Below are 57671 nucleotides of genomic sequence, written 5' to 3' on the forward strand. Positions count from 1 at the left end.
CGGGGCACCCGCCATTTTTCCAGCAGAACAATCAGCGGATTGAGCACAAAGGCCAGAAACAGCGCAAGAATAAAGGGCACGATGATGTCAGCTGCCGATTTGATGCCCGCGAAAATCACCACCAGCATGGCCATCATGACCACCATTTTCAGGCCCTGAGTCGTTACGATCGTTTTGCGCAAACCTTTCTCCTGATGTTGCGGATCCTCAGCGGGATTTCACCCATTCACGTAAACGCTGGATATGCACATACAGCGCCGGGATAAACAGGATCCCTGCTGTCGTGGACAGCAACATGCCGCTGAATACAGTGACACCAATAATATGACGGCTCATCGCCCCCGCGCCTGTCGCCATCACCAGCGGTAACACCCCGAGAATGAAGGAGATCGCGGTCATCATTACCGCGCGGAAACGCTGTTTTGCGCCATCCTGTGCCGCTTCGCTAACCGACGCCCCTTCTTCCCTTCTCGCTTTTGAGAACTCGACGATCAGAATGGCATTTTTCGCTGCCAGCCCGATAAGGAGCACCATACCAATCTGAGCATATACGTCGTTGCTCAGCCCTGCCATGTGCAGACCGCCGATTGCGCCAAACACCGCAAAAATCACTGAAATCATGACCACCAGAGGGATACTCCAGCTTTCGTATTGCGCCACCAGGAACAGATAGGCAAACAGCAAGGCGGCGGCATAAATCAGGATCGCCTGACCGCCTGCCTGAATTTCCTGCAACGACATGCCGGTCCACTCGTAGCCGTAGCCCGCCGGAAGTTTCTCGCTGAGAATGGCCTCCATCTGCGCCATGGCTTCACCGGAACTCACGCCAGGCGCCGCTGAACCGCTGATCGCCAGTGACGGGAACTGGTTGTATTGGGTAATAAATGGCGCGCCAAGAGATGGCGTCAGTTCGACCATTTTCCCCATACTGACCAGCGAGCCGTTATCACTGCGTACCGTCAGCGTGGCAATCTGGTCGGCGCGCTGACGATCTTCCATTTCATTTTGCATCTGCACATTGAACAGACGGTTATTGATAATGAAATCGCTGACGTTGACGCCGCCAAGTGATGTCTGCAATGTGCCGAAAATCCGGCTGACCGGCACCTGCAACAACGCGGCGCGGTCGCGATCCACGCTTAATGCAATTTCAGGCACGGACGCACTGAAGGTGGTAAACACACGGCTCAGTTGCGGATCCTGATTAGCGGCCTGAATCAGCGCCTGTCCGGTTGCGGCCAGTTCCTGCGGCGATTGTCCCTGCAATGCCTGCAGGCGTAAATCCAGTCCGGAGGCAGTCCCCAGCCCGGAAATAGCGGGCGGATTGATCGCCATGATCATCGCCGACGGAATGCCCGCCATTGCCGGTTGCAGGCGTCCGATCACCTGATCCACGCTGCTGCGCTCGCCCCAGGGTTTCAGCAACACGATGCCAAAAGCGGCATTTGGCGAACTGCCGCCGCTCAGCAGGCTGAAGCCGCTGATGGCAATCACATCCTCCACCGCCGGATCTTTTTGCAGAATTTGCTGCATGTCGCCAAGCACGGCGTCGGTGCGGTTCAGCGACGCACCATCAGGCAACTGCACATTCACAAAGAAGTAGCCCTGATCTTCATCGGGCAGGAAAGATTTTGGCAGGCTGCTGTAACCCCATACGCAAGCGCCGGCAATCACCAGCACCGCAACCACGCTGGTCAGCACATGCTTGCTGATATGTCGCGTGGCCTGCACATAGACATTACGCGCCCTGTCCAGTCCCTGATTGAAAAGACGGAACACCCGAGCCGGTTTTTCAGGACGCGGCTGGAGAAGAGTTGCACATAACGCAGGCGTCAGCGTCAGCGCGTTGATACTTGAGAGGACAACAGCCGCCGACAGCGTGACCGCAAACTGACGATACAGCGCGCCGGTAATGCCCGGCAGCACCGCGATGGGCACAAACACCGCCAGCAACACGACCGTCGTCGCGATAACCGGCCCGGCAATCTGTTTCAGCGCCTTACGGGTGGCCGCCACGCGCCCGAGCGACGGATCTTCCATCATCAGGCGCTCGACGTTTTCGACCACCACGATGGCATCATCGACCACCACCGTCAGCGCCAGAATAATGGCGAACAAACTCAGTGTGTTGGCGGAATAGCCAAAGGCGTAGAGCACGGCAAAGGTGCCCAGTAAAGAGACCGGAATAGTCAGGGCGACAATAAAGGTTGCCCGCGCGCTTTGCAGGAACAGATAAACAATCGACAGCACGACGATAAAAGTGAGCACCAGCGACACCGCAATCTCATCCAGTGTGGCGCTGACGAACTGCGTCGAGTCGAATTTGATTTCATAGGTCAGATCGTCCGGGAAATTACGCGCCTGACGCGACATCTCTTCGCGTACGGCCTCAGCTACATTCAGCGCATTGGCGCCCGGCGCGGGATAGACCGACAGGAAAGCCGACGGCGTCTGATTCAGCGTTGCATTGACCTGATAATCCTGCGCGCCCAGTTCAATGCGGGCGACATCGCGTAAGCGAACTGACCCGCCGTGGGCATTTTTCCGCACAATAATATTGCCAAACTCTTCCGGCGAACTCAGACGCCCTGCGCCGCTGATGGTCAGGGTTTGCTGCTGCATCAAAGGACTAGGCGACGCGCCAATCTGCCCGGCGGCGGCCTGTACGTTCTGGTCCCGGATGGCTGCGCTGATTTCCATGCTGCTGACATCCAGCGCTTCCATTTTGCGCGGATCCAGCCAGATGCGCATGCTGTAGTCACGCGAGCCAAATACCCGCACATCGCCGACACCGTCCACACGCGCCAGCGCATCACGCAGCTGAATACTGGCAAAGTTGCTGATAAACAGCATGTCATGTGTATTTTCAGGAGAAAGCAGGCTGATCCCCATCAGGATATTCGATGCCTGTTTACGCACCGAGACGCCGGTGCTCAGCACTTCCGGCGGAAGCCGCGAGCTGACCTGCGAAATACGGTTCTGCACTTCAACGGCGGCAGTGTCCGGATCGGTGCCGCTGGCAAACGTAATGGTCAGCGAGTAACTGCCGTTATTGCCGCTGTTGGACGACATATACAGCATGTTGCTGACGCCGTTGACCTGCGCTTCAATGGGCGCGGCGACAGATTCCGCAACGTCTCGCGCACTCGCGCCGGGATAAACCGCACTGACAGACACCACCGGTGGTGTGATATCAGGGTATTGCTCCACCGGAATAACCTTGAGCGCAACCGCCCCGATCAGCGCGGTCACCACCGCAATCACCACCGCAAAGCGGGGCCTTTTGATAAATTGCTGAAGCATTGTTATTCCTTAACGTTTCTGCGCCGTGGCGTTTGAGGCGTCTGTTTCGCCCCGTACATTGACCTTCATGCCGGGCTGGATCCATTGCAGGCCGTCGGTCACCACCCTTTCACCCCCCTGCAAACCGTCCGTCACGAAATACCCCTGACCGGTCTGCGCACCGAGGCGCACCGGTCTTGCCTCCACGCGCTGTTCAGCATCCACCAGCAGGACAAAATGCCCCTGCGCGTTTTGCTGCAGCGCCTGCGCCGGTAGCACCGGCAGCTTATGCGCGGAATTGGGTTCTGCCGCCACATTCACCGTGCCTCCCGGCAACAGGCGGTGGTCAGGATTCGCCACCGACAGCCTGACCGGCAATGTGCCCGTCTGGGCATCGATACGGTTGCCTAAAGATTCCAGTACCGGCGCATTCATGTACGGCGAACCGTCGGATAAGCGCAAAGAGAGCGTCATATTGCTGGCAGAAAAAGCGTCTTCCAGCGTGCCGCTGCTGTGGCTGGCACTCAGCACATCGCGCTCATTCACCGAAATCACCACGCGCACCGGATCAAGCTGGACGATTTCCGTGAGTGCGCCGCTGGCCGGATTCACCAGACTGCCGGTGTGAAAATGGCTCACGCCGATACGGCCGGAAATCGGGGCGGTAATGCGGGTATAGCTCAGCTGTAATTCCTGGGTTTTCAGCGCGGCCTGCGCCTGTGCCACGGCGGCGCGGGCGGTATCACGGGCGGCCAGCGCGGTATCGACGTCAGACTGGCTGACGGTACGCGCATCGCCCAGACGCTGTATGCGGTTCAGATGGGTCTGCGCGTGCCGCGCGGTAGCATTGGCGCTGTCCAGTTGTGCTTTGGCCTGTGCGACGGCAGCCTGATGCAGCGCGGGTTCGATTTCATACAGCACATCCCCGGCATTCACAAACTGCCCTTCTTCAAAGGCACGGCGGGCGATAAAGCCTTCGGTACGACTGGTGATATTCACCGCCTGAACGGCCTCGAGGCGGCCGAGATATGTCCGGCTGACGCCGTCCGGTTGGGTCTGAATGGTCGTGGTCGCAACCGTGGGCAAAGGCTGTGCAGCCACCACGGCCAGAGGGGAAAGAAATAATGCCATCAGTGCTGGTATAGCGATAAAGCGATGAATTGCAGGAAACATAATGTCACTCTCCATGTGATGTCGGATGCCGCGCTTCTGATTTCATTAAAAACGCATGCACCGGCAAACATCAAATATTAATCTATAAAGAAAATCCTAATACGATTTTAAAAGGATTATAAATAGCACTGGCCGTCATAAACTGATCTCGATCAGATGAATGACTAACCTGTCATTTCTTTACGCTTTATTTAATAAATATTGATATTCAACGCGTAATATTTTCAGCACATCCCAAAACACCCAATATTATTAATCACGCCTGTGATTGTTATTTTTACTCAAATTTTTAGTTCTAAGAATAACTTTACCGACAGTGACAAAACCTTACAAACCCGCATTCTGCCTGAGCATCAGATAATTCCCTGCCTTATCCTTAAACAAAAACGAAACCATTGAATAAAACAACGCAATTAGCATCAAAAATAATGAAAGAGTTAACTTAATTGCTCAAATTGAAAATAAATGTTTGCAAGGATGTTTCCAAATGTTTACTTTCCAGAAATATTAATTCTGAAGAGAATGTCACCCTATGCTGTGGAAAAATACCCCGGCCCGGTTTGGTTCTATTTCCATCATCATCCACTGGATGGTGGCGTTGGCCGTGTATGGCTTATTTGCGCTGGGTTTATGGATGGTCGGACTGGGTTATTACGATACCTGGTACCACCGGGCGCCGGAATTACATAAAAGTATCGGCATCCTGATTTTTGCGGCGATGGTATTTCGTCTTGCCTGGCGGTTTATTTCCCCGCCACCGAAATCACTGGACAGTTACAGCGCGAAAACCCGCATCGGCGCCTGGCTGGCGCATGTGCTGTTGTTTGTTGGCCTGTTTGGCATCCTGATCAGCGGCTATCTGATCTCCACTGCGGAAGGCCAGGCGGTCAGTGTTTTCGGCTGGTTTGAAATCCCCGCCACCCTGTCCGGCCTCGACCAACAGGCTGATATCGCCGGCACGCTGCATTTATGGATGGCGTGGGGCATTGTGATTGTTTCAGGTTTCCATGCCCTTGCCGCCCTTAAACACCATTTCATCGATCGCGACAGCACCCTGACGCGCATGCTGGGGCGCTGAACCGGCTCTTTACTTTTGCAGTTCACATTATGGATAAACGGAGAATAACCATGTTGAAAAAGACCACTCTGGGTTTAACACTGGCGTCGCTGTTACTGGCCGCCGGTACTGCGTCAGCAGCGAACTACAAGATTGACAAAGAAGGTCAGCACGCCTTTATTGAATTTCGTATCAAACACTTAGGCTACAGCTGGCTTTACGGCAGCTTTAACGATTTCGATGGCGGATTCACCTTTGATGAGAAAGATCCCACGGCGGATAAAGTGAATGTGACCATCAACACCACCAGCGTCTTTACCAACCATGCCGAGCGTGACAAGCATCTGCGCAGCGCGGATTTCCTGAATGTTGGCAAACATCCGCAAGCCACGTTCAAATCAACATCGGTGACAAAGGAAGGTGAAAATCTGGCCGTGACCGGCGACTTTACGCTGAACGGTGTGACTAAGCCGCTGACACTTCAGGCGAAATTGCTCGGTCAGGGCAAGGATCCGTGGGGCGGATACCGTGCAGGTTTTGAAGCGTCAGGCACCCTCGCACTGAAGGATTACGGCATCACGACCGATCTCGGTCCGGCATCGCAGAATGTTGAGCTGATCATTTCTGTCGAAGGCGTACAGGAGAAGTAATTCACTGCGCCCACAAAAAAGCCCTGAACGGCCATTGCTGTTCAGGGCTTTTTGTTATGCCGGTGCTGGTCAGTCGTTTTCCGGTGCCGGAATATGCATGGTGGTTTGCAGCAGGCCTTTGGATTTATTGAAAATCTTAATCCCGTTTTCACGACCGGCGCGCAAGGCACGTTGCTCTTCAACCGGCAGCTTCAGCTCGGTCATACAGATTTCGCTGCAACAACCGTCAAATTTTGCTGCACAGGTCGGGCACTGAATAAACAGCAGATGACAACCGTCGTTTTTGCAGTTGGTGTGGCTATCACAGGCCGCGCCGCATTGGTGGCAATGTGAGATCACATCATCCGAGATACGCTCGCCCATACGTTCATCAAAGACAAAATTTTTCCCTTTGAATTTGACCGGTAACCCCTGCTCTTTGGCACGGCGCGCATATTCGATAATGCCGCCTTCCACGTGATACACGTTTTTAAAACCGTTATGCAGCATGTAGGCGCTGGCTTTTTCACAGCGGATCCCGCCGGTGCAGTACATCACGATTTTCTTGTCTTTGTCTTCTTTGAGCATATCAACGGCCATCGGCAGCTGATCGCGGAAGGTGTCAGACGGCACTTCTATCGCGTTGTCAAAGTGGCCCACTTCGTATTCATAGTGGTTACGCATATCAACAAACAACGTGTCAGGGTCGTCGATCATGGCGTTAACCTGCTCGGCTTTGAGGTATTCACCGATGTTCGACGGATCAAATGACGCATCCTCAATGCCGTCCGCCACAATGCGGTCACGCACTTTAAGACGCAGCACCCAGAAGGATTTGCCGTCATCTTCCAGCGCGACGTTCAGACGGATATTGTCCAGCGCCGGATGGCTGGAAAACAGCTCAGCTTTAAACGCCTCAAACTGACTTTGCGGTACGCTGATTTGCGCGTTAATGCCTTCTTTGGCCACATAAATACGACCAAACACGTTAAGGCGTGTCAGGCTGATGTACAGGGCATCACGAAAGGCTTTCGGATCTTCGATCTGGAAATACTTATAAAAAGAAACCGTGGTGCGCGGCTCAGTTTCAGCCAACATGCGCGCACGGAGTTCCTCATTAGAAATACGGTTATGTAACACTGGCATGGTGTACGTTCCTGTCTTTCAGGGGAATTTAACTATTGGGTACCGAATAGCTACTTTTGAAGCGGCAAGATTATACATTAAAGCAACAATGAGGACATCTCCCGTTGCAAATTCGTCTGAAGAAAAACACCTGCTGATCATTGTCCTTTTTTGAAATGCGATAACCTATTCTTAGGTGTTATCCATTTTTGCAATCCATTCACCACGCTGAATTTTAAGGGGCATGAAACATGAGTAAGCTTTTTGAACCTATTACGTTAGGGGAACTGACGCTCGCTAACCGCATTGTGATTGCGCCAATGTGCCAGTATTCCTCCGACGAAGGGAAAGCCACGTCCTGGCATCACGCACACCTCGGGCAACTCTCCTTTTCCGGTGCCGGTTTACTGATCCTCGAAGCGACCGCGGTAGAAGCCGTCGGGCGTATTTCTGCTGAGGATTTAGGCTTATGGGATGATGTCACCGAAGCCGCGATGAACGAGTTAGTGACCGGCCTGCGCGAAAACAGCGATATGCCCCTCGGCCTGCAACTCGGACATGCCGGGCGTAAAGCCTCCTGCGCGGCACCGTGGAACGGCGGCGCGCAAATCCCGTCATCCGCTGGCGGCTGGCAGGCGGTTGCACCCTCAGCACTGGCCTTCGCGGAAGGCACTGAAGCCCCGCAGGCGATGTCAGCGGAGCGTATCGCTGAACTGAAAAAAGCCTATGTGGACACCGCACGTCGCGCCGACCGTCTGGGCTTTGATCTGCTGGAGTTGCATGGTGCGCATGGTTATCTGCTGCATCAGTTCCTGTCACCGCTTTCAAATCAGCGTACCGACCAGTACGGCGGGTCGCTGGAAAATCGCATGCGCCTGCTGCTGGAAATTTTCCAGGAAATCCGCGCGGTATTTCCGGCAGAAAAACCCATCGGTGTGCGTATTTCCGCCACCGACTGGGTCGACGGTGGCTGGGATCTGGAACAATCCATTGAACTCGCCAAAGCCCTGGATGAGCTGGGTTGCAGCTATATTCACGTGTCCAGCGGTGGCCTTAGCCCGCATCAGAAAATTACCGTCGGCCCGAATTATCAGGTGCCGTTTGCGGACGGCATTAAACGCTATGTCAGGATGCCGGTGATTGCCGTCGGTCTGATCACTGAACCGGAGCAGGCGGAAGCGATTATCGGTACCGGGCAGGCGGACATGATCGCATTGGCTCGCGGCATTTTGTATAACCCGCGCTGGCCGTGGCACGCGGCGGCGAAACTGGGCGCGAAAGTCGCGGCACCGAAACAATACTGGCGCAGCGAACCGCACAGTGTGAAAGGCCTGTTCCTGCCGAAATAATCCCCGCATCACAAGGGCAGCGTTCAGGGCTGCCCTTTCATTGACAAACAGGGCTTCTCTGCTGATATTTGAGCGGTGAGCCGTTGAAAAATGAATGCCTGCTCATAAAGAAACCACATTGTTTTCCATTCAGACAATCCATAAGTAAAATGAGGTATTAGTGCCGTGAATTTTCACCTCATTCAAAAAAAGTGCCACAATGTGTCACTTTGCTGCAAAAGATATCGGACAATGCGCATTTCGTATTGAAATGTGGCCGTATTTCTGTGGCAGGCTGCTGCACTAGACAGAGCTTATAAACTTTCTACTTCGATACATTGACGCAGAGAATCTATGACTCAGGTACCTACCTTTAACCGTTCGTTACTGCACCCACGCTACTGGCTCACCTGGATGGGTCTGGGGCTGCTGTACGCAATGGTATTACTGCCTTATCCGGTGATTTATCGCATCGGTACCGGACTGGGTCGCTTCTCCATGCGCTTCCTGAAACGCCGTTACAAAATCGCTCAACGCAATATCGAATTGTGTTTCCCCGACATGCACCCGGAACAGCGGGAAGACATGGTGGTGAAAAACTTCGAGTCCGTGGGGATGGGATTATTTGAGACCGGCATGGCGTGGTTCTGGCCTGACTGGCGCATCGAGCGTTGGTTTAAAGTCAGCGGTCTGGAGCATATTCAGCGCGCACGCGACAACAAACAGGGCGTGCTGCTGATTGGTGTCCACTTCCTGACACTGGAACTGGGCGCACGCATTTTCGGCATCCACAATCCAGGCGTCGGGGTGTATCGTCCGCACGATAATAAGCTGATGGACTGGATCCAGACCAAAGGCCGCATGCGTTCGAATAAAGGCATGCTGGATCGTAAAGATCTCAAAGGGATGATCCGCAGCCTCAAACAAGGCGACATTATCTGGTATGCGCCGGATCATGACTACGGTCCGCGCGCCAGCGTCTTCGTGCCGTTCTTTGCCGTCGACAAAGCGGCAACCACCACCGGGACTTATCTGCTGGCGCGGATGGGCAAACCCGCCATCATCCCTTTCACTCCGCGTCGCCTCGCCAATGGCAAAGGCTACGAGATGATCATTCACCCTCAGGTGGCTGACTTCCCGCTGGATGATGAAGTGGTCGCTGCCGCCTACATGAACAAAGTGGTTGAGGATGAAATTCGTCAGGCACCGGAACAGTACATGTGGCTGCACCGCCGGTTCAAAACGCGTCCGCAGGGTGAACCTTCACTCTATAAAGCCCTCAGCGATTAATCCCCGAAAACCGGTCCTTTCCCGACGGGTCCGGTTTTTTGATTTGCTTCATCAATTTTTTTCACAGACTTCTTCAAACTTATCAGATTTTATCCCGCCCCGTTTAGGCCAATACTCTCTGCATAATTTCTCCACGTGATTACTCCGCTGAATTTGGAGCCGCGTGACCCCTCGCCTCTGCGAAGGCATGTTACCTTTAAAAGGAACGTATTATGTTGGCTAAACTGAATTCCGCTTTTACCCGTGCAGTTGATCATCAGAACTTCGGTAAGCTTCTGTTACGCCTGACTTTCGGTATTCTGGTGTTATTTCATGGCGTGGCAAAAATGGAAAATGGCGTGGGCTGGATAGCCCAAATGTTACAGGCGGACGGCTTGCCGGGCTTTATTGCCTACGGTGCGTACATCGGTGAAGTTATTGCGCCGGTACTGATTATTCTGGGCATCTTTACCCGCCCTGCGGCGCTGGTTCTGGCATTCAACATTTTAGTGGCAGTTTTCCTGGTGGTCGGCGGTAAATTCTTCACCGTCACCGAAGTCGGTGCATGGGGACTGGAAGGCGAAGCCCTGTACTTCTTCGGCGGTCTGGTGATCATGTTCCTGGGCAGCGGCCGTTACTCTGTAATGAAAAATGAAGCCCTGCGCTGATACCCGTTTTATCTGTTGAGTCTGACTCTTTGGTTGTTTTTTAATTCTGTGTCTGTCGCGGCCAGCCTTATCGCTGGCCGTTTTTTTTTGCGTTTTCGCCCGCTCTGTTGATCTTCTTCATCCCGCCCGCACGCGTTAACCTGTATCTTATTTAACCTGTTACACTTCGTTAACATCATTGAAGTGAATGATAATTAGGCGCATAATTATCATGCCAATTGATTGTTACTTGTGCTCTGCCTTGTTTCTGTCTGTCATTCCAGAGCGAATCTGACCTCTTTTTTCGGTATTTTATGACTTCGGCCTCTGAACCTGAAACTGCTCCAGAACCCATAAACTGGAAACGTAATCTGTATGTCGCCTGGATTGGCTGCTTCCTGACCGGTGCCGCATTCAGTTTGATCATGCCTTTCCTGCCCCTTTATGTAGAAACCCTCGGCGTCACCGGCCATGAATCCCTGAATATGTGGTCGGGACTAGTGTTCAGTATCACCTTCCTGTTTTCAGCCATCGCATCACCTTTCTGGGGCGGACTCGCCGACCGTAAAGGCCGTAAAATCATGCTGCTGCGTTCCGCACTCGGCATGGCCATCGTCATGGCGCTGATGGGCGTGGCACAAAACATCTGGCAGTTTCTGATCCTGCGCGCATTGCTCGGTTTACTCGGCGGATTTGTGCCCAATGCCAATGCCCTGATCGCCACCCAGATCCCGCGAAACAAAAGCGGCTGGGCGCTGGGCACGCTGTCAACCGGTGCGGTGAGCGGCGCACTGATCGGCCCGCTGGTCGGCGGTCTGCTGGCCGACAGCTACGGTTTACGCCCGGTATTCTTCATCACGGCGCTGGTGCTTTTCCTGTGTTTCCTGATGACGCTGTATTTCATCCGCGAGCAGTTTGTGCCGGTGAACAAAAAAGACATGCTGAACCGCAGGCAAGTGTTTGCCTCATTGAAAAATCCCAAGCTGGTGCTGTGTCTGTTCGTGACCACGCTGATTATTCAGGTGGCGACGGGGTCGATCGCCCCGATCTTGACGTTATACGTCCGGGAACTGGCGGGTGATACCCAGAATCTGGCATTTATCAGCGGGATGATTGCGTCCGTGCCCGGCGTCGCCGCCCTGATGAGTGCGCCCCGTTTGGGCAAACTCGGCGACCGGATCGGGCCGGAACGCATTCTGGTGGCCATGCTGGCGATATCGGTGCTGCTGCTGATCCCGATGGCCTTTGTGCAAACGCCGCTGCAACTGGGAATTTTGCGATTTATGCTGGGTGCCTGCGATGGCGCACTGCTCCCCGCCGTACAGACCCTGCTGATTTATAACTGCACCAATCAGGTGGCCGGGCGCGTATTCAGTTATAACCAGTCGTTTCGTGATGTGGGCAACGTCACCGGCCCGCTGTTGGGTGCGGCGGTTTCGGCCAGTTACGGATTCCGTACCGTGTTTTGCGTGACGGCGCTGGTGGTGTTGTTCAATGCGGTGTATTCGTACTGGTGTCTGCAACGCCGGCCGCGTCAGGCGATGGTCGATTAAATCCCGACCGGCGTCACAGGGAGAGGTTTACTTCGTTTTTTCAGGCTGCGGTGGCATTGGCATATGATCAGGCACTTCGACCACGGCCAGGCGCACTTCGTAATGTTTGCCTGCGGTGGTCGCAGGCAACACTGATGTCAGTTTCTGAATGGTTTCCGTCGGGTTTTCGCTGGCAACACTGGCACAGAATAACTGCCCAGGATGGCAAAAGCCCATCATCATCGGTGGCGGAGGAAGCATCCCCTCGTCATGGAAAGGCGGCATACCGTGCGGCTGTTCCACCGGCGGCTGAGGATGCATATTTTCAGCGGCAGTGCTTGCTACGCTGAATAACACGCCAAGGCCGCACAGCGGCATGAGTAAAGCGCGGGAAAGTGTTGTCATAGCATTAACCTTATCTTGAGAATTCAGAGTCACTTTATGCCTCAAACTCTTCCCGTGTAGCCGGTTTGCTAAACTTTTACCCTCTCCTCCCACAGCCTTTGCAAAGCTGAAATTCTGCTGACATTTGTGGTTATGCCGCCCAGTCTCTTAACGCAAGCACCACGCGATAGCCGTCAATATCCTCAAAGGTTTTCCCGCACTGATCCCAGTAGGGATTAAACGAAGGCACCATGATAAAACCCGCCTGCAGCATCTGTTCACAGTGCGTCTGCCACGCCTGATTATCCGGGATGTAGAACACCAGAAGGTTGTCTTCGGTGGGCGCACGCCCCACCTGGGAACCGTGATGATGGGTAAACTCAAGGTGATAATGATGTTGCGGATGCCCGACCAGCACGCCATCAAACCCCTGATGATCGTTAAAACTACCTATTATTTCAAAACCCAACCCCTGCGAATACATGCGGGCTATCTGTTCAAGATTATCCGTCGGGCGCGCGACCCGTAACACTGCTTGTCGTGAAACCATCTCCACTTCCCTTTTTTAAAACCGCCGCAACATCGCAAGCAAGAAACTGAGGATAGCAGAAAAAAATGGTCTGTTTTTCATCTGAAAACTTGCATCCTGCCAGTTATCGACAACACTCATTTAATCAGGTTTTTCACTGTCAGATGGCCGTTACTTGTTCATTAATAACGCTATTTGCTGCACACCTATTCCTTTCAACTCAGGAGACAACAATGAGCATGTACGCAACGCTTGAAGAAGCTATTGATGCCGCCCGCGAAGAATTTCTCGAAGCCGCACAGGACAGAATTCACGGCGATGAAGAGCCGGTGCCGGATCAGTTCAATCTGCAAAAATACATCATGCAGGATGGCGATGTGATGTGGCAGGCGGAATTCCTCAGTGGTGAAGGGGATTCCATCGAGGCGCTGACCTTCCGCAGCGGTGCCGCGGCGCAGGCGATCTTTGACGAAGATTATGACCAGATAGAACTGGAAGAGGAATGGCAGGAAGAAGCCACGCTGTTTGAATGGGATGAAGGTGAGTTTCAGCATGAGCCGCCGCTGGATACCGAGGAAGGCGAAGCGGCCGCAGAAGAATGGGACGACGAAGACGATTATCCGGGACGTGATATCGACTAAACCGGTTTATTCGTAAGGCCCGTGGCGGGCGTCAACCGGCAGCATGAAGGTGTCGACAATCATCGACAGCGGGACATCGATGACAGTGACGTAACGCCACGGGCTGTCCCGTAAATCCCACTGTACGCCGGGATAATACTGGTTGCCATGTCCCTGCCCCGGCACAGTACGGCTGATAATACTGCCGCATCCGGTCAGCGTTGCCACAGCAAATGCCACTATACATCCCCGAAAAATAACCCGTTTAATCACTCATCCAACCTGTCGATTCAATTCAAAAGAAATGCTTTATGGAGCGCTGAATAGCGCGGCCAGCTTAGCACGCATACCGTCCCGCTTTTGTTAAGAGGAGGTAAATATTCTTGCGCCACCCGCTAAAGAGTAACCTGTCTTTCACCACAAAGAAAACGGGCAGCATGTTTGCACATGCTGCCCGTTTTTATTCACTCAATGTCATTCAGGCCGGTTTCACTTCCAGCGTCTGAGTGACAGGGAATGCCTGCACATTGCGCGGCAGTTGCGCGTAGTGAGCACTCCACGCCTGCTGATCAGGTTGCGTCCACACCGCCGAGTGTAAACGCGCCATCAGCACCGGATCGCTCAGCAGGATCAGACGATCTGCTTTGCCCAGATCCTTAGGACCGGTTTTCAGCGCATGCTCCAGATGAGCACGACGGCCGTTTTCTACCGTTTCACGCAACAGGTGACGGGAGGTTGCCATCGCCGTCGCCAGTGCGTTGAAGCCCGGATCAAAGACCGCGTGCATAAAGCCATTTTGCAGCTTACGCGAACGGTTCAGCGTCAGGTATTCTTCGGTAGCCACCAGTTCACGCGGCGGATCGTACTCTTCCGGGATCAGGAACAGTTTGGCTTTCTTACTCTTGATCCCCAGTGTCGCACGGCTCGACAGAACAGAGACGATAGGTGACAGGATCAGAGAGAAGACGATGGGTGCCAGCCACCACAGGAAACGCAAGTCCAGCCACGCCATACCGGCAGCCCAGACCGCACCCAGCAACAGCTGAGATCCGTGACGCTTAAAGGCTTCGCCCCACGGGGTGTCGTCATCGTCACGCTGCGGTGAATTCCAGACCACTTCCCAGCCCAGGAACGCGCTGACCACGAACACGGTGTGGAACAACATACGCACCGGTGCCAGCAATACCGAGAACAGCATTTCCAGGAACATCGAAACCAGCAGGCGGAATGCGCCACCGAATTGTTTCGCGCCCTTCGCCCAGATCAGCACGATACTCAGCAGTTTTGGCAGGAACAGCAACACCATGGTGGTCGAGAACAAGGCGATTGCCAGCTCAGGACGCCATTGCGGCCACACCGGGAACAACTGACGCGGTTGCAGGAAGTACTGCGGTTCCATCAGCGTATGCACCACCTGCAAGGCGGTAGACAGCGCCAGGAAGGTAAACCACAACGGTGCCGACAGATAAGACATGACACCGGTCAGGAACACAGCACGGTGAACCGGGTGCATCCCTTTTACCAGGAACAGACGGAAGTTCATCAGGTTACCGTGACACCAGCGACGGTCGCGTTTCAGCTCGTCAAGCAGGTTCGGTGGCAACTCTTCGTAACTGCCAGGCAGATCATAAGCAATCCACACGCCCCAGCCTGCACGGCGCATCAGCGCAGCTTCCACAAAGTCATGAGACATGATGGAACCGGCGAAGGAGCCTTCACCCGGCAATGGCGCCAGCGCACAGTGCTCGATGAACGGCTTCACGCGGATAATCGCGTTGTGGCCCCAGTAGTGGGATTCACCCAATTGCCAGAAATGCAGACCGGCGGTAAACAGCGGGCCGTACACACGGGTCGCAAACTGCTGGCAACGCGCATACAGCGTATCCATGCCTGACGCTTTTGGCGCAGACTGGATAATACCGGCGTTCGGGTTGGCATCCATCAGGCGCGCAAGACCGGTCAGACATTCACCGCTCATGACGCTGTCGGCATCGAGGATCACCATATAGGCATATTCCCCGCCCCAGCGACGGCACCAGTCATCAATGTTGCCACTTTTACGTTTCACACGGCGACGGCGACGGCGATAGAAAATGCGACCATGACCTTCGACGTCACGACACACTTCCATCCAGGCTTTTTGTTCCGCGACGCAGATATCGGGATCGTAACTGTCACTCAGTACGTAGATATCAAACTGATCCAGATCGCCCGTGGCTTTCACTGATTCATACGTTGCACGAAGACCCGCGAAAACGCGCTCCACGTCTTCGTTACAAATCGGCATGATCAGCGCAGTACGGTTGTTCGGATTGAGCGGTTCATTGCCTTTGGTCGACGCGGTAATGCTGTATTTGTCGCGGCCGATAAGCAATTGCAAAAAGCCCATCAGTGCGGTCCAGAAACCGGCCGATACCCAGCAGAACAGAATGGCGAACAGCACCAGGATCCCAGTCTGCAACACGTAAGGCAGCAGTTGCAGAACCGACTGTTGCCAGTCCTGATTCAGCATATCGCTCGGGTCGATCAGCGCCCAGCCCTGATAAGGCAGAATGGTTTTCATGTACCAGGTGGCGATGGCCGTCTGAACCAGCATCAGCACCAGCAGGATGTAACGGCGCACGGAACCGGCATGACGCCAGCGTTTTTCCGACTCTGGCATATGTGAAGTGGTGTGGCGGGAAGCCGCACTGCGCCCCATCAGGTTATCCCAGAAACGGCCCACCGGGTTGGTGCGCCAGACATCAGGGAACATGCTGGAACGTTTCACCGGCGGCATCGCACTGGCGATGGTACGCCCTTCATTATCGACTTCATCCAGCGTGCCCTTTTCCAGGGCATCCGGCCAGCTTGCGCCAACACGGGCTTTCACTGACACCAGAGGGGCATCAGGGTCGGCCGCGTTAACAGAGGCAGTCACATCACCGCCTAAGCGGTGATGTACGGTAGCAAAAGCCTGCTCTTCCGCAGCGGGAAGCTGCTGAGTGAGCGCCGCTTTCTGTTCATCAGTAAGCGGCAAAGCTTCTACATAATCATGAGTAGAGTGCGTTGACTTATTCATTTGCAGGCAGCTGATAGCTCCAGGTTTCACTCAGAGTTTTGTCGCCATTGGCCAGAGAAGCGCGCATTTCAATCGCTTTCTTCGGATCTTTCACTTTCAGGCGCAGCGTCAGACGCCAGCCCTTGGTTACCGGATTATAGCGGACGGAGTTTTCAACCAGATCGCCGTTGTCACCTACGCTGACCTGAGACGCCACCGGAGTGTCGCTCTTCAGGGCTTTTAGATTTGGACCGACAAAATCGACCAGGAAAGCCACGCTGCCGTCAGGCTCACGGATCAGGTTCGACTGTTTCACATCGCCGGTAGAACGCATGGTACGTTCAACCCACGCCAGATCCGGAGAGTGCAATTTCTCTTCTTCACGGGTGAAGTGTAAACGATAGTTCAGACTCAGCGGTTTGCCTGCATCAGGCAGTTGATCCGGTGTCCAGAAGGCCACGATGTTATCGTTGGTTTCGTCGGCAGTAGGAATTTCCACCAGCTCGACTTTACCTTTGCCCCAGTCGCCCTGCGTCTCAACCCAGCCGCTTGGGCGCAGGTCGTAACGGTCATCCAGATCTTCAAAGTTAGAGAAGCTACGGCCACGTTGCAGCAGACCGAAGCCTTTCGGGTTCTCCATGGAGAACTGGCTGACAGCAAGGTGTTTTGGATTATTCAGCGGACGCCAGATCCATTCACCGTTACCGGCGTGGATAGACAGACCGTTGGAATCATGCAGCGCCGGGCGGTAGTTCAGCACAGGCGAAGGCTGGTTTGCGCCAAACAGGAACATACTGGTCAACGGTGCCACACCCAGTTTGCCCACTTTGTCACGCAGATAAACCTGAGACTGCACGTCAACCGTGGCTTCTTTACCCGGATACACATCCAGACGGTAAGCGCCGGTCGCACGCGGTGAGTCCAGCAATGCATAAATGACTAAATGTTTTTCATCCGGGTTTGGACGTTCGATCCAGAATTCACGAAAACGCGGGAACTCTTCGCCGGAAGCCAGCGCGGTGTCGATCGCCAGACCACGGGCAGACAAGCCATAAACCTGGCCTTTACCGATGACGCGGAAGTAGCTGGCACCCAGCACACTCATAATTTCGTCATCTTTGTCGGCTTTATTAATCGGATAAAGCACTTTGAAACCGGCAAAGCCAAGGTTTTTCACTGAGTCAGCGTCATGCTTAACGTTGCCAAAGTTGAAATAATCCGGGCTGTATTTGATTTCTTTGACAGAGTTAGCCGTCACTTCGTTGATTTTCACCGGCGTGTCGAAGTACATGCCCTGATGGTAGAACTCAAGCTTGAAAGGCGTATTCAGGTTTTTCCAGTACGCTTTGTCATGATTGAATTGAATCTGTTGGTAGTCTGCGAATTTGAGATCGCGGAACTGAGACGGAAGATTGCTTTTCGGCGCTTCGTAACCTTTATCGGCTAATGCCTTCGCTTGTTTGGCAACATCATCTATAGAAAAAGCCCAGGCAGATGAGGTGAACATGGTCATCAACACTGCGGCACTTAGCAAACGGACTTTGATCATACGTGACCCTATGGAAAAATTTTTATCCGACACCTTGTCTCCTTTACGTGCGCTTAACTCATTCACTGTAACTATTTTAAGGGAAGTGTCAGGTTTCCGACAACTTGAGCAGTCGATGGTTCAGCCATTGATGAACCGTTTAAGCGCAACAGGGTACAAGGATATCAATTCGTTGAAACTCCGGCTATGGAAACTTGTCCTATAACAAGGCATGTTTTAAGGTTAGAAACTAAACTAATGTCAACGATGGTCATTTTTGCTTACGTCGCAAATTACCCCTAAAGACAAATTACGCTCTAAAATTAGGATGAGCTACATACAACGGATACGTAATGAAACCACAGAAACCACAACGTGAGTTTTTCTTAGACTCCATCCGCGCATATTTGATGCTGCTGGGTATTCCTTTCCATATATCATTGATTTACTCCAGCCATATCTGGGCAGTAAACAGTGCAATACCTTCGCACGGCCTGACGATATTCAATGACGTGATCCACGCCTTCCGGATGCAGGTGTTTTTTGTTATTTCCGGTTACTTCTCTTATATGCTGTATGAGCGCTACAACCCGCAGCAGTGGCTGAAGGTGCGTCTGGAGCGGGTCGCCATCCCGCTGGCGGCGGCCTTCCCGCTCATCACGCTTCCGCAACTCTATTTCCTGATGAAGTACACCAGCAAATTCTCAGACTGGGATGCGATGGATTTCTATCAGAAAATTAATGTCACCGTCTGGGAACTGGTCTCCCATTTATGGTTCCTTTTAACATTAGTTATTCTGACCAGTATTTGTTTTTACCTGTTCAAATTTATTAAAGAAATTAAGAGCAGTCGCATTGAATTAATAAAACGACATACCAACAGTTTAGGAAAACTCTCAATTCTGTTTTTATTTATCGGTTTAATTTACGCGACGTTCAACCGGGGCTTGTATCTTTTTGCGCCAGGTTTGCTTTCGAACGGTGCGTTTAATTTCATCGTGATGCAGACATTGTTTTATCTGCCATTTTTCGTCATCGGCGCGTTTGCTTATAAATTCTCCTGGTTGAAAGAACTGTTTCTGAAACCGTCGGCGACAGCGGGCGTGGCGAGCATCTTCCTGTTCGCGGCTTACATGTTCAATCAACATGTGAATACCCCGCAACTGTATTCGATGGAAATCGACGCCATCATCACCACCCTGCTGGGGATCCTGATGGTGAATGTCGTGTTCTCCTTCAGCCATTACCTGCTGAATTTCCAGGCGCCGTGGATCACCTATCTGGTGAATTCGTCGCTGTTTATCTATCTGATCCACCACCCTTTAACGCTGATTTATGGCGCGTTCATTACGCCAAAAATTCACAGCGACTGGCTGGGATTCTGGCTGGGGCTGGTGTTTGTCTTCGGGATTGCCTTCCTGCTTTACGAAGTCCACAAGCGCATCCCGATCCTGCGCTTCCTGTTCTCAGGCAAGCCACAGCATCCGGCGAAAAAATCGCCTTCAGATGCCAATCCGCCACAAAATCAGACATCCTGAACCTGATTAAGCACGCATAAAAAAGGCGACCCGGCATCAACAGGGTCGCCTTTTTGTTGCAAAATGCGTCGGTCAGCGTGTCGTTGTGTGGATCGTGGGGATCACTGACATGCCTACTTTCAGACGTTTCGCCTCAGGCTGTTCGCCGTCGAGCACGATTTTAACCGCCAGACGCTGCACCACTTTGGTGTAATTCCCGGTGGCATTGTCAGGAGAGATCGGCGAAAACGTCACGCCGGTCGCCGGAGAAATGCTGTCCACCTTGCCTTTCAGTACCACTCCCGGCAAGGCATCGACTTTGATATCCACCGGCTGCTGCGGCTGCACATCGCCCAGCTGGGTTTCCAGATAATTCGCCAGGATGTAAGCACTTTTCAACGGCACCACTGCCAGAACGCGCGTGCCGGCGGCCACATATCCGCCAATACGCAGCGAACGCTGGCCGACGACGCCATCCACCGGCGCCGTGATTTCAGTGTAGGAAAGATTCAGTCTGGCCTGTGCCAGCGCCGTTGTGGCGGAATCGATAGCCGCTTTCGCTTGCGCCTGTTCAGCCTTCAGCACGTCCACCTGTTTTTCTGCTCCCAGCGCCGCAGCGATGTCGCTTTGCTGTGATGCCAGCTTCGAACGCAAATTGGCATCAGACTCATCACGCGCATCTGCCGTGCCCGAGCCGTTTTGCAGCAGACGTTTGTAACGGTCGGCGCTCTGACGCGCGTAAGCAATGCTGGCCGCATCCGCGCTGACCAAAGCCTGCGCCTGCAAAATCGTTTGCTGTTGTTTCGCCAGCTGCGCGGTCAGGCTGAGCATCTGCGCATTCGCCGTTTCAAGACTGGCTTGCGCCGTCAGCACCGCATTGCGGTAATCACGGTCGTCAATGCGTGCCAGCACCTCCCCCGCTTTTACCGTCTGGTTATCCTGCACATAAACATCGGCAAGGGTGCCGGAAATGCGTGGCGCGACAAGCGTGGAATCCGCCGAAACAAAGGCATCGTCGGTCACCGGTCTGCTATCCCCGCTGAGTATCCAAAAGGCCATCACAACCAGAAAAATCACCACCACGATGGCGAACAGCCAGCTCAGGCGGACAGGTGAGGTTTTTATCATGATTCTTTTCTCTCGTGCTTTTTTATTAGTGGAATACATTTTTCAGGCGATGCGTCACTCACGGGCGTTGCACCAGAGACTGAGGCGGATAGGTGCGTTTGGGCAAAACAGCGGCCAGCAGGATCAGGAACAACGCCAGCCCGATGATGACCCTGTAGGTATCCGCCAGCCCCAGCACCAGCGCCTGCTGTTTCACGCCCTGAGAAAACCGGGACAGGATTTCGGTCGAAATGGCCGCGCCGCTGCCGTTGAGAGGCGCGAGGAAACTGCTGTCGCCGGCATAAGGCTGGGAGAGCAGATAGCTCACGCTGCCCGCATGATTGAGCAAAATATTGGAATGGAACTGCTCCCGATGGCTGACAAACACCGCCAGCAACGACGCGCCCATCACGCTGCCCAGCCCGCGGGTGGTATTGAACATTGCTGAAGCAAAAGGTCCTTCCTGCGGCTGCACCACGCTGGTCGCACTCATCAGGATGGGGAGCACCGCCATCGGCTGGCCGAAAGCCTGCATTATCTGGATCACATAGAAGTTATCGCGCGCCCAGACGCCGGTCAGATGCGTCCCCCAGTAGCAGGAAAGCCCCACCAGACCCAGCCCGCAGGCCAGCACCCAACGGCTGTCAACCCGGCGCAGGGTCAGTACAAAAGCAACTAACGGCGCCAGCAATAATTGCGGTAAGCCAATGGTCAGCGCCAGCGGCCCGACCTGCACGGCGCGGAATCCGCCCACCTGCTCCATATAGCTTGAAGGTAACGCTGAGCCGGATAAAAACAGGAACATCAGCGCAAACAGCGTAATTAAGCCATGCGCCAGATTATGACGACTGAGCATTTGCAGTTTGAAAAGAGGCAACGGGTGATGCCATTCATTAACCAGAAAAATTGTCAGTAACCCGAGGGCGGCAAAAAACATCATCGTGATCAGGGGCGAATGAAACCAGTCCAGACGTTCACCCTGTTGCAGGGCCAGCACCAGCAGGGAAATGCCGCCCGGCCCGGCGACCATACCCACCACATCCATCTGTTTAAAACGTTCAAAACGCAACGGGTCCTGCGGCAGACCATATGTGATCATGGCAGTTGCCAGCAGGCACGGCGGGATCACCTGCCAGAACACCCACTCCCAGCCGACGTAATCGGTCCACATCGCCGCCAGCGAGGTCGCCATATTAGGCCCGAACGTGGCGGTCAGGGCATACGCACTCAGTCCGTATAATTTGTATTGCGGCGGCATAAAACGCAGGGCAGCGGTCATCAGCAAAGGCGGCAGTGCACCGCCGAAAATACCCTGTACCGCGCGCAGGGCGATGAACAGCGGCAGATTCGGGGCATAGGGCAACACCGCCGCCAGCAGGACAAATCCCAGCGTGATAAAAATGGTGAAACGGCGCAGTGAAAATGTCATGGCGAACCAGGGTGCCAGCATCATTGCCGACACTTCTGCTGCCTGATACACACCAATCAGCCAGGATCCCTGATCGGTACTGATACTCAGCGCGCCACGCACATCCGCCAGAGCGATGTCGGTGACGCGGTCATTTAGGCCTGAACACAACGAGGCGAACAACACGCCCAACAGCCCGATCACCAGCCTGAGGTTAAAAGGCGGTGGCACAGGCATCGCAGCGGCAGGCGCCGTCGTGATTGACTGATTCATAGTTAACTCCACCGCTTATGGATGCGGCGATAGTGAGAAGGCAGGTTTGGTGTCATGGGATAGCAAAGACGATCGACATCACGTAAATTTCGATGCACTGCACCACATTGCGATACATGGCAAAATACTATAATACGGTGCACTGTATTGCAATGTGATTAAAAATTGTTTTTCCCCGGTTGAGCCATTACATTGACCCTTCAGGGTCTTGGTATGGATCACGCGACGCGAATAAAGGAGAAATGATGGCTCAGGACATTCCGGCAGACGAAGAACGCAGCGGTGGGATCCAGGTGATCTCGCGGGCAGCGACCATTCTCAATGCACTTGGGAAACACCCGCAAGGCATGAGCCTCGGGGCGATTGCCAATGACGTGGATTTGCCGCGGTCAACCGTGCAGCGGATCGTGGCGGCGCTGGCTGAAGAAGGTCTGGTGCGCTCCGAAGGCAGCGGCGGTGTACGACTTGGCCCGACGCTGCTGAAACTGGTGTCTACCGTGCATACCGATGTGATCGCCATCGCCTCGCCTTTCCTGCGTCAACTTTGCGATATCACCTGCGAAACGGTGTCCCTCGGGCGCGCGAGCGGACGGCAGATTGCCAATATCCACAGCATTGTGGCAGAAAGAGAACTGCGCGTGGTGCCCCGCGTCGGCCTGAATCTGCCGATTTACAGTACATCCGGCGGCCGCGCATTGCTGTCACTGAAAACAGATGAAGAGATCCGCATTATTGTCGGTGATGTGCTGGAACCCGCCACGGAGAATACCGTCCGCACCCTTGATTCCCTGCTGGAAAAAGTGGCGATGGTGCGGGCAAGCGGTATCGCGCTGGAAGAAGGCGAAACCGTCAGTGGCGTCACCACGCTGGCGGTGGCGATAGATACCATTCTGGGACGTTATTCTGTGTCGGTGCTGTTCCCTACCGCCCGCCGCGCCGCGCAGGAAGCGCAAATCCGCGAAGCGTTACTGGAATGCAAAACTGCCCTGATTGGCGAAATCGGCAAGTTGGGTGAAAACAAATAATGGGCCGTAAATAAAGGAGTTGCCGTGTTTGATGTCATTTTGCTCGCCGTAGACGGTTCGAAGCAGTCCCCTTTTGTGGTTGATCTCGCCTGCCAGCTGGCAAAAGATCGCGCATCGACCGTGTTTGTCACCTGCTGTATTGATGAATCTTATGCGCTGGAAAACAACGGCGATATCCCCGGCGAAATCGTCGATTATCCCCCGGCGGAACAGGAACAACATACTGCGCGCGCGGTGGTGGGCCGTGCGCTGGACACGCTGGCTCAGGCCGGTATCAGCGCCAGAGGGAATCTGATTGTCGGTGCGGCGGGAGAGGCCCTGGTGGCCGAGGCGGCGAAAAGAAAGGCTTCCGTCATTGTCATCGGTCACCGTCAGCTTTCAGCCTTTGGCCGTATGATGAAAGGATCGGTGAGTGCGGAAGTGATCGCCGGTTCGCCTTGCCCGGTATTGGTTGAAGTTCGCGGAAATTAATCACGTTGATTTTCATGTAAAAAAGCGCCCTGAGGCGCTTTTTTTAATTGAGGCAATAACGGTTATTTAGTATTTATCAGGCCCATCGACGCGGCCCATTCGCTAATATGATTTCGGTAAAAGAAAGTAATATCTAATTCGAGCGAGCATTCTTTCGATGGCGTCACATTACCTAAACACGGGTATTCACGTGGCCGGAACTCAAAAAGGAAATCGTCCATTTCCTCATCAGTCAGCAACTTATCGCCTTCAATTTTATCCTGATAGAAATAAGTATCCAGCATCCAGGTGCGGTATTCAAAATCGTTTTTAATCAATTGCATAGGGATATTCTCGGTAAATGACAGGGTGCATACCTGACTGACACTATCCCTGAATGACTGCCTGTCTCAGCAAGTACGCATCGCGTTCGAGCCATCCGTTGCCGTTCCGATAACAAGAAATTAACATACTAAGGCATATAAGCAAGCAGCAATTTGTCTTAAAAAGCCCTGCTTCGCATTTTCCCTTTTATTAATTAAAAAATAGGACATTAAATATATTTAAGGTGAATGGATTAATTATTTAATATTCAGGTGGTGATTATTAAAAGAGAAGGATTATCAATAACGGGGGGTGAACGTAAAAGGAACAGAACTGACATTGGGGATGCTTTTGCATCGCCACTGCCAACCCTGTTCCCAAAATCTGTTTTTATGCCTGTACTGCAATAATTCAGGTTCTGCTACCAGCGACCCGGCGGCGGACCTTCACGCCAGTGTCCCGGAGGGCCGTCATGCCAGTAACCCGGCGGCGGGCCTTCGTGCCAGTGCTCATGATGCCAGTGCGGCGGTGGTGGCGGAGCCGGTTCGTAATACACCCAGTGACCCCGTCCTTCATCACGATAATGATGATCCCACCAGCCTGGCGGACGCCAGTCACCACCATCCCAGTAATACCCGCGGTCATCACGGTCACCGATATGCAGTGACAGCCCCGGCATATTAACGCCAAGCTCGACGTCTGCCTGTGCGATAGCTGGCAAAGTTAGCAAAACGGCGAGAACAAGAATCAGTTTTTTCATTGTGAACCTCACGACCTGCTTATCAGGTGGTGACAAAGTACCGCCAGCTATCTTCCTGTTCTATAGGAATTTATCCCAAAAAAAATACCCTGACGGTATCCTTACATTTGCGACAGAACGGCGTTCTGCACAGGCCATTGCAACGCTATGGCGGCAAAGGAAATTCAGTGAAAAACCGGTTCTGAAGAATAAATGACAGATACAAAAAAACCGCCGGAGCGGTTTTCTGTTTGCTGCTTTGTTGTGCAAAATCAGATTTTGCAGCCTTCGCAGTCACTTTCATCCTGAACGGCTTCAGGCACTTCTGCTGCTTTTTCCGCCGCTTTGACTTCAGCGGTTTCCAGTGCAGCATCAATGTCAAAATCAAAAATATCGTCGCTCATTCTCATCACCTTAATTGTTCAAAATCGCGTTCAGTATAAACGACAGGCCGTGTCCGGTGCCGGTTTTTTTGTGCCCTGCCACCGCCGGATTTGCATAAATGCCGTCGGGAAACCATAGTTATAGTGAATACGTTGGTGTCACGGAGACACCTTCCGAACACAATACGAGGAGAACCGGATGACGACGTCAAACATCAAAGCCTGGGCCAATACCCGTGAAACCTCTCACGAAATCGCAGAAGCTATTTTCGAGCTGGCGAAGAACGACGAGAAACTGGCACAGAAAATCTGGGAAGAAGGCAACGATGAAGTCCTGCCTATCGCTTTCGCAAAAACTAAAGACGATTATTTATTCTGGGGCGAAGAGAAAATCGATCGTAAGAACGTCTGACGACGGGATGTGAGCATGCGGGGCCGAACCCTGAGTCACGCTCAGGGTTCCTGCATGACGGTTAGCTGTCGAAGCCAAACCCCATTTTATGTGCCCACTCAAAGATCTGCTCTTTGTAGAAGAAACGTGGCTCGCACACCCCCGGCTCGCCCGGTGTCTGGATCATCACGGCCACACAAGGATAGGCAACCGGGCGGGCATCAAAGATAAAATCATCCACTTCCTGATCGGCAAACTCAGAGGTTTCGCCTACCGCGCTCGCCTGGAATATTTCATCCATTATCCACTGACGGTATTCAAATTCGTTATTGATAAATTTCATCATTCACCTCTGTTCGGCTTTTACTCTACATGCGGTCCGGACCGGATTAATTCAACCGTGTAAGGCATCACCGCCGCAGCAAGGGCACACTTCAGCGCGTGACACGGACATTTCCGCGCAGCCATCGCTGTCCCATTCCACTCTCAATGGTTGGCCATTGTCATTTTCAGCGCGAATGAACCGATCAAAATGCACGGCCTGTCCGGTCATGGTTTCAGTAAGCAGCAGCGTATCGCCAGCATAAATGCGTGCGGTGGCCTGCGCATCTTGTTTTTCACCGGAAGTGATTTTGTGCAGATGATGAATAGTCAGTTTGATTCGTTCCACTGTCGCTCCTGTAACGGCATCACACCCTTTTCGTGTTGGGGATCCATTCACAAAAATGATGTTCAACCGTTATTTTATCAGAGCACGCAGGGTAACGTCATGGCCTGTTGCCATGTTTACGGGCGGTATGAGTGAGCTAACTGTGCGGTTCCTGCATTATCCGGCTGCTGACGTTCCAGACGCGCCAGATCATACACATCATAGAAGTCGACAAAACCTTTATGTCGGACAATCGATTCAATGCGATTTTTCACCTGCGCACTGACACCGGGGGCAGCAAGGATGGTCTGTACGGCATCAGCGGGCAGTTCACGGCTGAAATACCATTCCCCGTTGTAACACACCCGCAAATCCAGTACGCCGATATCTTCATAGCGATAAACCGGTTTGATTTCCAGCAACAACATGGCGGACATAAAGATCAGGAAAGCGGTAAAGCCGATAAACCAGCCGATGCCCATATAAGGAGAAACGTACATCACGATACCCACTGCGATGTACCCGACCAGCATCGCCAGACACAGCCACGGGTGGTTAACGAAGAACTCAGCGTTGATCCGCGCCTTACCATCGCGCCCTTCCTGACGGTTGATGCGATCAATTTCACTGTTTAATACGTTTTTGATTACGTCCATCTCATAACCTCATTGCGTCGCGACTATAATGCAATCTGATTACATAATTTTATCATGACAACTGTTATAGCGCGTAGAGCAGTTACCGTGAGTAAAGCGGCTAACTGTTATAGTTTGGCATTTGCTTAACGCTCAACAGGGAACCCACTCAATGCATGTCAGATAAAAGGAGATCATCGTGGCATTATTAATCGTAGAAAGACCAGCGAAAAAAGTGGTGAGTTATCGGGTGACCGGCCCTTATCAGGAGTCCATCCACAGCGGCTTTCAGCAATTGATGAAATGGGCTGCCCGACATCATCAGCCACAAAATGAATGGCTGACGTGGTTTCATGACAATCCTGATACCACGCCCGCAGAGGAGTTGCGCGCCGATCCGTCGGTGTGTGTGGCGGACAACTTTATTCTTGATGATGCGGAGGGGCTGACGTTGCAAACATTGCCGGGAGGCACCTATGCGGCGTATCACACCACCATTACTGATGGTAATTTTGAGAAAGCCTGGCGTGAATTTTACGCCCAGTTGCTGGCCAGCAGCAGCTATCGCCCTGACGGGAAAACCTGCTTTGAGCATTATCTCAGTGATGGCTCAAAAAATGGCATTTGGGAAGTGGTCTTTTATCAGTCAGTCGAAAAGATCCCAGCCATTCGCTGAGGGCCTTAAACCCGCAGCGTGATGTCATACTGACCGCAAAAATCCCGATATTCCTGTGGTGGTTCAGCGTCGCTGACCACCACATTAAAACGCGCCAGCGGAGCAATCGCCGCCGGACGAACCTGATCAAACTTACTGCTGTCCACCACCAGAATACTTTGCGCAGAGCGCGCCATCGCCTGGTGTTTCATAAGCAGCTCATCAAAGTTAAAACAGGTCACTCCGTGTTTCAGACTGACGCCCGCCGCTGAAATAAAAGCTTTCGCCGGACGGATAAAGTCCAGTTCGCTGCTGCGTCCGATGGGGGTAAAAATGCTGTTGCTGGCTTTAAAGGCACCGCCGCATAAGATGACATCGCAGTGCGGTTTTTCCTGCAGCGCCAGAAAGGTATTCAACGAATAACAGATGGCGGTAAACACCCGGTCTTCCGGGATTTTTTCAATCACATACGGCATGGTGGTGCCGCAATCAAAAAATACCGTATCGTTATTCTGAATCAGGCTGGCAGCATGGGAAGCAAGGCGTTTTTTCTCGGCAACCTGACGGGTTTTCTGTTCACTGACAAAATAATGCGTTGCCGGGGTATTGCCGGGATCCATCACAATATAACCGCCCAGCAGGATCACCGGCGCGGGTGCAGAACTGAGGTCACGGCGGATCGTCATTTCAGAAACATTAAGCAGCAAAGACGCTTCTTTCAGGTGAATTTTATCTGTCTTTTTTAAGGCCAGCAGCAGACGCTGGATCCTGTCTTCACGCTTATTTTCCATGATGTTATCTCATGCCTTCCCGGTTCGCAGCCGCTCACTATACCGTTGCCCGACAGTCACCGCAAACACGCAAAAGACCGGAGGTCATTGCAGCTGTTTCAGCGTCAGATATCCCCCGAAGACAGCACCGGTATCAATGTAAAACTGATTGGCAAATTGCATCGCGTGTTCCACCGGGGTGTGGCCGAAATAAAAGGCATCCGCACCGGTTATCGGCAGATAACGTCCCTCGAGAGCCGCATTCACCCGATCGCGATTCCAGATCACCTCATACCCTTCCATTGGTTTATCGAAAATATATTCATCTGAAAGATAATCGGCATGGGCCACCACGATACGCTCTCCTTTACGCGTGGTCAGCTCAAGGATATGCGGCAAGGCGTCGGCCTGTAAAATCAACGCTTTTGCCTGCTCCTGCCCCTCTTCGTCCAGCGCGTAGAACCAGTCGCCGCCATTGCGCAGCCAGCGGGGAATATTTTCTTCATTCACCGCATCAATGGCCATCTGCTCGTGATTCCCTCTGACGCAGACAAACCACGGCTCATTCAGCAGTTGCAGACACCCGACGCTGTCCGGGCCGCGATCGGCGAGATCCCCCACCGAAAGCAATAAATCGCGGCTGGGGTCGAAAGCAATTTTCGCCAGTTGCTCTTCAAGCAGGCTCAGGCAACCGTGCAGATCGCCAACGATGTAAATCTGTCGGTAAACGGAGCCATCAATACGCTGGTACAAAGCAGAAGACATACAGAATCAGAATCCATGACAAGAATGAATTCTTTAAGTGTAACGCAAGAATGTGCGGAGGAAAGTCCGGGGAAAACAGCAGAAGACTTTGTGCGGCGCATCAGCGGTTTGTACGCCCTCTACACTGAGTTGACGCTGAAATCCACTGATAATTAAATTACCGTTAAGCAACTGACGCCTTTTTGTGCTAGACTACTGCCCGCTCTAAGTAAAACCGGAGGTTTTATGAGTTCCACAGTATTAAGCGCTCAAGATGAGTGTCCGTTATGTCAAAGCACGAATAAGACGTCGGTCAATATGTCGGCGAAAATTGTTACTGTGACCTGCACTTCTTGTGGCCGTTACAGTATCTTCCGCAAAACCATGGAAGAGATCTCAATCGACAGGAAGAAACGTGTTGCTCTGCAGGCGTTCTTCACCAGCCAGCCAAACTACCACCTGCCTTTATCCATCAGGGCGCTGAGCAATACAGATTCATCGGGTGAATTCTGACCCTAAAAACGCCCCTCGGGGCTGTTTTAATTCCTCTTTCGCAATCCTTCTCCCCGCAGAGATGTTTCTTCTGACGGATGCTATTGCTGCAAAAGAATGAAGGCCACTCGTGAGTGGCCTTTTTTATCAACTGAACATTCATATTGCCATTCAGAGCGTCACGCGTTCCCGACGTTTCACAGACAGATGATGCAGTAATGCCATGGCAATCGCGCCCATCAACCCAAGGACCGTGAAAATCACCAGGATGATCATTCTCTTCGGTTCATCTTTTTTCGAAGGCACTTCTGGTTTCTGCAGATACTTGAACGGCTTGAACTCAACATTATCAATCTTCACATTCTTCAGAAGGTCGATTCTCATTTTGCTGTTACGCAGATCAACGCTCATGGTAAGTGGGTCGGTAATAGACTCTTCCACTTTCAATTTTTGACTCAGGGCATCTGCGCCCAGCGAGATAGCATAATCCGGATCGTCAACGATAACCGCACCGTTGGAATATACCGGTTTCTTCAGTCCGGCAGCATCTGCAATAGAGAGTGCATATTTTAATTTTTTAATCCGCACATCACGGGCATTTTGCACCTTCTGCATTTCTAAATCGAACAATTGCTGTTCTGTTTGCAGTTTTAAGGTTGTGGCGCGTTTAATTTTGAAAATAATATCAGCCCGGACCGCTTGTTCGACGTAATCAATATAACCCTGCAACAGATTTTTTGCCGCCTCAGGGGTTTTCGCAGAAAAGTTCAGGCGATAATAGGTATAGGCTTTCTTTGCCCCTTTATCATCAGCACTGCTGAACGTCGTAATATTATTGGTGTTGATCGCGTCCAGCAAACGGCGCTTCTGCAACTGATCTTCCGGGTTTTCCTGCATCAGTGCTTTGAAGTATTCAGAGTGCTGTAAATAGTTGTCACGAAGGATCCGTGAATCAAAATAACGCATATACGTCGAGAGGAGATAATTTGAATCAATTCCGGTATCAACACCGGCCACTTTTAATTCATCAATTAAATCATCAAGTCCCATGAATTCATCAGAGGCAGGGGCAATGATCACAGAGCTGCTGGTCCATTTTTGCGGCAAGATTGCGCCCACCACCAGTCCGGCGATAACAAAAGCAACCGTGACTAAAACAATAAACTTCCTGGCTTTAACTATTACCGAGAAAATTTCAAACAGGTCAATTTCATCATGCTTTACAAAAGGACTGTTCAGAACAGGGAGAGGCGTAACTTGGTCCTGCGGTAACGTATTATGACTGCTCATTTGAATGTTCCATTATTCAACTACGTACTGACGTAATTATGACCCAATAATATATCTGGCACTCCCCGTCATAGTGTCAGGCCTGCATAAAAACCTATGCAAAAATGCACACGAACAGACGGGGTAATGTCGCGAAAATATCGTCACTAACAAAAGCGCTTTGAGATTATTCTTAGAACATCCTAACGTAAATTCCTCACTGCTTACAGTTATATACAAACTTTTTTTGAATAATAGGCACTTTATGCCTCAAATTAATAAGCAAGCTAATATAATAATTAATGGACGAAATTAGTTGATTTAGCGACAGAAAAAGAGAGAAACAAAGAAAATTGAGTTAACACCGAAGAAGAGGGGCAAATTTCAGGCATAAAAAAACCACCCGAAGGTGGCTATAACGACATTACTACTTTATTGCTTTTGATTATTCTGTAAATTTTCCCATGGTACCCGGGACGAGACTTGAACTCGTACAGCCATAAGCCGAGGGATTTTAAATCCCTTGTGTCTACCGATTCCACCACCCGGGCTCCGGGAAAATTGGAGGCGCGTTCCGGAGTCGAACCGGACTAGGCGGATTTGCAATCCGCTACATAACCGCTTTGTTAACGCGCCTTAAATCTTACTACTTGTCTTGCACTTAAACCAATTATTGAATCAGTTTAAGAAAATTTGGAGCGGGAAACGAGACTCGAACTCGCGACCCCGACCTTGGCAAGGTCGTGCTCTACCAACTGAGCTATTCCCGCTTTAATCAGAAACTACTGATTTTTTTAACTAATCTTCAGGCATAACACTGTCTGCCTTCCGATGCGTTGCATTCTACTGACCTGACGGTTTGAGTCAATAAAATTATCAGCTTCATGCGATCGTTTGACGGTTTTTACGTCAGTTTGATCAGGGTTCCAGCAAATCGTGGCGCGCAGCGTTCAGATATTGGAACATTGACCAGAAAGTCAGCACCGCCGCAATATAAAGTGCAACGATACCCACGCCGATCACGATGTCATCAGGACGCCATAACAGCGCGACCAACGACAGCATCTGTGCAGTCGTTTTCACTTTCCCGATCCAGGATACCGCCACACTGCTGCGTTTACCAATTTCGGCCATCCACTCACGCAAGGCTGAAATGATAATTTCGCGGGCGATCATGGTTGCGGCAGGCAACGTAATCCACCAGGAGTGGAAATGCTCAGCCACTAATACCAGCGCAACGGCCACCATGACTTTATCGGCCACCGGATCAAGGAATGCCCCGAAACGCGTTGTTTGCTTCCAGCGACGGGCGAGATAGCCATCAAACCAGTCAGTGACCGCAGCGAAAACGAAAATCAGCGCACAGGCCAGCGGTGCCCACGGATAATGCAGGTAGAAGGCCAGCACGAAGAACGGTATCAGTACAACGCGGAACAGGGTAAGGCACGTAGGTATATTAAATTGCATAGCGAAGGTAACTGTTTGTCCGGTGTGGATATTATGAGTATGTTGCTACATTGCCTTTAGTGTTTCAACGCATTATGAATCTTTTCTGCTAATGCGATTGAAATACCCGGTACCTGTGCAATTTCCTCTACGCTGGCATTCAGTAAAGGTTGAATGCCTCCCATGTATTTCAGTAAAACCTGACGCCGTTTTGGCCCGACGCCTTCAATCTCTTCCAGTGCACTGGTGGTACGCACTTTAGCGCGCTTCTGACGATGCCCGGTAATGGCGTGGTTATGCGAATCATCACGAATATGCTGGATGACATGCAGTGCCGGGGAATCCGCCGGTAGGGCAATCCCCTCCCCTTCCGGAACGAAGAACAGTGTTTCCAGCCCGGCTTTACGATCGGCGCCTTTGGCAATACCGATCAGCAGCGGTTTGGATTTATCCCATTCAACATTCAGCGAATGGAACACATCCAGCGCCATACCGAGTTGCCCTTTACCGCCATCAATAAAGATGACATCAGGGATTTTGTTCTCTTCCAGCGCCTTGCCATAACGACGCTGCAACACCTGCGCCATCGCGGCATAATCATCGCCTGGCGTGATGCCGGTAATATTGTAACGGCGGTATTCGGAGCGCACCGGGCCATTACCATCAAATACCACGCAGGAGGCCACCGTCTGCTCGCCCATAGTATGGCTGATGTCGAAGCATTCCATGCGGTTAATTTCCGCAAGATGCAGGGTTTTTGCCAGTTCCGCCAGCCGCTGATGGATGGTGGACTGCTGCGCCAGTTTGGTCGTCAGCGCGGCAGATGCATTGGTCCGCGCCAGTTTCAGATAACGGGCACGGTTGCCACGCGGCTTACTTTGGATTTGCACCTTGCGCCCGGCTATTTCGCTCAGCGAGTCCGCCAGCAGATCTTTTTCCGCCAGATTGAAATCCAGCAGAATTTCGCCGGGAAGGGTGCGTTGCTGACTGCCCTGCAAATAGAATTGTCCGACGAAAGTTTGCACCACTTCGCCAAGATCGGTACCGCCCGGCACTTTCGGATAGTAACTGCGGCTGCCCAGCACTTTGCCCTGACGGATAAACAGAACATGCAGACAGGCCATGCCTGACTCAAAGGCCACGCCGATGACGTCCAGATCTTCGCTGTTGCCGGAAACGAACTGCCGCTCCGTCACGCGACGCACGGCCTGAATCTGATCGCGGATCCGGCCTGCATCTTCGAAACGCAGCGCCTGACTGGCCTCTTCCATGCGGTTCACCAGCTGGGTGACCACCTGCTGATCTTTGCCTGACAGAAACAGACGGACGTAATCCACCTGATCTTTATAATCTTCGTCGCTGACCAGTCCTTTGACGCACGGCCCGAGGCAGCGGCCAATCTGATATTGCAGACAAGGGCGCGAACGGTTGCTGTAAACGCTGTTTTCACACTGACGGATCGGGAAAAGTTTTTGCAATAACGCTAACGTCTCACGCACGGCATAGGAGTTAGGGAAAGGCCCGAAATACTCGCCTTTGGCGTGTTTTGCCCCACGGTGTACCGAAATTCGCGGATGGTTATCCGCACTGAGAAAAATCAGCGGGTACGATTTATCATCGCGCAGCAAAACGTTATAGCGTGGCTGATACAGCTTGATGTAGTTATGTTCGAGCAGCAGCGCTTCGGTTTCGGTGTGCGTGACAGTGACATCGATTTGCGCAATATTTTTGACCAGCGTTTCCGTCTTGCGGCTGGAAACCTGAACACGAAAATAGCTCGAAAGACGTTTTTTAAGGTCTTTGGCTTTACCTACATAGATTACGGTGCCACTGGCGTCGTACATCCTGTAGACGCCCGGCTGGCTGGTGACCGTTTTCAGAAAGGCTTTAGGGTCGAAACGCTCATCACTCACTGCCTGATAAAGTCTCCGTATTGAACAAACCATGTCGGATTGCCAGATGGGTTAACTCAACATCGCCGCTGATATTTAATTTACTAAACATCCGGTAACGATAACTGTTAACCGTCTTCGGGCTCAAGTTCAGTTGTTCTGAAATTTCATTCACCTTCTGCCCCTTGGTAATCATCAGCATGATCTGAAGTTCACGCTCGGATAAGGAGTCAAAAGGCGTTTCTGACTGAGGTTCGATCTGGCTCAGCGCCATTTGCTGCGCAATGTCAGACGCAATGTAGCGCTGACCCGAATCCACCAGACGGATAGCATTCACCACTTCCTGTGGTGCTGCCCCTTTACTCAGATAACCGGAAGCCCCCGCTTGCATGACCTTAGCGGGCAACGGGTTTTCAGTATAAATCGTTAACATGATGATCTTGATATCTGGGGAGAAACGGACGATTTTCTTGGTCGCTTCAAGCCCGCCGATACCCGGCATGTTCATATCCATCAGGACAATATCAACGTCATTAGTCCGGCACCATTTGACGGCATCTTCACCGCATTGCGCCTCACCAACCACTTTGATGCCTTTGATATCTTCAAGAATGCGTCGGATCCCTGCGCGCACCAGTTCATGGTCATCAACAAGAAGAACGCTAATCAAAGAGAATTCTCCAAAAAATAAGGGCGACACACCGTCAGGTTCTTCAAGCCTGTCTTACGTTCTGAACAAAATAGGTGTTCTCAGACAGCTTATAAAATGAAGAGAAGGTGGCAATAAGAGGCCAGCATCAACAAACTTGCCCCACTGCCGCACATCGGCAGTGTTTTTAAATCAGGAAGACACAGTTATTTATTATAGCCCGCGTATTTTACTCTATCCCGCCTTCCTGACCAAGGAATGTCTGCAAAAAACTAGTTTGCTGAATGTAAATGAGAAGTGCCATCAGCTGTATTAATAAATTATAAAAAAATCCAGCCTAATCAATCAACAAGCCTCATCCGCTAGGTTTTCTTTCAGGCAGTAAAAAAATAAGCACAGGCTTTTTTACTGCACTAAAACAACCACAATGCGGCACTGGCTATTTAACCGCCAACGCGTACCCTGCATATATCTATGATATAACCGATTATTATTTATGATCGCACGAATTGCCGATGGCTTATATGAATAAGTTTGCACATAAACATGAGAAAGGCTCATTGAGCCATTATGTTTAGTATTCTTTACCGGGCGTTCTGTCGGACTTATATGACTCTTTTGTTGCACGATTTTCAGCCTGCCGGCGATGCTGCACTAAAACGTGCCAACTATGCTAAAATGCGGCCACTTTTCTACTGTCCGGAATTCGGAGCACGGCCCCCGCAGCCTGCCTGAGGAGATAAACATAATGAGTAATTGCGATTTTACGACTGAAGCAAACGTTGAAACACTGGCAACGGAAGTCGCCTGCCTGAAAGCCACCCTGACCCTGATCCTCAAAGCGATCGGCCAGGCTGATGCCGGCAAAGTGATGCTGAACATGGAGCGTTTTGTCGCTCAGATGGAAGATGAGCAACAGGCAGAAGTGTTCAAAAACTCCCTGCAACAGATCAAATTCGCTTACCGTCAGTAAATGCCTTCCGGAGTCTGTCGCCAGACAGACTCTGTTTCCCCTCAGCCCCTCCCCTGAACTTCTGCTACAATCATACCCTGACCCCCTTCCCTGAGGACAACCACATGAGTGACGGAAACAATAAAGAAAACAAAAGCAAAGCTGACGATGTTCATATCAGTGACGGGCTGGGTGAGCTGATCCAGGTTTCAGAACAACTGACCGAAGAAGAAATCGAAAGAGCGGCCGAAGAGGCGAAACAAGCCGTCGAAGATGCCAAAAAACAGAACCATCATTGATCCATGCATCGCCATTTCCTTGCCCCTCATCAGGCCATTGCGCCTCTGGCCATTGATTACCAACATGGCGACAGCGAACCCGCTCACAGCCACAGTTGCTCGCAGCTTATTCATACTTTGTCCGGCATTGTTGAAGTGCATACCTCGCTTGGCACCTGGATGGTGCCGCCCGGGCGCGGTGTCTGGCTGCCGGCAAATGTCGTGCACAGTCTGCGGTTTATCGGCGGCGTAAAAGCCCGGACGCTGTTTGTCGATCCGCTGGCACGGGCTGATTTGCCCGCCCAATGCCAGGTGGTACAGATTTCTCCCCTGCTGCGCGAACTGATCCTGTCATCGCTGACCATTCCGGCAGATTATCTCTCCGGCGGGCGTGATGAGCGCATTATGGAATTATTGCTGGATGAACTCCGCCTCCTGCCGACGCTGCCGCTGCATCTGCCGGAACCGAAAGAGCCGGAACTGCTGAGCCTGTGCCAGCAGATACGCGCGGATTTGTGTGCTTCATGGGAACTGGAAGATGTCGCACAGCGACTGGAGATCAGCAGCCGGACGCTTTCGCGCCGCTTTCAGCGTGAAACCGGATTGCGTTTCAGTGACTGGGTTCGTCAGGCCAAATTGCTCGAAGCCCTGAACCAGCTGGCGGCCGGTGTGTCGGTCATAGATGTGGCACTGGCACTCGGTTATGAAAGCCCGAGTGCCTTTAGCGCGATGTTCCGCCGTTCACTGGGCGTATCACCCAGTGAATATTTTAGTCAGCCATAACCGCACTGGCGGCATTGAACAGCGCCTGCAACGAGGCGCCGGAGACATCACTGTCGATGCCCACGCCATAGCAGTTTTCCCCCAACCGCCCCTGACAACTCAGATAGGCCACCGCGCGGCTGTGGCTCTGATGTCCCAGCGTATGCTCATGATAATCGCCGATTTCCAGCTGCACGTCGTAACTGCGGCGCAGTGCATCTGCCGCCCCGGACAACAAACCGTTGCCGCTGCCGGTAATATGCTGTTCTTCATTGCGATAGCGTATCCGAGCACTGAAATGGCACACGTTCTGTTCATCACTGCGGATATCGTAACTCAGCAATTTCAACACCGGCTGATCGGTTAACCCGTAACGCTGACGGAACAGCCGCCAGATATCGCTGGTGCTCATCTCCTTGCCGTGGGTATCCGTTTCGCGCTGCACTGCTTTACTGAAATCGATTTGCAAACCACGCGGCAATTTCAGCCCGTGATTTTGCTCCAGCAGCCAGGCCGCCCCGCTTTTCCCCGACTGACTGTTGACGCGGATCACCGCTTCATAACTGCATCCGACGTCCGCCGGATCTAACGGCAGATAAGGCACGCGCCAGACAGGATTGTCTGACACGTTCTGCACCGCGAACCCTTTTTTGATCGCATCCTGATGCGAGCCGGAAAACGCGGTAAACACCAGTTCACCGGCATAAGGATGGCGCGGATGCACCGGCAACTGGTTACATTCTTCCACCGCTTCGACTATTGCCTGCAAATTGCTGAAATCCAGTTGCGGCGCAACGCCCTGAGTATAAAGATTCAGCGCCAGCGTCACGAGATCAACATTCCCGGTACGCTCGCCGTTACCGAACAGACAGCCTTCCACGCGGTCGGCACCGGCCAGCATCGCCAGTTCGGCGCAGGCTACGCCGGTTCCGCGATCATTATGCGGATGCACGCTGATGGAAACCTGCTGACGGCGGCTGAAATGGCGGCAGAACCATTCAATCTGATCGGCATAAATATTCGGTGTGCTGACTTCCACGGTCGCCGGTAAATTGATGATCATCGGGCGCGTATTGCCCGGCTCCCAGACATTGGCGACGGCCTCACACACTTCCAGCGCAAACTCCAGTTCGGTAAAACAGAAGGTTTCCGGCGAATACTCAAATGTCCATTCAGTCTGTGAATATTGTTCGCATAACTGACGGATTTGCTGAGCGCCGCGCACAGCCAGATCGCGGGTTGCCGCCTGATCCTGATTGAACACCACTTCACGGAATACTGGCGCGGTGGCGTTATATAAATGCACGATGGCGCGCGGCACATCTTTCAACGCCTCAAACGTGCGGGCAATCAGATCCGGCCGTGAAGGCGTCAGCACCTGGATCACCACATCGTCCGGGATCACCTTGTCTTCAATCAGGCCGCGTACAAAATCAAAATCAGTCTGAGACGCGGACGGGAACGCCACCTCGATGTGTTTAAAACCACAGCGCACCAGCAAATCAAAAAACTGACGTTTGCGGGCATTGTCCATGGGTTCGGCCAGCGCCTGATTACCGTCACGCAGGTCACTGGAGCACCACTGCGGCGCTTTATCGAGCACATTTCCCGGCCACTGACGGTCGGGTAAATTCACCTGCGGAAAGGGACGGTACTTTTGCGACGGGTCGTTTAACATGCGGTTTTCCTTATGATGTCGGTTCAGCGGTAAAGCTCTGTTAAACCCATAGTACGCAAACGATAACTTCGTGCGCCTGACTAACTGACAGCAACCCTCGCAAAACGGACAAAAAGAAAATGATAAATGAATCAGACTCACGCTATAGTGCATAACTAAACGCGTCCAGTCCGGCGATCAGAGGTCGTACAGAATGAAAAGGGTTCTGAATTCAAACGAAAAGAAACGGCTTGCGGCGCTGCAAAAATTAAAGATTGCAGACGGCAATCCGGATGAAGTTCTTGATCTGATTACCCGTCTTACCCAGCAAATTTTTGATATTCCTATTTGCATCATTACTCTGGTTGACCAGCATCGTCAGTGGTTTAAATCCAAAACCAACACGGCGTTGCGTTATACGGCGCGGGATATCGCGTTTTGCGATTACACCATCCGTTCCTCGTCAGTGATGGTGGTTAATGACGCCCTGCTGGATGCGCGTTTTTGCGAAAATCCGCTGGTCACCGCCGAAGAAGGCATGCGTTTCTACGCCGGCGCGCCGCTGATCACCCGTGACGGGTTCGCGGTCGGCAGCCTATGTCTGGCGGATAAACATCCTCGCGATTTTTCGGCGCAGGAAATCGACATGCTGTCGGACCTGGCGGCGATTGTCATCGATATCATCGAATCGCGCAGTACCATGAGTTTTGTGGATATTGTGACGCGGTTACCCAACCGCCAGCGTCTGATGGAAGATATCTCGCATCTGATCAAAGCACCGGACAATACCCCCTGTTTACTGATCCTGATCGATACCCTCGACACTCTCTACGCCTACGACATCGGACGCGCCATCGGCATTCCGAAAGTCGAAAACATTCTTAAAGATATCGGTTCCTTCCTGCGTAGCGAACTGAATGAGAATGACAAAGTGTACAGCCTGATGCTGGGCCGCTTTGCGCTGATTAAGCGTCTGGACGAACAGGAAGAAATTTTTAATCAGCTGGAAATCGCCGCAGCCAAAATCCAGCAAAGCATTACCAGTGACATCCCGATCAATGTACGGTTGCACGCGGGCTATACCGTGTTCTCGTCCACCTCGCCTTGCGCTGAAAACATCATGCGCCAGGGGATGTCCTCCCTGCACGAAGCCATCAGCAATAACCAGCTCATCATGCCTTATCAGCAGGAGTCGGACGTTATCCAGCGTCGCGCGTTTAACCTGCTCAATGATCTGATGGCTACCGTGGCGTCCTGCGAAGATTTTCATCTGGTTTATCAGCCGAAAATCCGTCTGGCCGACAAAAAATTTCAGGGCGTTGAGGCGCTGATCCGCTGGCAACACCCGACGCTGGGCATCATCTCGCCGTCTGAATTTATCCCGCTGGCGGAAAAAACGCCGCTGATTACCCCGCTCACCAACTGGGTGATCACGCAGGCCGTGATGCAAATTGCAGAATGGCAAAAGCGCGGCGCGCAGATTCAGGTCTCCATTAACCTGACCGCTAATAATCTGGTGGAACAGGATCTGGTTCAGCGCATTCATACCGCCCTGATCCTGCATCAGGTATCACCGTCGATGCTGGAAATCGAGTGTCTGGAGACGCAGACGCTGGCCAACAATCCGCATGCCGTGGCGTCGCTGGACGCCCTGCGTCAGATGGGGATCAGCATTGCGCTGGATGATTTTGGTGCCGGCTACAGCAACCTGAATTACCTGCAAAAAATTCCGGCGGACACACTGAAACTGGATCAATCGCTGATTCAGGGCATCAGTAATGACAGTAAGAGCAAAGTGATTGTGAAATCGATGATTGAGATGGCGCACGCGCTGAGCTATCAGGTGGTGGCAGAAGGCGTGGAAGATAACGATACCTTGCTGTGTCTGGAAGAACTGCACTGTGATTCCGTGCAGGGTTTCTATTTTTCGCGTCCGCTGCAACACGACCAGATCCTTGAATGGTCGAAGCCCTATATCTGATCCCGGTTCATCTTCAGCAGACGTAAAAAAACCCGCTTTCAGCGGGTTTTTCATTTTAACTAGTTGCTGCTGCCTTCGGGGCGGATGTTGTAAGTACCAAAGAAGCTGCGATCTGTTTCCAGGCTAATGCTCTTGCCATTGGCATCAACGGTGATGGAACCCGTCGTTTTCGTCAGCGCACAGGCAATCCGGACATCAATGGTGCGCATCCCGTTTGGCACGTTCAGATCCACGTACTGATTAAAGTGCAGGGAAGCGACAGTCTGCCCGTCTAAAAAGACCATCAGCGGACAGGTTTTTTCGAACGGCACCAGCGACCACTGTTCCAGACGATGCAGGCGGATATGGGTCTGTCCTTCCGGCGGTGTCGCGCTTGCATTTGCGAAAGATGACTTGACCTGAAGCGTCGGTTCGTAAGGGTTACCCGCGCATCCGGCTAAAAATAAAGCAGCCAAAGCCACCAGTGTTTTTTTCATCGTTATCTCCCTGAGTTTATGAACGAATGATAGCAGTGTGCGCGCTGCGGGCAACAAAAAACCGGTAGCCTCCGTCCGCCAACCGGCCATAACCGCAAAAAGTCCGCTAAATCTGTGACATTCGTACAAAAATCGACCACCCGAATTGCTAACCGCTTCGTGCTGGTATTTGATACTCTTATTAAGATTTATCCGATCAGCCGTTCAACTCAGCGTCAGGAATTATTATGTACAGCTACACACTCATCGCACCCGCAGGGATCGTTCAGCATTACGAAGACGAATTCCGTCAGATAGGGATTGAGCTACTGGTTGCCAAACAGAACCGTTCAGAAACGGTCGTCTTACGCAGCAGCCAGTTCAGCGAAGAAAGAACCTTTATCACGCACGTACATCTGCTGATTTTCAGCCTGTGCATGCGGGTACAGAAACAACTCAAAAATGGCAATGCACCGAATACGACGATTATGTACTGATCTTTTTTTCTTCCTGCAACAATGTTTGCCGCAGGAGAAGGTGAAATCAGACCTTGCTGAAACATTTTTCAACCACTGCATCAAACACTTCTTCAACCTGGATCCTATCCATCGGATGTTTCAGTGTATCAACAAGGACTTCACCTTCCACTGGCGGTCGGTAGATAACTTTATGCAGATTGAGGTTTTGGTAAGGTCCGTTCTCATTGGGCGGATTAAGAACAAACAGACTGACCGTTTTTGTCTTAGCGGCAATGGCTAAATGCAGCGGACCGGTATCATTTGTGACCAGAATATCCAACGCATTAATAATCGATAGCAATTCTGGCATTGTGGTTTTGCCCACATAGTCAATGATGTTAAGGCGTTCTTCGACATTCATCTTCGACATGAAACCCTGTGCAATTTCAAGTTCGCCAGGAGAACCAATTAAGATTAATAAACAATCAGGATAGGTGTTTATCAATCTTTGGGCCAGTTTGACAAAATGCTCCTGAGGCCAGCGGTGGGTTAATTTAGAAGCCCCCATCTGAAATCCAATCAGCTTTTTGTTAGACACTTTCTCAAACTGAGGGATGTTGCCAGGTATAAACATTTCTGTTTGGTTTGGATCACACCCCAGCAAACTGACCAGATCTAACTTTCTTTGGATGATGTGTTGCTTTTGTCCCCGGGTAACTCCCGCCAGCCACTTATCCAAACCCGCCGGTTCATTTCGGTAATAATCTTTAAATAAGTACTCGCAACCACAAATGACGGAAGCAATAACATCATAGGGTGCTCTGCTATGGAGGGTGACAGCAAGTTGGGGTTTTTCAGCTCTCAATGCAGGAATGAGCTTCCTCATATCACCGAATGTATTATCCATCGGTAATACACGGTCAAAATTTTCTCCGGGAGTCACTAACGCCGCGTTTTGGCGACTGGTTACCAGAACAATCCGGGCAGAAGGATAACGTAACCTGACAGCCCGAATAGCGGCAGTGGTAAACATAAAATCACCAAGACGTTTGGTTGAAAAAATAACGATGCGTTCAAAATTTCGGCGCTTATCGAAGGTCTTAGGATTTTTCAGATTGCCCGCACAGCGGCTATAACAAAAAATAAAAGCGTTGATAAGTTTTATTCTTATATTTTTCCAGGACACTCATAACCTCATCTTAACGACTAATAATTATTCATAAACCGTCTTGATCCGTTATGAATACTCAACGCTCAAAGACATATGAATACGCATAGTATTAAAAATGAGGAGCATGAGAAAGTAGTAAAGGATGAAGAGATAAAAGAAAACATATTTTGGGAATTTCATGATTTGAGGCACTGATCTGAAAGGATGTTGGTGGGTCGTGGCGGGTTCGAACCGCCGACCAATTGATTAAGAGTCAACTGCTCTACCGACTGAGCTAACGACCCAACGCACAGGATTATTCTCCTGTCGTCTGAGGATGTCAAACGCTTATCCCCACTTTATTTGCCGTTATTCTCAGAGATATTTGTGAAGCTCATCACGGGCAAAAAAGGTATTATTCCCGCCTTCGTCACTGACATTTGATTAATTAACACTCAATTATCCGCGATGTAAAAAATACGATACATTTTTTTCTTCGGCATTTTTCATGCCAGTTATAATAAATGCGCACTTAACATTACTATTACACCATCCGCAGCAACTGTCGTTCCAGTTGTGGTGATAAAAGAGCCGTTCAGAGCTCAAAAGACTGACGTAAATGAATGCGATATGGCGGAGTTCATACGCAAAAAGCAAAAAACAGGAATCAATACAACATGCAAGAAGAGTCAAAAATCCTCGTCCAGCCGGAGGAAGAGAACGCTGAAGGTTTGCGGCGAAATCTCTCCAACCGCCATATCCAGCTTATTGCCATCGGTGGCGCTATCGGTACCGGCCTGTTTATGGGCTCCGGTAAAACCATCAGCCTCGCCGGTCCGTCCATTATTTTCGTCTACATGATCATCGGCTTTATGCTGTTTTTCGTCATGCGTGCGATGGGCGAACTGTTACTGTCCAATCTTGAATACAAATCCTTCAGCGACTTTGCTGCTGACCTGCTGGGCCCGTGGGCCGGATATTTCACCGGCTGGACCTACTGGTTCTGCTGGGTGGTCACCGGCATTGCTGATGTCGTCGCCATCACGGCCTACGCACAGTTCTGGTTCCCCGGACTGTCGCAATGGGTCGCATCCCTGCTCTGCGTGCTGGTGCTGCTGAGCCTCAATCTCGCCACCGTGAAAATGTTCGGTGAGATGGAGTTCTGGTTTGCGATGATTAAAATCGTTGCCATTGTCGGGTTGATTATCGCCGGGCTGGTGATGGTACTGACACACTTCCAGACGCCGACCGGCACCGTTGCCTCATTCAGCAACCTGTGGAATGACGGCGGATTCTTCCCGAAAGGCGTCAGCGGCTTCTTTGCTGGTTTCCAGATCGCGGTGTTCGCGTTTGTCGGTATCGAACTGGTCGGCACGACCGCCGCCGAAACCAAAGATCCGCAGAAATCCCTGCCGCGCGCCATCAACGCCATTCCGCTGCGTATCATCATGTTCTACGTCTTCTCGCTGATCATGATTATGTCCGTGACACCCTGGAGCCACGTGGTGGCGGATAAAAGCCCGTTTGTTGAGTTGTTCGTTCTGGCCGGTCTTCCGGCGGCGGCGAGCATCATTAACTTCGTGGTGCTGACGTCTGCGGCATCCTCCGCCAACAGCGGGGTGTTCTCCACCAGCCGCATGCTGTTTGGTCTGGCTCAGGAAGGCAACGCGCCGAAAGCCTTCGGTAAGCTCTCCTCCCGCGCGGTCCCGTCAAACGGCCTGACCTTCTCCTGCATCTGCCTGCTCGGCGGTGTAGTGCTGATTTACCTGATCCCGAACGTAGTGACGGTCTTCACGCTGGTCACCACCGTTTCTGCGATCCTGTTTATGTTCGTCTGGACCATCATCCTTTGCTCGTATCTGGTCTATCGTCGTCAGCGCCCGCAGTTGCATGAAGCATCCATCTACAAAATGCCTCTCGGCAAACTGATGTGCTGGGTGTGTATGGCGTTCTTCGCCTTCGTTCTGGTTCTGCTGACCTTGCAGGATGACACCCGACAGGCGCTGATGGTCACGCCGCTGTGGTTTGTGATCCTTGGGATTGGGTATGGGTTACGCAGGCGCAGCCGTAAAGCCTGAGTGATAAACTCATGAGAAGAAGAGGAGCCATCTGGCTCCTTTTTACGTTTTGGCGGATCACTCCACCTCCAGCGCCTGCCTGAACTGTGCCCACATTTTCGCCGCTGTGGGTCTGACGGAGGCCACTTTCACCGGCAGTTCCGGTGGCGCGCCGGGTTTCATTTCACCGAGATCAAACACAAAGGTGTAATCCGGTTCCTGCCCCATGCGCAAATCGCTGACCAGAATATGGCCGCCCTGTTCTTTCACGCTGTAAAAACCGTGGCTGAACCAGGCGACGCGCGCCAGAAACGCATTGTCTTTATGCGCTGCATATAAGGCTTCGCCACGCGGATAGAAGCGGAAACGGATCGGGGAATCCGGGTGCAGCAGCGAGGTAAACCCTTCACCATAGCTGTCACGGCGCATCACCACCACCCGCCACACCAGCGAATTGAGCGGTGTCGGCGTGACCAGCACCTGCGTGCTTTCGATATTCTGGCGTTGCAGTTCTTCGCCGACGTGCCGCGTCACCTGATGCTGTTCAACTACGGTACACACCAGATACAGGCAACTGATGCCCAGCAGCACGTTGTTCCACATGATGCCGCGCTGTTGTTCGCGATACAGCGCCAGCCCGACGCCGATGATCAGCGGTAAGGTATAAAGCGGATCGATAATAAAAACACTGCCGACCGCAAACGGATAATTTGTGAATGGCAATCCGAGCTGCGTACCGTAAACGGTCATTAAGTCCAGCAGCGGATGGGTGATCAACGCCAGCCAGACCGCGCCCCACCAGTGGCGGAAATGTTGTCCGCCGCTGAACAGTTTTGCCATCAGCCAGGCCAGCAGCGGTGAAATCAGCGTCAGATAAAACAACGCATGGCTTTCGGTGCGGTGCATCGTCATATTGCTGATGGCGTCACCGTGATCGTAAAACACGTCCAGATCGGGCAGTGTGCCGCACACCGCCCCGGCCAGTGCGGATTTCCACACCGGCGTGCGTTTGCCCATCACCGCAATACCGATGGCCGCCCCTAACACTAACTGCGAAACCGAATCCATTCTGACCCCTTAATCCCGACGCTGGATGCCTTCGGTAATAATGCGCTGCACGTTGCTCACCGTTTGCTCAAAGTAGTCAGGTTCGCTGAGCGTTTTGCCGGTGATGGCTTCAACCTGTACACCAAAATCGGCGTAATGTTGCGTGGTCGCCCACAGCATAAAAATCAGCTGCATCGGGTCAACCGGGGCGATCAGCTCCTCTTTAATCCAGCCGCGGATCACATCCGATTTATCTTCCACCAGCGTTTTCAGGCTGCCGCCCAGTTCCTGTTTCAGCAGCGGCGCACCCTGCACCATCTCCAGACAAAACAACCGCGACGCCTGCGGGTGATCGCGGGAGACACAGAGTTTCAGACGGATATATTCGCGGATCGCTTCCAGCGGATGCTGATCCGGCTGCAAGGCTTTCAGCGGCGCCAGCCAGATATCCAGCAGCCCTTTCAGCACAGCGATATACAAATCTTCTTTCGACGGGAAGTAATACAGCAGGTTGGTTTTCGACACGTCGGCGCGTTCCGCCACCTGATCCAGGCTGGTGCCGTGGAGACCGTACAACGAGAAAAATTCCAGTGCCGCGGCCATGATGGTGCCGCGTTTGGCCGCGACCGCCCGCGAACGTCGCGTCGGTGCTTTCGCCGCCGCTTTGCGGGGTTTTGTTTCCCCGGCGGCAGACTGCGGAGGTTCAACCAATGGCTTCACAACGTCTCCCTGAGACAAACAGCAAGGCTCAAAGCATAACAAATGAGAATAAAAGCGACTATCGCTAACCGCCGCATAAATGAAAGCAACAAATTAATAACCACAATAATTGTGTTATTTAACAAAATTGCACCATTTACGTTCAATCCTGCCTGATTTATGTGCAGTTATTTTTGACCAAATGGTCTGAAACAGACCGTTTGCTCCACCAAAAATGAAAACATATTTTCAACGCACTGATAATCAAAGAGATTAAAAAACTGGCATCCGGCTTGCAATAGCGATCCTGAATTCCTTCATTCGCGTTGCATCATGAGGTGAGCTATGAAAATCGGTGTCTTTATTCCTATCGGCAACAACGGCTGGTTAATTTCAGAAACTGCGCCGCAGTACAAACCGACCTTCGAACTGAACAAAACCATTGTGCAGAAAGCGGAGCATTACCATTTTGATTTCGCGCTCTCGATGATCAAACTGCGCGGCTTCGGCGGCAAAACCGAATTCTGGGAACACAACATGGAGTCGTTCACGCTGATGGCGGGCCTCGCTGCCGTGACCTCCCGCATCCAGCTTTACGCCACGGCCGCCACGCTGGTTATGCCTCCGGCGATTGTGGCACGCATGGCCGCTACCATTGATTCCATCTCCAATGGCCGTTTCGGCGTCAACGTCGTCACCGGCTGGCAGAAACCGGAATACGAACAGATGGGCATGTGGCCGGGCGATGATTATTTCACCCGCCGCTACGACTATCTGACCGAGTACGTTAGCGTGCTGCGTGACCTGTGGGGCACCGGCCACTGCACGCTGGACGGCGAATTCTTCAAAATGGACGACTGCCGCGTCAGTCCGCGCCCGCAAAGCGAGATGAAAGTCATCTGCGCCGGACAAAGTGATGCCGGCATGGCATTCTCCGCTAAACACGCCGACTTCAACTTCTGCTTCGGCAAAGGCGTGAACACCCCGACCGCGTTTGCGCCGACCGCCGCGCGCATGAAAACGGCGGCCGAAGCCGAAGGGCGCGACGTCTCTTCTTACGTGCTGTTTATGGTGATTGCCGACGAAACCGATGCCGCCGCCCGCGCCAAATGGGATCTGTATAAAGCCGGTGCTGACGCCGAAGCACTCGCCTGGCTGACCGACCAGAGCAGCAAAGACACCAAATCCGGAGCCGACACCAACGTCCGCCAGATGGCCGACCCGACTTCGGCGGTCAATATCAACATGGGCACGCTGGTCGGTTCTTACGCCAGCGTCGCCAGAATGCTCGATGAAATCGACACCGTGCCCGGCGCAGGCGGCGTGCTGCTGACCTTTGACGATTTCGTACAAGGCATCGAAAACTTCGGTCGTTACATCCAGCCATTAATGAAAACCCGCCAGCACATCGGCACTGAGCAGAAAGAGGTCGCATGATGAACGTCGTTGAGAATCAAACTGTGGTACGCCGCGAACCCCAAAATACCGGCGAGGAAACGATCCTCACAGCACGTCCTGAAGCCATTGCCTTTACGCCGCAACAAACGGCGCTGATCGTGGTGGATATGCAAAACGCCTACGCCTCACAAGGCGGTTATCTGGATCTGGCGGGCTTTGATGTTTCCGCCACCGCGCCGGTGATTGCCAATATCAAAGTGGCGATTGCCGCCGCCCGCGCCGCCGGGATTAAAGTGATTTTCTTCCAGAACGGCTGGGACAATCAGTATGTCGAAGCCGGAGGTGCCGGTTCGCCGAACTTCCACAAATCCAATGCGCTGAAAACCATGCGCAAGCGCCCGGAACTGATGGGCAAACTGCTGGCAAAAGGCGACTGGGATTATGACCTGGTCGATGAACTTCAGCCGCAACCGGGCGACATTGTGTTGCCAAAACCGCGTTACAGCGGCTTCTTCAATACCCAGCTCGACAGCCTGCTGCGCAGTTACGGTATTCATCATCTGGTCTTCACCGGCATCGCCACCAACGTGTGCGTCGAATCCACGCTGCGCGACGGGTTCTTTCTGGAATATTTCGGCGTGGTACTGGAAGACGCCACCCATCAGGCCGGACCGGAATTCGCGCAAAAAGCCGCGATTTATAACATCGAAACCTTCTTTGGCTGGGTCTCCAGCGTGCGCAATTTCTGCGACGCCGTGGGTTACAAAACTGAACAAAACGCGGCCTGACCGCTTTCTGAAAAGGACAATTAACCATGCCTAAAAGCGCCATTATTCCGGCGGGCAGCGGCGTTCCGCTGGCTCCGTTTGTTCCGGGCACCCTCGCCGATGGCGTGGTGTACGTTTCCGGCACCCTGCCGTTTGATAAAGACAACAACGTGGTGCATGTCGGCGACGCCGCCGCGCAAACCCGTCATGTACTGGAGATCATCAAAAGCGTGATCGAAACCGCAGGCGGCACGATGGACGACGTCACCATGAACTCGATTTTTATCACCGACTGGGCGAACTACGGCGCAGTGAATCAGGTGTACGCCGAATACTTCCCCGGTGAAAAACCGGCACGCTTCTGCATTCAGTGCGGGCTGGTGAAACCGGATGCGCTGATTGAAATCGCGTCAGTTGCCCATATCGGCAAGTAAATCGTTTTTAAACCCTGTCCTGAGCACCTTGAGGAAACAACATGTATTACAAGGTATTGGGTAAGAAAAATGCGGATGCAGAAACCGTCGTACTCTCTTCGGGACTGGGCGGTTCGGGCGGCTTCTGGCAACCCCAACTGGCGATGCTCGCGGAACATTTTCGCGTCGTGGTCTATGACCAGCACGGCACCGGTGTCAGTCAGGGCACGGTGCCTGCGGGTTACCGCATGGAAGACATGGCCGACGAACTGGCGGGGATGCTCAACGGGCTGGATATCAGCCGCTGCCATCTGGTCGGCCACGCACTCGGCGGCATCATCGGCCTGCATCTTGCCCTGCGTTATCCGGCGCTGTTGCAAAGTCTGGTGGTGATTAACGGCTGGACGAAGCTCGACAGCCAGACGCGGCGCTGCTTTGAAGTGCGGCAAAATCTGCTGCTCAACAGCGGCGTGGATGCCTATGTGCAGGCGCAGCCGCTGTTTCTGTATCCGGGGGACTGGCTTTCTGAACATGAGGCGTTATTGCAGGAAGAGCGCCAGCATCAGGTGGCGCATTTTCAGGGGATGGAAAACCTGCTGCACCGTTTACAGGCGCTGATGGATTCAGACCTGACGGAAAGCCTCGGTCAGGTGATTACGCCGACGCTGGCGTTCAGCTGTAAAGATGATCTGCTGGTGCCGTGGTCGCGTTCGGTGGATCTCGCATCCCGCCTGCCCCACGGCGAACACACCCAAATGCTGTACGGCGGTCATGCCATGAGCGTGACCGACCCGGAAACCTTTAACCCGATTTTACTGGACTGGCTGCTGCGGCATTCATCGCAAGCTTCTGCCGCACCTGCCGGTCGTCTGCCCACGGAGACATCATGGCCGAAGCATTAACCGCCAGCGCACTGGCAACCTTATTCACCGACGCCCGCACCCACAACGGCTGGCTGGATAAGCCGGTGACCGGCGCACAGCTGAAAACGATTTACGATCTGGCACGCATGGGGCCAACCTCGGCCAACTGCAGCCCGCTGCGTATCGTGTTTATTCAGAGTCAGGAAGCAAAAGAAAAACTGGCTCCGGCGCTTTCTGGCGGCAATCTGAAGAAAACTATGACCGCACCGGTCACGGCGATCATTGCCTGGGATCCGGAATTCTACGAACTGCTGCCCGAGCTGTATCCGTCCGGCGATGCCCGTTCGTGGTTCACCTCCAGCCCGCAACTGGCCCACGATACAGCGTTCCGCAACAGCAGTTTGCAGGCCGCGTATCTGATCATGGCCTGCCGCTCGCTGGGTCTGGACACCGGCGCGATGTCAGGTTTTGACAACGCGAAGGTCGATGACACCTTTCTGGCGCAGGAAGGCTGGAAATCCAATTTTCTGATCAACATCGGTTACGGCGACAGCAGCAAAGTGTATCCGCGCGCGCCCCGCCTTGATTTCGACCGCGCATGCCGCGTGCTGTAAGCATCACTGATTAAACTCTGAGGACACGACCATGCCATCCACCCTGAACGCCACATTGCCCGCTACCGATATGCCTGTCGTTGAACAACAGGCTGCCGTTGAGAAACAAGCTGTCGTTGAAAAACAAGCCGCCGTTGAGAAACAAGAGTACCGCGATGCGATGGCGCGTCTCGGTTCTGCCGTCAACATCATAACCACCGACGGCCCCGGCGGGCGGGCAGGTTTCACCGCGTCAGCCGTGTGCAGCGTCACCGATACGCCGCCGACATTGCTGGTCTGCCTGAACCGTTCCGCCTCGGTGCATCCGGCGTTTACGCAAAATCAGGTGCTGTGCGTGAACACGCTGGCCGATTGCCATGAGTCGCTGTCCAATTTATTTGGCGGCAAAACGCCGATGGAGCAACGCTTCGACGCCGCCGAGTGGGCGCGTCTTGCCACCGGTTCGCCGATCCTCACCGACGCGCTGGTGTCGTTTGACTGCAAGGTCACGCAAATCACCCGCGTCGGCACCCACGACATTTTATTTTGTGAAGCCGTTGCATTACGACGCAACGACGACAGCCACGGACTGGTGTATTTCGACCGGCGCTATCACCCGCTGATGCGTCAGATAGCCTGTTAACTCAATCCTCTCAACTTAGTAAGGGTCGTGCATGGCGAATACCTGGTTTCCACAATGGCATAAAAGAGAAGGCAATCTGGATGGCGCGGTGATCGCGCCGGATGAGCGGCTGCCGTTCGGATCGACGGTGATCATGGGGCTGCAACATACGGTGGCGATGTTTGGTGCCACGGTGTTAATGCCTTTGCTGATGGGTTTTGACGCCAACATGGCGATCCTGATGTCGGGCATCGGCACCCTGCTGTTCTTTCTGGTGGTGGGCGGACGTGTGCCCAGTTATCTCGGATCCAGCGCCGCGTTTGTCGGGCTGGTGATCGCAGTGACCGGCTACAGCGGCCACGGCGCGAACCCGAATATCGGCGTGGCGCTGGGCGGCATTATTGCCTGCGGCGTGATTTATACGTTGATCGGTTTTGTGGTGATGGCGGTCGGCACGCGCTGGATTGAGCGCCTGATGCCGCCGGTGGTGACCGGTGCGGTGGTGATGGCGATAGGTCTGAACCTCGCGCCGATTGCCATTAACAGCGTCTCGGCTTCATCGTTTGACAGCTGGATGGCGGTGATGACCGTGCTGTGTATCGGCTCGGTGGCGGTGTTCACCCGCGGTCTGGTGCAGCGTCTGTTGCTGCTGCTCGGGCTGGTGGCGGCGTACCTGATTTACATGGTGATCACCAACGGCCTCGGGCTGGGCGCACCGGTGGATTTCAGCGCCGTGGCACAGGCGCCGTGGTTTGGCGTACCGACCATCACCACGCCGGTGTTCAGTTCTCACGCCATGCTGATGATCGCCCCGGTGGCGGTGATTCTGGTGGCGGAAAACCTCGGCCACATTAAAGCGGTGGCGGGCATGACCGGCAAAAACCTGGACCCGTACATGGGTCGCGCGTTTGTCGGCGACGGTCTGGCGACCTTACTTTCCGCCTCGGCAGGCGGGACCGGCGTCACCACCTACGCAGAAAACATCGGCGTGATGGCGGTGACCAAGATTTACTCCACACTGATTTTTGTCGCCGCCGCCCTCGTTGCCATTGTGTTGGGCTTCTCGCCCAAATTTGGTGCACTGATCCACACTATTCCGGGGCCGGTACTCGGTGGCGCATCGATTGTGGTGTTCGGATTGATTGCCGTGGCCGGTGCCCGCATCTGGGTACAAAATCAGGTGGATCTGGGACTTAACGGAAATCTGATCATGGTGGCGGTCACGCTGGTACTGGGCGCAGGCAACTTTACCCTGAGTCTGGGCGGCTTCAGCATGGGCGGCATCGGCACGGCAACCTTTGGCGCGATTTTGCTGAATGCCTTCCTCAGCCGCAGCAAACAGCTTAAAACGCAGCCTGAAATAAAAACTGGCACAGAAGCTGCATTAAAAGATCACTGACGACCTCAGTTTCTCCTTAGCTCATCATTTTTGATGATCGCCAGCGGTTAGCCGGTCCACCCGTCCGGATTAGCCGCTGGTTTTTTTCTTTCTGCCTCCCGCCCGTTTTCCCTAATGCCGTTTCCAGCTAACGATTGCAAAATTCCTTCGTTCACCTGCCCTTTAAATTGGTTTGTTATGGGTTCAGCACTTTGGTTCTAAGAAGCCAGAGTCATCACCTGCCACCATGACCAATAAGAAAAAGGGTTTAACGATGAAGAACATTCGCCGGATTAACGCGGTGACCCGCGCACTGGCTTTAGGGGCACTTCTCACCAGCACGTTTTCTGTTCTCGCCGCTGACGGCACACCGGTTCAGGGCGGCACCCTGATTTATCTGGAACAACAGGCGCACACCAACCTGTATCCGCCCGCTGGCGGCTTCTACCCGAACGGCGGCATCCTGAATCAGATCACCGACAAACTGACCTATCAGAATCCGAAGACGCTGGAAATAGAACCCTGGATCGCCGAATCCTGGTCGTTCAATGCCGACAAAACCGAGTACACCTTCAAACTGCGGCCGGGCGTGACCTTCTCCGACGGCACGCCGCTGGATGCCAGCGCGGTGGCCAAAAACTTTGATACTTACGGTCTGGGCAATAAAGCGCATCACCTGCCGGTCTCCGAAGTCATCAACAATTATGACCACAGCGAAGTGGTCGATCCGCTGACCGTGAAGTTCTATTTCAAAAAATCCTCGCCGGGCTTCCTGCAGGGCACCGCGACCATTGGCTCCGGTCTGGTATCGCTGAGCACGCTGGATCGCAACTTTGATGCGCTGGGCGACGCCACGCACATCATCGGTTCCGGCCCGTTCGTGGTCAGCAAAGAAACGCTGGGTCGCGAAGTCGATCTGACCGCGCGTAAGGATTACCACTGGGGGCCGAAAAACCTCAAACAGCAAGGTCGCGCCAATCTTGACGGCATCAAAGTGATCGTCACCGGCGAAGACAGCGTGCGTATCGGCGCGCTGCTGGCGGGTCAGGCAGATTTCATCCGTCAGGTTCAGGCGTATGACGAGAAACAGGCCAAAGACCAGAACTTCCCGATTTATGCCGCGCCGACCAAAGGTGTCAACGACAGCATTTCGTTCCGGCCGGACAACGCGCTGGTATCCGATCTGAAAGTACGTCAGGCGCTGCTGCACGCCACCAACAGCAAACAGGTGGTCGATACGCTGTTCTCGCCGAACTATCCGCAGGCCACCTCTGTGATTGCCAAAACAGCGGCCGGTTATGTCGATCTGAGCAACAAGCTGACCTACGACCCGACGCTGTCCAAAAAGCTGCTGGATGAAGCGGGCTGGAAACCGGGTCCGAACGGCATCCGCCAGAAAGACGGCAAAACGCTGTCGCTGACCATTTATGAATCCCTGCCACAGCCGCAGAACAAAGAGGTGTTGCAGCTGGTCTCCCAGCAATGGAGTCAGGTCGGCGCAAAGCTGAATATTCTGGCGGGCGATGCGGGCAGCCGCGTGGCGGATAACCTTGATCCCGAGAAAACCCCGGCCAACGTGGTGGAAGTCGGACGCGCCGATCCGGACGTGATCAAAAGCTCCTTCTACCCGACCAACCGCGATGCGCTGCTGCAAAAAGGCGGCCTGAGCAGCAAGGTGAAAAGCTTCCGCGACGACAAACTTAACGACCTGCTGACCGCCATTTCAGCCGAAGTCGATCCGAAAAAACGTCTGGCACTGACCGGCGACGTGCAGAACTACCTGCTGGATCAGGCGTATGTCATTCCGATTTTCGAAGAGCCGCAGGTGTTTGCCGGTGCGCCGTATTTCAAAGGCGTCAGCTTTGAAGCGGTCGGGCGTCCGAGCTTCTACGGCGCATGGCTGGAAAAGCATTAACAGACGGGGGTAAATCATGAGCCGATACGTGAGCGGTCGATTCGGGCAGGCATTGCTGGTGTTGTGGGCGGCGTTTACCGTCTCCTTCATCCTGTTGCAGGTGCTGCCCGGCGACGCGATCCTGATTAAATTCCAGAACCCGGACATGGGATTAAGCCCGGCGCAAATCGCCGATATGCGTGCCGCCTACGGCGCGGATGTGCCGGTCTGGCAACAATATCTGCATACGCTGGGCAATTTCCTGCGCGGGGATCTGGGCTATTCGATTCAGGCTGGCGTCCCGGTGACTGAATTACTCAGCAGCAACTTCCCGCCGACGCTGCGTCTGGCGCTGACTGGCTTCGCACTGGCCGCCGTGGTGGCCTTTGCGCTGGCGTTTCTCTCCAGCCTGCTGCATTTCGGCTGGCTGAAAAATGCCTTACAGGCCGTGCCGTCGCTGTTTATTTCCATCCCAACCTTCTGGCTGGGCATCGCGCTGATTCAGTTTTTCTCATTCCATCTGCGCTGGATCCCGGTGATCAATCCGGGTGAATGGGTCGGGCTGATTTTGCCGATTATCACGCTGGCGGTGCCGATTTCCGCGCCGCTGGCGCAGATCCTCATCCGCAGCATTGATCAGGTGCAAACCCAGCCGTTCGTTGCCGTCGCCCGCGCCAAAGGCGCCAGCCGCAGCGGCGTGTTGTGGCGTCATGTGGCGCGCAACGCCCTGCTTCCGGCGCTGACCATTGCCGGTTTGCTGTTCGGCGAACTGATCGCCGGTGCCCTGATCACCGAAACCGTTTTCGGCCTTAACGGCCTCGGACAACTCACGCAGCAGGCGGTGAATAATCAGGATGTCGCGGTATTGCAGGCGATTGTGGTGATTTCCGCTGCCGCCTTTGTCGGCATCAATTTGCTGGTCGATTTGCTGTATCCGTTGCTCGATCCGCGCCTCAAGGCCTCTGCGTCTAAAAACTCACGGGGAGCCACCGCATGAGCAGCTTACCGCTTGGCAAAAACACGCTTTCATTACCGCTCACCCAGCGCCGCCGCTGGAAACCCGCCCGCCTGCAACCGGGCTTAATCCTCGCGTGGCTGGTGATGGCGACCGTTATTTTGTGGGCGATTGCCCCCGGCTTATTTACCGGTTACAGCGGCACCGAAGGGATTGCCGGTGCGCAGCGTCTGGCCCCGCAGGCCGGACACTGGCTGGGCACGGATCAGCTTGGCCGCGATGTCTATGCGCGCATTGTCTACGGCGCATCACATTCGCTTTCCGGGGCGCTGGTCGCCGTGGCACTCGGGCTGGTGTTCGGCACCGCGCTCGGGCTGGCGGCCGGTGCCAGCGGCGGTCTGGTGGATGCCATCGTCATGCGCATCAACGACGTGTTGCTGTCCATTCCCGGTCTGTTGCTGTCGCTGAGTGTGATTATTTTGCTCGGTTTCGGCACGGTTCACGCGGCGATTGCTGTCGGTGTCACGTCGGTTGCCAACTTCGCCCGTCTGGCGCGCGCCGAAGTGGTGCTGGTGCGTCACAGCGATTACGTCGAAGCGGCGTATGGCAGCGGCGGTTCCTTCCTGTCGGTTCTGTGGCGGCACATTTTGCCCAACTCACTGACCTCGGTGATCGCCTTCTCGGCCCTGCAGTTCGGCAGCGCGATCCTGGCGATTTCCACCCTGAGTTTTCTCGGTTACGGCACTCCGCCACCGACGCCGGAATGGGGTTTACTGATCGCCGAAGGCCGTAACTACATCTCGACTGCCTGGTGGCTGACCACCTTCCCCGGCGTGGTCGTGGTGTTAGTGGTGCTTTCCGCCAACCGCATCAGCCAGTCATTACGCAGGAGAACGCGATGAACGCACAAACGCATCCGGTACTCGAACTGGACAATCTTTCCATCGCCTACGACGGCAAACCGGTGGTGCATAACGTGTCGTTTACGATTAACGCCGGTGAAGTGCTGGCGCTGGTCGGCGAATCCGGCTCCGGCAAAACCACTACCGCACAGGCGATCATCGGTCTGCTGGCGGAGAACGGCCATATCGAACAGGGTGAAATTCGCCTTAACGGCACCGACATCAGCCAGTGGTCGCAGCGCCGCCTTGATGCCCTGCGCGGCGCACGCATCAGCCTGATACCGCAGGATCCCACCAGTTCGCTGGATCCGGTAAAAACCATCGGCTCGCAGGTGGCGGAAATTCTCGATATCCATCAGCGCCTGCCACGTCAGCAGCGCGACGCCCGCGTGGTGGAACTGCTTTCCCGCGTCGGGCTGTCGCACCCTGAACAGCGGGCGAAACAGTATCCGCACGAACTTTCCGGTGGCATGAAGCAGCGCGTACTGATCGCCATTGCGATTGCGCTGCAACCGGCGCTGATCATCGCCGATGAGCCGACCAGCGCGCTGGACGTCACGGTGCAAAAACGCATTCTGGATTTGATCGACGAACTGCGCCGCGAGTCCGGCACCGCCGTGTTGCTGGTCACGCATGATCTGGCGATAGCCGCCGAACGTGCCGACCGCTTGCTGGTGTTCCGTCACGGCAAAGTGCAGGAACAGGGCGTGACCGCAGAGGTGCTGAGCGCCCCGAAAAGCGATTACACCCGCCAGCTTTTCGCCGATGTCCCTGCCCTTTCCGGCCGCCACCGCGCACACCTGCGCACGGCGGAAGATCCGGTGCTGGTGGTGGAAAACATCACCCACGATTTCACCCTCGGCGGCAAAAATCAGGCGGCATTCCGCGCCGTGGATCACGTCTCTTTCAGCATTCCGCGCGGCACCACGCATTCGCTGGTCGGTGAATCCGGCTCCGGTAAAACCACGCTGGCGCGCATTCTGCTCGGTTTTCAGAAACCGGACAGCGGGCGCGTGCTGATTGACGGCGAAGACATCACGCGCCTGAAAGGCGAAGCCCTGCGTCAGTTGCGCAGAAAAATCCAGCTGGTGTATCAGAATCCGTTCGCCTCGCTGGATCCGTCGCAAACGCTGTTCAGCGTGATCGAAGAACCGCTGCTGAATTTCGAAAAAATCCCCGCCGCCGTTCGCCGTGAACGGGTGCTGGATATCGCCCGCCGCGTGGCGCTGCCGGAAGAATTACTCAGCCGCAGACCGCGTGAACTGTCCGGCGGACAGCGCCAGCGGGTGGCGATTGCGCGCGCGTTAATTTTAGAGCCGAAAGTGCTGATCCTCGATGAAGCGACGTCGGCGCTGGATGTCACCGTGCAGGCGCAAATCCTGACGTTGCTGCAACAGTTACAGGATTCACTCGGCCTGACCTATTTGTT

Annotated in this window: 58 protein-coding genes and 4 tRNA genes (2 of these 62 cut by a window edge); 30 read left to right on the top strand and 32 right to left on the bottom strand. The window is 53.3% G+C overall.

The window, feature by feature from the left end:
• The 3 genes in view from EYY67_RS00270 to EYY67_RS00280 are tightly spaced (at most 25 nt apart) and all read right to left on the bottom strand, a layout consistent with a single transcriptional unit that may run on beyond the window.
• Positions 1-182, bottom strand: the beginning of a protein-coding gene (locus EYY67_RS00270; RefSeq protein WP_119826491.1) for an AI-2E family transporter. 856 nt of this gene lie to the left of the window's left edge; 182 of the gene's 1038 nt are visible here — the first part of the coding sequence; the start codon lies at positions 180-182; its stop codon lies beyond the left edge, outside the window.
• Between the two features lie 25 nt (positions 183-207).
• Positions 208-3303 carry an efflux RND transporter permease subunit gene (locus EYY67_RS00275; RefSeq protein ID WP_131692578.1) on the bottom strand — a complete coding sequence of 1032 codons (3096 nt, stop codon included), beginning with the start codon at positions 3301-3303 and terminating at the stop codon, positions 208-210.
• 9 nt (positions 3304-3312) lie between these two features.
• Positions 3313-4455: an efflux RND transporter periplasmic adaptor subunit gene (locus tag EYY67_RS00280; protein WP_131692579.1), complete on the bottom strand. Its 1143-nt coding sequence runs from the start codon at positions 4453-4455 to the stop codon at positions 3313-3315.
• 532 nt (positions 4456-4987) lie between these two features.
• Here EYY67_RS00280 and EYY67_RS00285 point away from each other — a divergent pair.
• The gene (locus EYY67_RS00285) at positions 4988-5533 is read left to right on the top strand and encodes a cytochrome b (protein ID WP_095921325.1); all 546 of its coding nucleotides are present in this window, start codon (positions 4988-4990) and stop codon (positions 5531-5533) included.
• 53 nt (positions 5534-5586) lie between these two features.
• Complete coding sequence (locus EYY67_RS00290; protein WP_131692684.1) at positions 5587-6162, top strand: YceI family protein; 576 nt, start codon at positions 5587-5589, stop codon at positions 6160-6162.
• 69 nt (positions 6163-6231) lie between these two features.
• On the opposite strand, the gene trhO is transcribed toward EYY67_RS00290, so the two are convergent.
• Complete coding sequence (gene trhO, locus EYY67_RS00295) at positions 6232-7287, bottom strand: oxygen-dependent tRNA uridine(34) hydroxylase TrhO (RefSeq protein WP_095921323.1); 1056 nt, start codon at positions 7285-7287, stop codon at positions 6232-6234.
• 230 nt (positions 7288-7517) lie between these two features.
• Between trhO and EYY67_RS00300 the strand changes: the two genes are divergently transcribed.
• The 4 genes from EYY67_RS00300 to mdtG all read left to right on the top strand — a co-directional run bounded on the left by EYY67_RS00300 (position 7518) and on the right by mdtG (position 12063).
• The gene (locus EYY67_RS00300) at positions 7518-8615 is read left to right on the top strand and encodes an NADH:flavin oxidoreductase/NADH oxidase (RefSeq protein ID WP_095921322.1); all 1098 of its coding nucleotides are present in this window, start codon (positions 7518-7520) and stop codon (positions 8613-8615) included.
• Between the two features lie 333 nt (positions 8616-8948).
• A complete protein-coding gene (locus EYY67_RS00305; protein WP_095921321.1) occupies positions 8949-9884 on the top strand; it encodes a Kdo(2)-lipid IV(A) acyltransferase in 936 nt (311 codons plus the stop codon).
• 212 nt (positions 9885-10096) lie between these two features.
• Positions 10097-10531, top strand: coding sequence for a DoxX family protein (locus EYY67_RS00310; protein ID WP_095921320.1), 435 nt, complete (start codon positions 10097-10099; stop codon positions 10529-10531).
• A 293-nt stretch (positions 10532-10824) separates the two neighbouring features.
• On the top strand, positions 10825-12063 hold the full coding sequence (gene mdtG / locus EYY67_RS00315; RefSeq protein WP_095921319.1) for a multidrug efflux MFS transporter MdtG: 1239 nt from the start codon (positions 10825-10827) through the stop codon (positions 12061-12063).
• Positions 12064-12090: 27 nt separating this feature from the next.
• Here the strand turns inward: mdtG and EYY67_RS00320 are convergent, their stop codons facing one another.
• A complete protein-coding gene (locus tag EYY67_RS00320) occupies positions 12091-12447 on the bottom strand; it encodes a hypothetical protein (RefSeq protein ID WP_131692580.1) in 357 nt (118 codons plus the stop codon).
• 130 nt (positions 12448-12577) lie between these two features.
• Positions 12578-12976, bottom strand: a complete 399-nt coding sequence (locus tag EYY67_RS00325; RefSeq protein WP_131692581.1) for a VOC family protein — start codon at positions 12974-12976, stop codon at positions 12578-12580.
• Positions 12977-13188: 212 nt separating this feature from the next.
• Between EYY67_RS00325 and EYY67_RS00330 the strand changes: the two genes are divergently transcribed.
• A complete protein-coding gene (locus EYY67_RS00330; protein WP_095921316.1) occupies positions 13189-13596 on the top strand; it encodes a MysB family protein in 408 nt (135 codons plus the stop codon).
• Positions 13597-13602: 6 nt separating this feature from the next.
• Here the strand turns inward: EYY67_RS00330 and EYY67_RS00335 are convergent, their stop codons facing one another.
• The 3 genes from EYY67_RS00335 to EYY67_RS00345 all read right to left on the bottom strand — a co-directional run bounded on the left by EYY67_RS00335 (position 13603) and on the right by EYY67_RS00345 (position 18164).
• Entirely contained in the window at positions 13603-13848 is a 246-nt protein-coding gene (locus EYY67_RS00335; protein ID WP_095921315.1) for a YceK/YidQ family lipoprotein, read from the bottom strand.
• A 205-nt stretch (positions 13849-14053) separates the two neighbouring features.
• Entirely contained in the window at positions 14054-16636 is a 2583-nt protein-coding gene (mdoH, locus tag EYY67_RS00340; RefSeq protein ID WP_095921314.1) for a glucans biosynthesis glucosyltransferase MdoH, read from the bottom strand.
• Positions 16629-18164: a glucan biosynthesis protein G gene (locus EYY67_RS00345; protein ID WP_119827424.1), complete on the bottom strand. Its 1536-nt coding sequence runs from the start codon at positions 18162-18164 to the stop codon at positions 16629-16631. Before EYY67_RS00345 ends, mdoH begins: the two co-directional genes overlap by 8 nt.
• A gap of 332 nt (positions 18165-18496) precedes the next feature.
• Here EYY67_RS00345 and mdoC point away from each other — a divergent pair, with 332 nt between their 5' ends.
• Complete coding sequence (mdoC, locus tag EYY67_RS00350; protein WP_131692582.1) at positions 18497-19681, top strand: glucans biosynthesis protein MdoC; 1185 nt, start codon at positions 18497-18499, stop codon at positions 19679-19681.
• Positions 19682-19753: 72 nt separating this feature from the next.
• On the opposite strand, the gene EYY67_RS00355 is transcribed toward mdoC, so the two are convergent.
• Positions 19754-20788, bottom strand: coding sequence for an HlyD family secretion protein (locus EYY67_RS00355; RefSeq protein ID WP_131692583.1), 1035 nt, complete (start codon positions 20786-20788; stop codon positions 19754-19756).
• A 58-nt stretch (positions 20789-20846) separates the two neighbouring features.
• On the bottom strand, positions 20847-22448 hold the full coding sequence (locus EYY67_RS00360; RefSeq protein WP_131692584.1) for an MFS transporter: 1602 nt from the start codon (positions 22446-22448) through the stop codon (positions 20847-20849).
• A gap of 245 nt (positions 22449-22693) precedes the next feature.
• Here EYY67_RS00360 and EYY67_RS00365 point away from each other — a divergent pair, with 245 nt between their 5' ends.
• Positions 22694-23473 carry an IclR family transcriptional regulator gene (locus EYY67_RS00365; RefSeq protein ID WP_131692585.1) on the top strand — a complete coding sequence of 260 codons (780 nt, stop codon included), beginning with the start codon at positions 22694-22696 and terminating at the stop codon, positions 23471-23473.
• Positions 23474-23497: 24 nt separating this feature from the next.
• On the top strand, positions 23498-23944 hold the full coding sequence (locus tag EYY67_RS00370; RefSeq protein WP_095921309.1) for a universal stress protein: 447 nt from the start codon (positions 23498-23500) through the stop codon (positions 23942-23944).
• A 62-nt stretch (positions 23945-24006) separates the two neighbouring features.
• Here EYY67_RS00370 and EYY67_RS00375 read toward each other — a convergent pair whose 3' ends face one another.
• From EYY67_RS00375 to EYY67_RS24805, 3 genes are all read right to left on the bottom strand, one after another.
• Positions 24007-24267 carry a hypothetical protein gene (locus EYY67_RS00375; RefSeq protein WP_095921308.1) on the bottom strand — a complete coding sequence of 87 codons (261 nt, stop codon included), beginning with the start codon at positions 24265-24267 and terminating at the stop codon, positions 24007-24009.
• Positions 24268-24668: 401 nt separating this feature from the next.
• Positions 24669-25007, bottom strand: coding sequence for a DUF2502 domain-containing protein (locus EYY67_RS00380; RefSeq protein ID WP_095921307.1), 339 nt, complete (start codon positions 25005-25007; stop codon positions 24669-24671).
• A gap of 251 nt (positions 25008-25258) precedes the next feature.
• Positions 25259-25390 (bottom strand): hypothetical protein, encoded by a 132-nt coding sequence (locus EYY67_RS24805; protein ID WP_013576285.1) that lies wholly within the window; start codon positions 25388-25390, stop codon positions 25259-25261.
• Positions 25391-25568: 178 nt separating this feature from the next.
• Between EYY67_RS24805 and EYY67_RS00385 the strand changes: the two genes are divergently transcribed.
• Positions 25569-25781, top strand: a complete 213-nt coding sequence (locus EYY67_RS00385) for a YccJ family protein (RefSeq protein WP_095921306.1) — start codon at positions 25569-25571, stop codon at positions 25779-25781.
• A gap of 61 nt (positions 25782-25842) precedes the next feature.
• On the opposite strand, the gene EYY67_RS00390 is transcribed toward EYY67_RS00385, so the two are convergent.
• From EYY67_RS00390 to EYY67_RS00400, 3 genes are all read right to left on the bottom strand, one after another.
• On the bottom strand, positions 25843-26103 hold the full coding sequence (locus EYY67_RS00390; protein ID WP_095925092.1) for a hypothetical protein: 261 nt from the start codon (positions 26101-26103) through the stop codon (positions 25843-25845).
• A gap of 51 nt (positions 26104-26154) precedes the next feature.
• The gene (locus EYY67_RS00395) at positions 26155-26430 is read right to left on the bottom strand and encodes a hypothetical protein (RefSeq protein WP_119826509.1); all 276 of its coding nucleotides are present in this window, start codon (positions 26428-26430) and stop codon (positions 26155-26157) included.
• A 116-nt stretch (positions 26431-26546) separates the two neighbouring features.
• Entirely contained in the window at positions 26547-27065 is a 519-nt protein-coding gene (locus EYY67_RS00400) for a YlaC family protein (protein WP_095921304.1), read from the bottom strand.
• A 178-nt stretch (positions 27066-27243) separates the two neighbouring features.
• Here EYY67_RS00400 and EYY67_RS00405 point away from each other — a divergent pair, with 178 nt between their 5' ends.
• The gene (locus EYY67_RS00405; protein ID WP_095921303.1) at positions 27244-27720 is read left to right on the top strand and encodes a GyrI-like domain-containing protein; all 477 of its coding nucleotides are present in this window, start codon (positions 27244-27246) and stop codon (positions 27718-27720) included.
• Positions 27721-27725: 5 nt separating this feature from the next.
• Here EYY67_RS00405 and deoR read toward each other — a convergent pair whose 3' ends face one another.
• Both deoR and EYY67_RS00415 read right to left on the bottom strand, forming a co-directional pair.
• Positions 27726-28490, bottom strand: a complete 765-nt coding sequence (gene deoR, locus EYY67_RS00410; RefSeq protein WP_131692586.1) for a DNA-binding transcriptional repressor DeoR — start codon at positions 28488-28490, stop codon at positions 27726-27728.
• Between the two features lie 84 nt (positions 28491-28574).
• Positions 28575-29234, bottom strand: coding sequence for a metallophosphoesterase (locus EYY67_RS00415; protein WP_131692587.1), 660 nt, complete (start codon positions 29232-29234; stop codon positions 28575-28577).
• Positions 29235-29459: 225 nt separating this feature from the next.
• Between EYY67_RS00415 and EYY67_RS00420 the strand changes: the two genes are divergently transcribed.
• Positions 29460-29726 carry a hypothetical protein gene (locus EYY67_RS00420; RefSeq protein ID WP_015697978.1) on the top strand — a complete coding sequence of 89 codons (267 nt, stop codon included), beginning with the start codon at positions 29460-29462 and terminating at the stop codon, positions 29724-29726.
• Between the two features lie 150 nt (positions 29727-29876).
• On the opposite strand, the gene wzz(fepE) is transcribed toward EYY67_RS00420, so the two are convergent.
• From wzz(fepE) to uvrY, 7 genes are all read right to left on the bottom strand, one after another.
• The gene (wzz(fepE), locus tag EYY67_RS00425) at positions 29877-30995 is read right to left on the bottom strand and encodes an LPS O-antigen length regulator Wzz(fepE) (RefSeq protein ID WP_119826516.1); all 1119 of its coding nucleotides are present in this window, start codon (positions 30993-30995) and stop codon (positions 29877-29879) included.
• Positions 30996-31439: 444 nt separating this feature from the next.
• Positions 31440-31525: transfer RNA gene (locus tag EYY67_RS00430), tRNA-Leu, on the bottom strand.
• 11 nt (positions 31526-31536) lie between these two features.
• Positions 31537-31610: transfer RNA gene (locus EYY67_RS00435), tRNA-Cys, on the bottom strand.
• Between the two features lie 58 nt (positions 31611-31668).
• A tRNA-Gly gene (locus EYY67_RS00440) sits at positions 31669-31744 on the bottom strand.
• Positions 31745-31892: 148 nt separating this feature from the next.
• On the bottom strand, positions 31893-32441 hold the full coding sequence (gene pgsA / locus EYY67_RS00445) for a CDP-diacylglycerol--glycerol-3-phosphate 3-phosphatidyltransferase (RefSeq protein ID WP_095921300.1): 549 nt from the start codon (positions 32439-32441) through the stop codon (positions 31893-31895).
• A gap of 56 nt (positions 32442-32497) precedes the next feature.
• Complete coding sequence (uvrC, locus tag EYY67_RS00450; RefSeq protein WP_278248202.1) at positions 32498-34333, bottom strand: excinuclease ABC subunit UvrC; 1836 nt, start codon at positions 34331-34333, stop codon at positions 32498-32500.
• Positions 34326-34982, bottom strand: a complete 657-nt coding sequence (gene uvrY / locus EYY67_RS00455; RefSeq protein ID WP_013576296.1) for a UvrY/SirA/GacA family response regulator transcription factor — start codon at positions 34980-34982, stop codon at positions 34326-34328. The genes uvrC and uvrY overlap by 8 nt, the downstream gene beginning before the upstream one ends.
• 727 nt (positions 34983-35709) lie before the next feature.
• Here uvrY and EYY67_RS00460 point away from each other — a divergent pair.
• The 3 genes from EYY67_RS00460 to EYY67_RS00465 all read left to right on the top strand — a co-directional run bounded on the left by EYY67_RS00460 (position 35710) and on the right by EYY67_RS00465 (position 36974).
• Entirely contained in the window at positions 35710-35934 is a 225-nt protein-coding gene (locus EYY67_RS00460; RefSeq protein ID WP_015697982.1) for a DUF2594 family protein, read from the top strand.
• Positions 35935-36038: 104 nt separating this feature from the next.
• Positions 36039-36212 carry a hypothetical protein gene (locus EYY67_RS24430; RefSeq protein WP_162928667.1) on the top strand — a complete coding sequence of 58 codons (174 nt, stop codon included), beginning with the start codon at positions 36039-36041 and terminating at the stop codon, positions 36210-36212.
• Between the two features lie 3 nt (positions 36213-36215).
• On the top strand, positions 36216-36974 hold the full coding sequence (locus EYY67_RS00465; RefSeq protein WP_095921297.1) for an AraC family transcriptional regulator: 759 nt from the start codon (positions 36216-36218) through the stop codon (positions 36972-36974).
• Here EYY67_RS00465 and leuA read toward each other — a convergent pair.
• A complete protein-coding gene (leuA, locus tag EYY67_RS00470; RefSeq protein WP_095921296.1) occupies positions 36961-38631 on the bottom strand; it encodes a 2-isopropylmalate synthase in 1671 nt (556 codons plus the stop codon). The genes EYY67_RS00465 and leuA overlap by 14 nt on opposite strands.
• 193 nt (positions 38632-38824) lie before the next feature.
• Here leuA and EYY67_RS00475 point away from each other — a divergent pair, with 193 nt between their 5' ends.
• Positions 38825-40591 (top strand): sensor domain-containing phosphodiesterase, encoded by a 1767-nt coding sequence (locus EYY67_RS00475; RefSeq protein WP_119826519.1) that lies wholly within the window; start codon positions 38825-38827, stop codon positions 40589-40591.
• A gap of 59 nt (positions 40592-40650) precedes the next feature.
• On the opposite strand, the gene EYY67_RS00480 is transcribed toward EYY67_RS00475, so the two are convergent.
• Positions 40651-41067 (bottom strand): hypothetical protein, encoded by a 417-nt coding sequence (locus EYY67_RS00480; RefSeq protein ID WP_119826521.1) that lies wholly within the window; start codon positions 41065-41067, stop codon positions 40651-40653.
• 227 nt (positions 41068-41294) lie between these two features.
• On the opposite strand from EYY67_RS00480, the gene EYY67_RS00485 reads away from it, so the two are divergent.
• Positions 41295-41543, top strand: a complete 249-nt coding sequence (locus EYY67_RS00485) for a hypothetical protein (RefSeq protein WP_095921293.1) — start codon at positions 41295-41297, stop codon at positions 41541-41543.
• 46 nt (positions 41544-41589) lie between these two features.
• Here the strand turns inward: EYY67_RS00485 and EYY67_RS00490 are convergent, their stop codons facing one another.
• A complete protein-coding gene (locus EYY67_RS00490; RefSeq protein WP_131692589.1) occupies positions 41590-42690 on the bottom strand; it encodes a glycosyltransferase family 9 protein in 1101 nt (366 codons plus the stop codon).
• 193 nt (positions 42691-42883) lie between these two features.
• Positions 42884-42959: transfer RNA gene (locus EYY67_RS00495), tRNA-Lys, on the bottom strand.
• A 372-nt stretch (positions 42960-43331) separates the two neighbouring features.
• Here EYY67_RS00495 and cycA point away from each other — a divergent pair.
• Positions 43332-44732, top strand: a complete 1401-nt coding sequence (gene cycA, locus EYY67_RS00500; protein ID WP_095921292.1) for a D-serine/D-alanine/glycine transporter — start codon at positions 43332-43334, stop codon at positions 44730-44732.
• 57 nt (positions 44733-44789) lie between these two features.
• On the opposite strand, the gene EYY67_RS00505 is transcribed toward cycA, so the two are convergent.
• Positions 44790-45779, bottom strand: coding sequence for a metal-dependent hydrolase (locus EYY67_RS00505; RefSeq protein WP_095921291.1), 990 nt, complete (start codon positions 45777-45779; stop codon positions 44790-44792).
• A 9-nt stretch (positions 45780-45788) separates the two neighbouring features.
• Positions 45789-46478, bottom strand: a complete 690-nt coding sequence (gene rutR, locus EYY67_RS00510; RefSeq protein ID WP_131692590.1) for an HTH-type transcriptional regulator RutR — start codon at positions 46476-46478, stop codon at positions 45789-45791.
• Positions 46479-46802: 324 nt separating this feature from the next.
• On the opposite strand from rutR, the gene rutA reads away from it, so the two are divergent.
• The 11 genes from rutA to EYY67_RS00565 form a co-directional block, all read left to right on the top strand.
• Positions 46803-47894: a pyrimidine utilization protein A gene (gene rutA, locus EYY67_RS00515; RefSeq protein WP_119826523.1), complete on the top strand. Its 1092-nt coding sequence runs from the start codon at positions 46803-46805 to the stop codon at positions 47892-47894.
• Positions 47891-48643, top strand: coding sequence for a pyrimidine utilization protein B (gene rutB, locus EYY67_RS00520; RefSeq protein ID WP_181955514.1), 753 nt, complete (start codon positions 47891-47893; stop codon positions 48641-48643). The genes rutA and rutB overlap by 4 nt, the downstream gene beginning before the upstream one ends.
• Positions 48644-48669: 26 nt before the next feature.
• Positions 48670-49056, top strand: coding sequence for a pyrimidine utilization protein C (gene rutC / locus EYY67_RS00525; protein WP_047606165.1), 387 nt, complete (start codon positions 48670-48672; stop codon positions 49054-49056).
• 41 nt (positions 49057-49097) lie between these two features.
• On the top strand, positions 49098-49937 hold the full coding sequence (gene rutD / locus EYY67_RS00530; protein ID WP_095921288.1) for a pyrimidine utilization protein D: 840 nt from the start codon (positions 49098-49100) through the stop codon (positions 49935-49937).
• Positions 49922-50512, top strand: coding sequence for a malonic semialdehyde reductase (locus EYY67_RS00535; RefSeq protein WP_131692591.1), 591 nt, complete (start codon positions 49922-49924; stop codon positions 50510-50512). Before rutD ends, EYY67_RS00535 begins: the two co-directional genes overlap by 16 nt.
• Before the next feature lie 31 nt (positions 50513-50543).
• Entirely contained in the window at positions 50544-51134 is a 591-nt protein-coding gene (rutF, locus tag EYY67_RS00540) for an NADH-dependent FMN reductase RutF (RefSeq protein ID WP_131692592.1), read from the top strand.
• A 31-nt stretch (positions 51135-51165) separates the two neighbouring features.
• Complete coding sequence (rutG, locus tag EYY67_RS00545; RefSeq protein ID WP_131692593.1) at positions 51166-52512, top strand: pyrimidine utilization transport protein G; 1347 nt, start codon at positions 51166-51168, stop codon at positions 52510-52512.
• A gap of 253 nt (positions 52513-52765) precedes the next feature.
• The gene (locus EYY67_RS00550; RefSeq protein WP_131692594.1) at positions 52766-54406 is read left to right on the top strand and encodes a TIGR04028 family ABC transporter substrate-binding protein; all 1641 of its coding nucleotides are present in this window, start codon (positions 52766-52768) and stop codon (positions 54404-54406) included.
• A 16-nt stretch (positions 54407-54422) separates the two neighbouring features.
• A complete protein-coding gene (locus EYY67_RS00555; RefSeq protein ID WP_095921284.1) occupies positions 54423-55382 on the top strand; it encodes an ABC transporter permease in 960 nt (319 codons plus the stop codon).
• A complete protein-coding gene (locus EYY67_RS00560) occupies positions 55379-56242 on the top strand; it encodes an ABC transporter permease (protein ID WP_131692595.1) in 864 nt (287 codons plus the stop codon). The genes EYY67_RS00555 and EYY67_RS00560 overlap by 4 nt, the downstream gene beginning before the upstream one ends.
• Positions 56239-57671, top strand: partial view of a dipeptide ABC transporter ATP-binding protein gene (locus EYY67_RS00565; RefSeq protein WP_131692596.1) — the 5' portion only. It continues 169 nt past the right edge of the window; the window shows 1433 of its 1602 coding nt (coding positions 1-1433); the start codon lies at positions 56239-56241; the stop codon falls past the right edge of the window. The genes EYY67_RS00560 and EYY67_RS00565 overlap by 4 nt, the downstream gene beginning before the upstream one ends.

Origin of the sequence: Rahnella victoriana (assembly GCF_004330295.1) — a bacterium.
GTDB lineage: Bacteria > Pseudomonadota > Gammaproteobacteria > Enterobacterales > Enterobacteriaceae > Rahnella > Rahnella victoriana.

Coding starts and splice junctions, on each gene's coding strand:
- mdoH (WP_095921314.1), bottom strand. CDS start 16,636: ATGAATAAGTCAACGCACTCTACTCATGATTATGTAGAAGCTTTGCCG.
- EYY67_RS00355 (WP_131692583.1), bottom strand. CDS start 20,788: ATGATAAAAACCTCACCTGTCCGCCTGAGCTGGCTGTTCGCCATCGTG.
- EYY67_RS00485 (WP_095921293.1), top strand. CDS start 41,295: ATGTACAGCTACACACTCATCGCACCCGCAGGGATCGTTCAGCATTAC.
- EYY67_RS00380 (WP_095921307.1), bottom strand. CDS start 25,007: ATGAAAAAACTGATTCTTGTTCTCGCCGTTTTGCTAACTTTGCCAGCT.
- mdtG (WP_095921319.1), top strand. CDS start 10,825: ATGACTTCGGCCTCTGAACCTGAAACTGCTCCAGAACCCATAAACTGG.
- EYY67_RS00360 (WP_131692584.1), bottom strand. CDS start 22,448: ATGAATCAGTCAATCACGACGGCGCCTGCCGCTGCGATGCCTGTGCCA.
- rutB (WP_181955514.1), top strand. CDS start 47,891: ATGATGAACGTCGTTGAGAATCAAACTGTGGTACGCCGCGAACCCCAA.
- EYY67_RS00385 (WP_095921306.1), top strand. CDS start 25,569: ATGACGACGTCAAACATCAAAGCCTGGGCCAATACCCGTGAAACCTCT.
- rutA (WP_119826523.1), top strand. CDS start 46,803: ATGAAAATCGGTGTCTTTATTCCTATCGGCAACAACGGCTGGTTAATT.
- rutF (WP_131692592.1), top strand. CDS start 50,544: ATGCCATCCACCCTGAACGCCACATTGCCCGCTACCGATATGCCTGTC.
- EYY67_RS00365 (WP_131692585.1), top strand. CDS start 22,694: ATGGCTCAGGACATTCCGGCAGACGAAGAACGCAGCGGTGGGATCCAG.
- trhO (WP_095921323.1), bottom strand. CDS start 7,287: ATGCCAGTGTTACATAACCGTATTTCTAATGAGGAACTCCGTGCGCGC.
- EYY67_RS24805 (WP_013576285.1), bottom strand. CDS start 25,390: ATGAGCGACGATATTTTTGATTTTGACATTGATGCTGCACTGGAAACC.
- EYY67_RS00275 (WP_131692578.1), bottom strand. CDS start 3,303: ATGCTTCAGCAATTTATCAAAAGGCCCCGCTTTGCGGTGGTGATTGCG.
- cycA (WP_095921292.1), top strand. CDS start 43,332: ATGCAAGAAGAGTCAAAAATCCTCGTCCAGCCGGAGGAAGAGAACGCT.
- EYY67_RS00390 (WP_095925092.1), bottom strand. CDS start 26,103: ATGAAATTTATCAATAACGAATTTGAATACCGTCAGTGGATAATGGAT.
- EYY67_RS00465 (WP_095921297.1), top strand. CDS start 36,216: ATGCATCGCCATTTCCTTGCCCCTCATCAGGCCATTGCGCCTCTGGCC.
- EYY67_RS00285 (WP_095921325.1), top strand. CDS start 4,988: ATGCTGTGGAAAAATACCCCGGCCCGGTTTGGTTCTATTTCCATCATC.
- leuA (WP_095921296.1), bottom strand. CDS start 38,631: ATGTTAAACGACCCGTCGCAAAAGTACCGTCCCTTTCCGCAGGTGAAT.
- rutG (WP_131692593.1), top strand. CDS start 51,166: ATGGCGAATACCTGGTTTCCACAATGGCATAAAAGAGAAGGCAATCTG.
- EYY67_RS00310 (WP_095921320.1), top strand. CDS start 10,097: ATGTTGGCTAAACTGAATTCCGCTTTTACCCGTGCAGTTGATCATCAG.
- EYY67_RS00475 (WP_119826519.1), top strand. CDS start 38,825: ATGAAAAGGGTTCTGAATTCAAACGAAAAGAAACGGCTTGCGGCGCTG.
- EYY67_RS00460 (WP_015697982.1), top strand. CDS start 35,710: ATGAGTAATTGCGATTTTACGACTGAAGCAAACGTTGAAACACTGGCA.
- EYY67_RS00320 (WP_131692580.1), bottom strand. CDS start 12,447: ATGACAACACTTTCCCGCGCTTTACTCATGCCGCTGTGCGGCCTTGGC.
- EYY67_RS00305 (WP_095921321.1), top strand. CDS start 8,949: ATGACTCAGGTACCTACCTTTAACCGTTCGTTACTGCACCCACGCTAC.
- EYY67_RS00505 (WP_095921291.1), bottom strand. CDS start 45,779: ATGGATTCGGTTTCGCAGTTAGTGTTAGGGGCGGCCATCGGTATTGCG.
- mdoC (WP_131692582.1), top strand. CDS start 18,497: ATGAAACCACAGAAACCACAACGTGAGTTTTTCTTAGACTCCATCCGC.
- EYY67_RS00300 (WP_095921322.1), top strand. CDS start 7,518: ATGAGTAAGCTTTTTGAACCTATTACGTTAGGGGAACTGACGCTCGCT.
- EYY67_RS00535 (WP_131692591.1), top strand. CDS start 49,922: ATGGCCGAAGCATTAACCGCCAGCGCACTGGCAACCTTATTCACCGAC.
- EYY67_RS00325 (WP_131692581.1), bottom strand. CDS start 12,976: ATGGTTTCACGACAAGCAGTGTTACGGGTCGCGCGCCCGACGGATAAT.
- EYY67_RS00550 (WP_131692594.1), top strand. CDS start 52,766: ATGAAGAACATTCGCCGGATTAACGCGGTGACCCGCGCACTGGCTTTA.
- EYY67_RS00400 (WP_095921304.1), bottom strand. CDS start 27,065: ATGGACGTAATCAAAAACGTATTAAACAGTGAAATTGATCGCATCAAC.
- EYY67_RS00375 (WP_095921308.1), bottom strand. CDS start 24,267: ATGCAATTGATTAAAAACGATTTTGAATACCGCACCTGGATGCTGGAT.
- EYY67_RS00480 (WP_119826521.1), bottom strand. CDS start 41,067: ATGAAAAAAACACTGGTGGCTTTGGCTGCTTTATTTTTAGCCGGATGC.
- EYY67_RS24430 (WP_162928667.1), top strand. CDS start 36,039: ATGAGTGACGGAAACAATAAAGAAAACAAAAGCAAAGCTGACGATGTT.
- EYY67_RS00415 (WP_131692587.1), bottom strand. CDS start 29,234: ATGTCTTCTGCTTTGTACCAGCGTATTGATGGCTCCGTTTACCGACAG.
- EYY67_RS00345 (WP_119827424.1), bottom strand. CDS start 18,164: ATGATCAAAGTCCGTTTGCTAAGTGCCGCAGTGTTGATGACCATGTTC.
- EYY67_RS00280 (WP_131692579.1), bottom strand. CDS start 4,455: ATGTTTCCTGCAATTCATCGCTTTATCGCTATACCAGCACTGATGGCA.
- rutC (WP_047606165.1), top strand. CDS start 48,670: ATGCCTAAAAGCGCCATTATTCCGGCGGGCAGCGGCGTTCCGCTGGCT.
- EYY67_RS00560 (WP_131692595.1), top strand. CDS start 55,379: ATGAGCAGCTTACCGCTTGGCAAAAACACGCTTTCATTACCGCTCACC.
- rutD (WP_095921288.1), top strand. CDS start 49,098: ATGTATTACAAGGTATTGGGTAAGAAAAATGCGGATGCAGAAACCGTC.
- deoR (WP_131692586.1), bottom strand. CDS start 28,490: ATGGAAAATAAGCGTGAAGACAGGATCCAGCGTCTGCTGCTGGCCTTA.
- pgsA (WP_095921300.1), bottom strand. CDS start 32,441: ATGCAATTTAATATACCTACGTGCCTTACCCTGTTCCGCGTTGTACTG.
- EYY67_RS00555 (WP_095921284.1), top strand. CDS start 54,423: ATGAGCCGATACGTGAGCGGTCGATTCGGGCAGGCATTGCTGGTGTTG.
- EYY67_RS00420 (WP_015697978.1), top strand. CDS start 29,460: ATGAGTTCCACAGTATTAAGCGCTCAAGATGAGTGTCCGTTATGTCAA.
- EYY67_RS00330 (WP_095921316.1), top strand. CDS start 13,189: ATGAGCATGTACGCAACGCTTGAAGAAGCTATTGATGCCGCCCGCGAA.